At 68.6% G+C, this 46,270-nt stretch carries 43 protein-coding genes and 1 tRNA gene; 15 read left to right on the top strand and 29 right to left on the bottom strand.

What is annotated here, in order from left to right; translation table 11 throughout:
* The 19 genes from rfbA to AC1D1T_RS07845 form a co-directional block, all read right to left on the bottom strand.
* The coding region (gene rfbA / locus AC1D1T_RS07935; RefSeq protein WP_477991727.1) for a glucose-1-phosphate thymidylyltransferase RfbA at positions 1–620 on the bottom strand (620 nt) is incomplete at its 3' end.
* Between the two features lie 22 nt (positions 621–642).
* The gene (gene rfbD, locus AC1D1T_RS07930) at positions 643–1,539 is read right to left on the bottom strand and encodes a dTDP-4-dehydrorhamnose reductase (protein WP_477826135.1); all 897 of its coding nucleotides are present in this window, start codon (positions 1,537–1,539) and stop codon (positions 643–645) included.
* Positions 1,536–2,606, bottom strand: a complete 1,071-nt coding sequence (gene rfbB, locus AC1D1T_RS07925) for a dTDP-glucose 4,6-dehydratase (protein ID WP_477826136.1) — start codon at positions 2,604–2,606, stop codon at positions 1,536–1,538. Before rfbB ends, rfbD begins: the two co-directional genes overlap by 4 nt.
* Positions 2,607–2,622: 16 nt before the next feature.
* Entirely contained in the window at positions 2,623–4,077 is a 1,455-nt protein-coding gene (locus AC1D1T_RS07920) for a mannose-1-phosphate guanylyltransferase/mannose-6-phosphate isomerase (protein ID WP_477991726.1), read from the bottom strand.
* A gap of 53 nt (positions 4,078–4,130) precedes the next feature.
* A complete protein-coding gene (locus tag AC1D1T_RS07915; protein WP_477826138.1) occupies positions 4,131–5,009 on the bottom strand; it encodes a 2OG-Fe(II) oxygenase in 879 nt (292 codons plus the stop codon).
* A gap of 436 nt (positions 5,010–5,445) precedes the next feature.
* A complete protein-coding gene (locus AC1D1T_RS07910) occupies positions 5,446–6,582 on the bottom strand; it encodes a DUF1972 domain-containing protein (RefSeq protein ID WP_477826139.1) in 1,137 nt (378 codons plus the stop codon).
* Complete coding sequence (locus AC1D1T_RS07905) at positions 6,582–7,763, bottom strand: glycosyltransferase family 4 protein (RefSeq protein ID WP_052211243.1); 1,182 nt, start codon at positions 7,761–7,763, stop codon at positions 6,582–6,584. The genes AC1D1T_RS07910 and AC1D1T_RS07905 overlap by 1 nt, the downstream gene beginning before the upstream one ends.
* Positions 7,763–8,935 carry a glycosyltransferase gene (locus AC1D1T_RS07900; protein WP_477991725.1) on the bottom strand — a complete coding sequence of 391 codons (1,173 nt, stop codon included), beginning with the start codon at positions 8,933–8,935 and terminating at the stop codon, positions 7,763–7,765. Before AC1D1T_RS07900 ends, AC1D1T_RS07905 begins: the two co-directional genes overlap by 1 nt.
* On the bottom strand, positions 8,919–10,013 hold the full coding sequence (locus tag AC1D1T_RS07895) for a glycoside hydrolase family 99-like domain-containing protein (protein ID WP_477825262.1): 1,095 nt from the start codon (positions 10,011–10,013) through the stop codon (positions 8,919–8,921). Before AC1D1T_RS07895 ends, AC1D1T_RS07900 begins: the two co-directional genes overlap by 17 nt.
* A gap of 3 nt (positions 10,014–10,016) precedes the next feature.
* Positions 10,017–12,746, bottom strand: coding sequence for an oligosaccharide flippase family protein (locus AC1D1T_RS07890; protein ID WP_477825261.1), 2,730 nt, complete (start codon positions 12,744–12,746; stop codon positions 10,017–10,019).
* On the bottom strand, positions 12,743–14,008 hold the full coding sequence (locus tag AC1D1T_RS07885) for a glycosyltransferase family 4 protein (RefSeq protein ID WP_477825260.1): 1,266 nt from the start codon (positions 14,006–14,008) through the stop codon (positions 12,743–12,745). Before AC1D1T_RS07885 ends, AC1D1T_RS07890 begins: the two co-directional genes overlap by 4 nt.
* Positions 13,995–15,329 (bottom strand): hypothetical protein, encoded by a 1,335-nt coding sequence (locus tag AC1D1T_RS07880; protein ID WP_477825259.1) that lies wholly within the window; start codon positions 15,327–15,329, stop codon positions 13,995–13,997. Before AC1D1T_RS07880 ends, AC1D1T_RS07885 begins: the two co-directional genes overlap by 14 nt.
* Positions 15,329–16,273, bottom strand: coding sequence for a glycosyltransferase family 2 protein (locus AC1D1T_RS07875; RefSeq protein WP_477991724.1), 945 nt, complete (start codon positions 16,271–16,273; stop codon positions 15,329–15,331). Before AC1D1T_RS07875 ends, AC1D1T_RS07880 begins: the two co-directional genes overlap by 1 nt.
* A gap of 10 nt (positions 16,274–16,283) precedes the next feature.
* Positions 16,284–17,024, bottom strand: coding sequence for an exosortase-associated protein EpsI, B-type (epsI, locus tag AC1D1T_RS07870; RefSeq protein WP_052211248.1), 741 nt, complete (start codon positions 17,022–17,024; stop codon positions 16,284–16,286).
* A complete protein-coding gene (gene xrtB / locus AC1D1T_RS07865; protein WP_465111084.1) occupies positions 17,021–17,863 on the bottom strand; it encodes an exosortase B in 843 nt (280 codons plus the stop codon). The genes epsI and xrtB overlap by 4 nt, the downstream gene beginning before the upstream one ends.
* An 85-nt stretch (positions 17,864–17,948) precedes the next feature.
* On the bottom strand, positions 17,949–18,833 hold the full coding sequence (locus AC1D1T_RS07860) for a polysaccharide biosynthesis tyrosine autokinase (protein WP_465111085.1): 885 nt from the start codon (positions 18,831–18,833) through the stop codon (positions 17,949–17,951).
* A gap of 24 nt (positions 18,834–18,857) precedes the next feature.
* Positions 18,858–20,315, bottom strand: coding sequence for a chain length determinant protein EpsF (gene epsF, locus AC1D1T_RS07855; protein ID WP_052211250.1), 1,458 nt, complete (start codon positions 20,313–20,315; stop codon positions 18,858–18,860).
* 22 nt (positions 20,316–20,337) lie between these two features.
* A complete protein-coding gene (epsE, locus tag AC1D1T_RS07850; RefSeq protein WP_082004124.1) occupies positions 20,338–21,231 on the bottom strand; it encodes a polysaccharide export protein EpsE in 894 nt (297 codons plus the stop codon).
* A gap of 26 nt (positions 21,232–21,257) precedes the next feature.
* Entirely contained in the window at positions 21,258–22,253 is a 996-nt protein-coding gene (locus AC1D1T_RS07845) for an EpsD family peptidyl-prolyl cis-trans isomerase (RefSeq protein WP_465111086.1), read from the bottom strand.
* Between the two features lie 262 nt (positions 22,254–22,515).
* Between AC1D1T_RS07845 and AC1D1T_RS07840 the strand changes: the two genes are divergently transcribed.
* From AC1D1T_RS07840 to AC1D1T_RS07825, 4 genes are all read left to right on the top strand, one after another.
* A complete protein-coding gene (locus AC1D1T_RS07840; RefSeq protein ID WP_052211252.1) occupies positions 22,516–22,965 on the top strand; it encodes a DUF2726 domain-containing protein in 450 nt (149 codons plus the stop codon).
* A 91-nt stretch (positions 22,966–23,056) separates the two neighbouring features.
* Positions 23,057–23,329: a hypothetical protein gene (locus AC1D1T_RS07835; protein ID WP_477828801.1), complete on the top strand. Its 273-nt coding sequence runs from the start codon at positions 23,057–23,059 to the stop codon at positions 23,327–23,329.
* The gene (locus AC1D1T_RS07830) at positions 23,326–23,895 is read left to right on the top strand and encodes a chlorite dismutase family protein (protein WP_477991723.1); all 570 of its coding nucleotides are present in this window, start codon (positions 23,326–23,328) and stop codon (positions 23,893–23,895) included. The genes AC1D1T_RS07835 and AC1D1T_RS07830 overlap by 4 nt, the downstream gene beginning before the upstream one ends.
* Positions 23,896–23,947: 52 nt before the next feature.
* Positions 23,948–24,529, top strand: coding sequence for a hypothetical protein (locus AC1D1T_RS07825; protein ID WP_477828799.1), 582 nt, complete (start codon positions 23,948–23,950; stop codon positions 24,527–24,529).
* On the opposite strand, the gene AC1D1T_RS07820 is transcribed toward AC1D1T_RS07825, so the two are convergent.
* Positions 24,520–24,876: a DUF4288 domain-containing protein gene (locus AC1D1T_RS07820; RefSeq protein ID WP_477991722.1), complete on the bottom strand. Its 357-nt coding sequence runs from the start codon at positions 24,874–24,876 to the stop codon at positions 24,520–24,522. The genes AC1D1T_RS07825 and AC1D1T_RS07820 overlap by 10 nt on opposite strands.
* Positions 24,854–25,897 carry an RHS repeat domain-containing protein gene (locus tag AC1D1T_RS07815; RefSeq protein ID WP_477825730.1) on the bottom strand — a complete coding sequence of 348 codons (1,044 nt, stop codon included), beginning with the start codon at positions 25,895–25,897 and terminating at the stop codon, positions 24,854–24,856. The genes AC1D1T_RS07820 and AC1D1T_RS07815 overlap by 23 nt, the downstream gene beginning before the upstream one ends.
* Before the next feature lie 249 nt (positions 25,898–26,146).
* Between AC1D1T_RS07815 and AC1D1T_RS07810 the strand changes: the two genes are divergently transcribed.
* Together AC1D1T_RS07810 and AC1D1T_RS07805 are read left to right on the top strand one after the other, a co-directional pair.
* Positions 26,147–27,220 (top strand): substrate-binding domain-containing protein, encoded by a 1,074-nt coding sequence (locus AC1D1T_RS07810; protein WP_477825729.1) that lies wholly within the window; start codon positions 26,147–26,149, stop codon positions 27,218–27,220.
* 84 nt (positions 27,221–27,304) lie between these two features.
* The gene (locus AC1D1T_RS07805) at positions 27,305–28,885 is read left to right on the top strand and encodes an ABC transporter substrate-binding protein (protein ID WP_477825728.1); all 1,581 of its coding nucleotides are present in this window, start codon (positions 27,305–27,307) and stop codon (positions 28,883–28,885) included.
* On the opposite strand, the gene AC1D1T_RS07800 is transcribed toward AC1D1T_RS07805, so the two are convergent.
* Positions 28,882–32,082, bottom strand: coding sequence for a response regulator (locus tag AC1D1T_RS07800; RefSeq protein WP_477991721.1), 3,201 nt, complete (start codon positions 32,080–32,082; stop codon positions 28,882–28,884). The genes AC1D1T_RS07805 and AC1D1T_RS07800 overlap by 4 nt on opposite strands.
* Positions 32,079–33,677, bottom strand: a complete 1,599-nt coding sequence (locus AC1D1T_RS07795; RefSeq protein ID WP_477825726.1) for an ABC transporter substrate-binding protein — start codon at positions 33,675–33,677, stop codon at positions 32,079–32,081. Before AC1D1T_RS07795 ends, AC1D1T_RS07800 begins: the two co-directional genes overlap by 4 nt.
* Before the next feature lie 210 nt (positions 33,678–33,887).
* Between AC1D1T_RS07795 and AC1D1T_RS07790 the strand changes: the two genes are divergently transcribed.
* The 3 genes from AC1D1T_RS07790 to AC1D1T_RS07780 are packed head-to-tail and all read left to right on the top strand — an operon-like array spanning position 33,888 to position 37,098.
* Positions 33,888–36,257, top strand: coding sequence for a hybrid sensor histidine kinase/response regulator (locus tag AC1D1T_RS07790; protein ID WP_477991720.1), 2,370 nt, complete (start codon positions 33,888–33,890; stop codon positions 36,255–36,257).
* A 10-nt stretch (positions 36,258–36,267) separates the two neighbouring features.
* Entirely contained in the window at positions 36,268–36,663 is a 396-nt protein-coding gene (locus AC1D1T_RS07785; RefSeq protein WP_477991719.1) for a nuclear transport factor 2 family protein, read from the top strand.
* 6 nt (positions 36,664–36,669) lie between these two features.
* Positions 36,670–37,098, top strand: coding sequence for a hypothetical protein (locus AC1D1T_RS07780; RefSeq protein WP_477991718.1), 429 nt, complete (start codon positions 36,670–36,672; stop codon positions 37,096–37,098).
* Positions 37,099–37,110: 12 nt separating this feature from the next.
* Here AC1D1T_RS07780 and AC1D1T_RS07775 read toward each other — a convergent pair whose 3' ends face one another.
* A complete protein-coding gene (locus AC1D1T_RS07775) occupies positions 37,111–37,530 on the bottom strand; it encodes a hypothetical protein (protein ID WP_477825774.1) in 420 nt (139 codons plus the stop codon).
* Between the two features lie 253 nt (positions 37,531–37,783).
* Between AC1D1T_RS07775 and AC1D1T_RS07770 the strand changes: the two genes are divergently transcribed.
* Positions 37,784–38,554 carry an NYN domain-containing protein gene (locus AC1D1T_RS07770; protein ID WP_477825773.1) on the top strand — a complete coding sequence of 257 codons (771 nt, stop codon included), beginning with the start codon at positions 37,784–37,786 and terminating at the stop codon, positions 38,552–38,554.
* Positions 38,555–38,705: 151 nt separating this feature from the next.
* On the opposite strand, the gene AC1D1T_RS07765 is transcribed toward AC1D1T_RS07770, so the two are convergent.
* A complete protein-coding gene (locus AC1D1T_RS07765; protein ID WP_477825772.1) occupies positions 38,706–39,875 on the bottom strand; it encodes a hypothetical protein in 1,170 nt (389 codons plus the stop codon).
* A gap of 25 nt (positions 39,876–39,900) precedes the next feature.
* Positions 39,901–40,485 (bottom strand): MltR family transcriptional regulator, encoded by a 585-nt coding sequence (locus AC1D1T_RS07760; RefSeq protein WP_477991717.1) that lies wholly within the window; start codon positions 40,483–40,485, stop codon positions 39,901–39,903.
* A 68-nt stretch (positions 40,486–40,553) separates the two neighbouring features.
* Between AC1D1T_RS07760 and AC1D1T_RS07755 the strand changes: the two genes are divergently transcribed.
* Together AC1D1T_RS07755 and AC1D1T_RS07750 are read left to right on the top strand one after the other, a co-directional pair.
* Positions 40,554–40,817 (top strand): hypothetical protein, encoded by a 264-nt coding sequence (locus AC1D1T_RS07755; RefSeq protein WP_477825770.1) that lies wholly within the window; start codon positions 40,554–40,556, stop codon positions 40,815–40,817.
* Between the two features lie 80 nt (positions 40,818–40,897).
* A complete protein-coding gene (locus AC1D1T_RS07750) occupies positions 40,898–41,257 on the top strand; it encodes a site-specific integrase (protein ID WP_477825769.1) in 360 nt (119 codons plus the stop codon).
* 88 nt (positions 41,258–41,345) lie between these two features.
* Here the strand turns inward: AC1D1T_RS07750 and AC1D1T_RS07745 are convergent, their stop codons facing one another.
* The 3 genes from AC1D1T_RS07745 to AC1D1T_RS07735 all read right to left on the bottom strand — a co-directional run bounded on the left by AC1D1T_RS07745 (position 41,346) and on the right by AC1D1T_RS07735 (position 43,411).
* The gene (locus AC1D1T_RS07745) at positions 41,346–42,350 is read right to left on the bottom strand and encodes a hypothetical protein (protein ID WP_477825768.1); all 1,005 of its coding nucleotides are present in this window, start codon (positions 42,348–42,350) and stop codon (positions 41,346–41,348) included.
* Between the two features lie 119 nt (positions 42,351–42,469).
* Positions 42,470–42,557, bottom strand: a tRNA-Ser gene (locus AC1D1T_RS07740).
* Between the two features lie 35 nt (positions 42,558–42,592).
* Complete coding sequence (locus AC1D1T_RS07735) at positions 42,593–43,411, bottom strand: symmetrical bis(5'-nucleosyl)-tetraphosphatase (protein ID WP_477825767.1); 819 nt, start codon at positions 43,409–43,411, stop codon at positions 42,593–42,595.
* Between the two features lie 110 nt (positions 43,412–43,521).
* Between AC1D1T_RS07735 and AC1D1T_RS07730 the strand changes: the two genes are divergently transcribed.
* From AC1D1T_RS07730 to AC1D1T_RS07720, 3 genes are all read left to right on the top strand, one after another.
* Positions 43,522–44,823 carry a hemolysin family protein gene (locus tag AC1D1T_RS07730; protein ID WP_465111102.1) on the top strand — a complete coding sequence of 434 codons (1,302 nt, stop codon included), beginning with the start codon at positions 43,522–43,524 and terminating at the stop codon, positions 44,821–44,823.
* A complete protein-coding gene (locus AC1D1T_RS07725; RefSeq protein ID WP_477828666.1) occupies positions 44,820–45,590 on the top strand; it encodes a SapC family protein in 771 nt (256 codons plus the stop codon). Before AC1D1T_RS07730 ends, AC1D1T_RS07725 begins: the two co-directional genes overlap by 4 nt.
* A gap of 13 nt (positions 45,591–45,603) precedes the next feature.
* Positions 45,604–46,270: lyase family protein (locus AC1D1T_RS07720; protein WP_477991716.1), on the top strand; the 667-nt coding region annotated here is incomplete at its 3' end.

Raw genomic sequence — 46,270 nt, 5'->3', positions numbered from 1 at the left:
AGGTACAGCCGGTTCAGGTCGGTGATCTCCAGCTCGCCGCGCGGGCTCGGCTTCAGGCTCTTCGCATACGACACGACCTTCTCGTCGTAGAAGTACAGGCCCGTCACCGCATAACGGCTCTTCGGCTGCTTCGGCTTCTCCTCGAGGCTGATCRCCTGCGCCYGGTCGTTGAACTCGACCACGCCATAGCGCTCCGGATCCGTCACCGGGTAGGCGAACACCGTCGCGCCGCTGGTGCGCGTGGCCGCGTCCGTCAGCCGGGTGCCCAGGTCATGGCCGTAGAAGATGTTGTCGCCCAGCACCAGCGCGCTCGGCGCGCCGGCCAGGAACTGCTCACCGATCAGGAAGGCCTGCGCGAGGCCGTCCGGGCTCGGCTGCACCGCGTAGGTCAGGTCGAGACCCCACTGCCGGCCGTCGCCCAGCAGCTGCTGGAAGCGCGGCGTGTCCTGCGGCGTGCTGATGATCAGGATCTCGCGGATGCCGGCCAGCAGCAGCGCGCTGAGCGGGTAATAGATCATCGGCTTGTCGTACACCGGGATCAGCTGCTTGCTCAGCGCGAGCGTCGCCGGGTGCAGCCGGGTACCGGAGCCCCCGGCGAGGATGATGCCTTTGCGGTTCATATGTTCTCCCAAACGAGTGTTGTCAGCCCAGCACTTCAGTGAGCATGCGTTCGACGCCGGCCTGCCACGCCGGCATGCGCAGCCCGAAGGCCTGGTTCAGCTTGTCGCACGACAGCCGCGAATTCAGCGGGCGCTTCGCCGGCGTCGGGAACGCGGTGGTCGGCACCGGCTCGATCGCCTCGGGCGCCACCTTGATCGCGTGGCCGCGCGCACGCGCCCATTCGATGACGAAGCGCGCATAGCCGTGCCAGCTGGTTTCGCCGGCGGCCACCGCGTGGTACGTGCCGGCGAGCTTCGCGTCGGCCATCGCGGCGCGCAGCGCGTGCACGCTGACGTCGGCCAGCAGGTCGGCACCGGTCGGCGCGCCGATCTGGTCGTCGATCACCGTCAGCTTGTCGCGCTCGCCGGCCAGCCGCAGCATCGTGCGCGCGAAGTTGCCGCCGCGCGCGGCGTAGACCCAGCTGGTGCGCAGGATCAGGTGCTTGCAGCCGCTGCCGCGGATCAGCTCCTCGGCCTCGAGCTTGGTCTGGCCGTAGACGCTGAGCGGGCCGGTCGGTGCGTCTTCGCGGCGCGGCGCGTGGCCGCTGCCGTCGAACACGTAGTCGGTGCTGTAGTGCACCAGCCAGGCGCCGAGCGCCGCCGCCTCGCGCGCCAGCACGCCGGGGCCGGTCGCGTTGATCGCGCGTGCCAGCGCCGGCTCGCCCTCGGCCTTGTCGACCGCGGTGTGCGCCGCGGCATTGACGATCACGTCCGGGTTCACCGCACGCACCGTCGCGGCCAGCGTGTCGGGCCTCGAGAAGTCGGCCTTCAGCGCACCCGGCGTGTCGAAATCGAGCGCGGTCAGCTCGCCGAGCGGCGCCAGGGCGCGCTGCAACTCCCAGCCGACCTGGCCGCCTTTGCCGAGCAACAGGATCTTCATGCGGCCGCCGCCTCGCCGTAGTTCTTCGCGACCCAGTCGCGGTAGCCGCCGCTCTGCACGTTGGCGACCCAGCCGGCGTTGTCGAGGTACCACTGCACCGTCTTGCGGATGCCGGTGTCGAAGGTCTCGGCCGGGCGCCAGCCGAGCTCGCGCTCGACCTTGCGCGCATCGATCGCGTAGCGGCGGTCGTGGCCCGGGCGGTCCTTCACGTAGGTGATCAGGCGCTTGTACGAGCCGGCCGCATCGGGCTTCAACTCGTCGAGCAGCGCGCAGATCGTGTGGACGATCTCCAGGTTGGTCTTCTCGTTCCAGCCGCCGATGTTGTAGGTCTCGCCGACGCGCCCGCCCGCCAGCACCGCGCGGATCGCGCTCGCGTGGTCGCGCACGTACAGCCAGTCGCGCACGTTCTGGCCGTCGCCGTAGATCGGCAGTGCCTTGCCCGCCAGCGCGTTGACGATCATCAGCGGGATCAGCTTCTCGGGGAAGTGGTACGGCCCGTAGTTGTTGCTGCAGTTCGTGGTGACGACCGGTAGGCCGTACGTGTGGTGCCACGCGCGCACCAAGTGGTCGCTGGCCGCCTTGCTGGCCGAGTAGGGGCTGTTCGGCTCGAAGCCCTTGGTCTCGGCGAAGGCCGGGTCGGTCGGCGACAGCGAGCCGTAGACCTCGTCGGTGCTGACGTGGTGGAAGCGGAACGCCGCCTTCGCCTCGTCCTCGAGCGTGCTCCACAGGCCGCGCGCGGCTTCGAGCAGCGTGAAGGTGCCGTCGATGTTGGTGCGCATGAACGCGCCGGGGCCGTGGATGCTGCGGTCGACGTGGCTCTCGGCGGCGAAGTGCACGATCGCCCGCGGCCGGTGCTGCGCGAGCGTCGCGTCGACCAGCGCGCGGTCGCAGATGTCGCCCTTCACGAACACATGGCGAGGGTTGCCGTTCAGCGACGCGAGGTTCTCGAGGTTGCCGGCATAGGTCAGCGCGTCGAGGTTGACGACGGTCTCGTCGCTCTGCGCCAGCCAGTCCAGCACGAAGTTGCTGCCGATGAAGCCGGCACCGCCGGTCACGAGGATGGTCATGAAAGGATCCCTGTCTTTACTTGGTTCGCCCGTAGGTGTCCTCGAAGCGGACGATGTCGTCCTCGCCGAGGTACGAGCCCGATTGGACTTCGATGATTTCCAGCGGCACCTTGCCGGGGTTCGCGAGCCGGTGCGTCTGGCCGAGGGGAATGTAGGTGCTCTGGTTCTCGGTGAGGATCATCACCTTGTCGCCGTTGGTGATCTCGGCGGTGCCGCAGACGACGATCCAGTGTTCGGCGCGGTGGTGGTGCATCTGCAGGCTCAGCGAGGCGCCCGGGTTGACCAGGATGCGCTTGACCTGGAAGCGCGCGCCGGAGTCGATGCTGTCGTACCAGCCCCAGGGGCGATGCACCTTGCGGTGCAGGTTGTGCTCGCCGCGGCCGCGCGCGCCGAGCTCGCCGACGATCTTCTTGACCTCCTGGCTGCGGGCGCGGTCGCTGACCATCACCGCAWCGGGCGTCTCGACGACGACCACGTCGCTCAGGCCGATCACGCTGACCAGCCGGCTGGTGGCATGCACCAGCGTGTTGTCGCTGTCCTGCAGCAACACGTCGCCGACGCTCGCGTTGCCGCGGCCGTCCTTGTCGGCCACCTGCCAGACCGCGTCCCAGGCGCCCAGGTCGTTCCAGCCGGCGTCCAGCGCGACCATGCGGATGTCGAAGKGGCTGCCGGGGCAGCGTTCCATCACCGCGTAGTCGACCGATTCGGACGGCACCGCGGCGAACTCGGCCTTGCCGGGGCGCACGAACTTCGCATCGCTGCTGCGCGCGGCCCACGAGGCGCGGGTGGCGGCGGCGATGTCGGGGCGGAAGTGCTCCAGCGCGGCCAGCCACACCGAGGCCTTCAGCACGAACATGCCGCTGTTCCACAGGTACTGGCCTTCGCGCAGGTAGTGCTCGGCGGTGGCCAGGTCGGGCTTCTCGACGAACTGCGCGACCTTGCCGTCGGGCGTGCTGCGGATGTAGCCGTAGCCGGTCTCGGGGCGGTCGGGCGTGATGCCGAGGACGACGATGGCGCCGTCGGCGGCGGCGCGCACGGCCCGCTGCAGCGCCGCGGTGAAGGCCGCGGGCTTGGTGACGACGTGGTCGGCGGCGGTCACGACGAGGATCGGGTCCTGCCCGTTCTCGATGCCGGCAAGTGCGGCGAGCGTCATCGCGGGCGCGGTGTTGCGGCCTTGCGGCTCGAGCACGACGGCGGCGGGATCGGTGCGCAACTCGCGCAGCTGGTCGAGCACGAGGAAGCGGTGCTCCTCGTTGCCGACGATGAGCGGCGCCTGCACCGCGATGTCGKCGGCGCCGAGGCTTTCGACGCGTTGCACCGCCTGCTGGAACAGGCTCTGGTTGCCCGACAGCACGAGGAACTGCTTCGGGAAGCCGGCGCGCGACAGCGGCCACAGCCGCGTGCCGCTGCCACCGGCCATGATGACGGGGAGGACGGACAGCGGGGTCGGCGGGGTGGAGGGCGTGGACATGGCGGCTTCTTTCTTCCTGGGCTCGTTGTTGTTCGTTGACGTGGGGGTAGGGATTATCGGCGCGTCAGCCGCTTGATCGCCGAGATGACGATCGGCGGCAGGATCTGCTTCAGAAACTGTTTGCTGCGGTCGCTGCGGCTCGCGAACAGGTAGGTGGACAGCATGGCTTCGCGGCGGTCTTCACGGGCGAAGCGGTTGGCGTAGTAGTAGGCCGCGATGGAGCGCCGCGTGACGCCTTCCGGCACCGCGAGCGGCTGCGAATGGCCGTGGTAGTGGGTGCGGCCGTGGCTCATCAGGATCGAGCGGCCGAACTCGGGTTCGACGGTGCCGACGCATTGCTTGCGGTCGGCGTCCCACAGCTCGAGCGCGCCGTGCCACGGCGGCTGCCAGTTCTTGTTGAGGTAGGTGATGAACACCATCTCGTTGTGGAGGGCGGTGCGCGGGTGGCGGTCGAAATCGGCATGGATGCCGAACGAGCCGCCGGACAGCGTCTCGTGCAGGCCGCCGCCGAACAGGTGGGCATCGTTGACGAGGTCGGGCACGCCGCTGATGTGCGAGAGCGCATGCAGGAAGAAGCTGGAGCCGAGCGTCCAGAAATACAGCTGGCTGGCCGGCCCCATGCGGGCGCCGACGCGCGAGCGCTCGACGCGGGCATAGGCGTTGGTCTGGGTGCTCCAGTGGTCGCGGGGGAGCACGTCGAATTCTTCATGAACCAGCTCGAGCAGGCGAGGGTTGAACCAGTCCTGCACGACGAGGTGGGGGTAGGGCGAGGCCGACTGCATGCGCGATCGCAATTCATCGAGGTAGGCGATGTCGGCCAAGCGCGGCTCGATCAGTTCATCGAGCGACAGCCGCACGCCGCGGATGGTGACGAACGCGGAATCGTCGATGAGTGCCTTCGCAACTTCGACCTCGACAGGCAGGGACATCATGGCTTCGCTCTCTTGCGCCGGGGGCAACAAGAGATCGTAAGCAAGGGCAGGGCCGGTGGGAGGGGTCTCCCCCCTGAATGGGCGATGCGTTCGTGTGAGGGGGTTGTCGCTTCTGTTTCTGCGTGTCGCGGCGGGTGGGGCCCTGCGCTGGGGGCTCATGCCGAGGCGGTCGGCGCCCCGGGGGCGCCGACTCCACGAAGAAGCTCGGCTTCGGGGGTGCATCGGCAAACTCCCTCCGCTCACTTCGTTCGCTGTGGTCAAACACAGCCGATGAGTATGTCTACGAAGCGCGCTGACGCGCGCCACCCCCGAAACCAAGCTTCTTCGTCGCCTCAGAAATCGCCCCCAGCGCAGGGCCCCACCCGCCGCGAAGCACCAGCCGCTCTGGTGGAGGGGAAAAGACTGAAGTGACCGACAAGCGGGCGGGCACTGCATCTCAGGAGGCACGCTCTCGAATGCCGGCATCGGACGTTGCGGGCAACCATTGCAGAAGCAATTGCTCGTACTGGGCCAGGATGTGGTTCCAGGTGAAGCATTCTTCGAAGCGGCTGCGGCTGGCTTGCTGCATCGTGGCCAGTCGTGCCGGATCCTTCAGCACCGCTTCCAGCGCCGTCGCGAATCCGTCCGCGCCGCTGAAATAACCCGCCTGCGGGCCGGCCACCCAGCGGTTGAATCGGTTGTCGTGCGCGATCACGGCATTGCCCGCCCCCAGCGCCTCCACCAGCGACGGGTTGGTGCCGCCCACCTGGTGGCCGTGCACGTAGGCCATGCTGTGGAAACGCAACGATTGCACCGTCGGCTTGTCGTAGATCGCACCGACGAACTTCACCTCGGCGCTCGCCGCTTCCTTCACCGCACGGTGGTACGCGTTGTCCGGCGAGTAGTTGCCCAGCACCGTCAGCGTCACGCCGCGCGGCGCGCGCGAGAAGCCCTGCACCACTTCCAGGATCGAGTTCTCGGGCTCGGGTCGGGCTACCAGCGTCAGGTAGCGGCCCGGTTCCAGCCCCAGGCCGTGCACCGGGCCGGTCGGCATGTCGCGCAGCGGGTCGGCCCCGTAGGCGATCGTCGTCACCTTGTTCGCGTTCACGCGCGTGCCCAGGTGATGCTTGATCTCCGGGTGGTCGGCGACCAGGTGGTTGCCCAGCCAGCAACCGGCCCAGTCGTTCATCCAGAACCAGGTCTTCGCGACACCGCCCCACTTCGCGCGCGACCACTCGATGCCGTCCATGTTGATCAGGTTCGGCACCCCCTTCAGCCGCAGCAGCGCACAGAACACCGCCGTGTTGTAGCCGAGCGTCAGGCACAGGTCGCGGTGCTTCGCGGCATGGCGCGTGGCCTGCCAGTCGAACGCGATCGTGCCCTTCGGCCCCGGTGCATCCACCGGCATGCGCACCCGCTCGACGCCGCGCCAGCTGTCCTCGAACACCGGGCCGGTGCCGTCCTCCTGGCAGTACACGATCACGCGCCAGCCGCGCTCCACCAGGTACAGCGCCAGGTGCTCGGCAAAGGTCTCGAAACCGCCGTGGGCGGCCGGCACGCCGCGCGTGCCGAGGATGCGGAGGGTCTTGGTCATCATCGGTCGGGTGTGGAGGTGGGATTGAGCGCGCCGAGGTTCTCGAACCGCGGTGCGAAGAAGCTGCGCACGCCATGCACCAGCACCTGCGCGGATTGCTGCCAGTCGAACTTGCGCACCTGCGCCAGGCCCTGCTCGCGCATGCGCTCGCGCAGCCCGGCATCGCCGATCACCTGCCGCAGCGCGGCGGCCAGCTCGGCGCTGGAATTCGGGTCGGCATACAGCGCCGCCGCGCCGCCCACCTCGGGCAGCGAGGTGGTGTTGGACGTGATCACCGGCACGCCGCTCGCCATCGCCTCGGCCACCGGCATCCCGAAGCCCTCGGCGAAGGCCGGGTACGCGAATGCCATCGCATGCCGCATCACCGCCGGAAGCGCCTGGTCGCCCACCTTCGACAGGAAGCGCACGCGCTGCTGCAACCCGTGCGCCACGACGGCCCGGTCGATCTGCTCGTAGCTGAAATCGCGCTGCCCGACGACCACCAGCGGCGGCGCATCGGCCCCCAGCTCGGCATACGCGTGGATCAGCGTCTCGTGGTTCTTGCGCGGCTCCAGGCGCCCCACCGTCAGCAGGTAGCCGCCCGGCTCCAGCCCGAGCTCGCGCACCGCGTCGGCACCCTCCGGCCCGGGCTTGAAACGCTGCGGATCCACGCCGTTGTAGGTGATCGCGATGTCGTCGGCCGGCACGCCGTACAGCCGCGCGATCTCGCCCTTCGAGAACTGGCTCACCGCGAACAGCAGCTTCGCGCGCCGCGCCGCATGCCGGAACGTCAGCTTCGACTGCAGCACGAAGCCGCGCGGAAAGAACTGCGGATGCGTCTCGAACAGCAGGTCGTGGATCGTGCACGCGCACGCACCGGTGCGCACGAACGGCAGCCGGTACTGCATGTGCAGCAGGTCGATGCGGTGCTTCCACTGCAGCCACGGCAGTTGCACCCCGAGACGGATCGGCGCGCGCTGGTGCGGCATGCGCACCAGTTCGACGTTCGGCGCACCGAATTCGGCATGCGCGTCGCGCAGGCTGTCGGTGCCGTCGAGCAGGAACACGAAGTCGATGTCCGGCGCGAGCCGGATCGCCTCGCGGTACAGCCCGAGGATGTGGCTGCGCGAGCCCTGGAAGATGCCGTCCCAGGTGTGGAAGTCCACGCCGAGGCGGGGGCGGCGGGGCGGTGTCGTCGTCATCAGGGTGTGCGCAAGGACGTGGTGGAAACCGGCGCCGGCTCGTGGCCCGCACCGACGAGTCGTCGGCTCAGTTCGACATGGCGCGTCGCGAAGCCTTCGGAGCTGAAGCGGCGCGACAGCAGCCGCTGCTGCGCGCTCGCGACCTGCGCGGCGCGCCGGCCCGGCGTCGTCACCAGCGCATCGAGCGCGCGCCACAGGCCGGCCGCGTCGTGCGGCGCGCAGAACGCGATGCCGTCGTCGTCGAAATAGTGGTCCAGCCCGCCGGCGCGCGTCGCCACCACCGGCACGCCGCGCGCTGTCGCCTCGAGCACCGCGGTGAGTCCGGAGGCATGCAGGTTCTCGTGCAGCGGCACGACGACCAGATCGGCCCAGCCGTAGTTCGCGACCACCTCGGCCTGCGTCATCGGATGCGCACTGATGTTGGGCTGCGCGAGTCGCGCCGGGAAATGGCTCGAGCCGATGCGCAACTCGACGCCGTCGCGCCCGCCCAGCGCCTGCGCGAGCGTCTCCCAGTCGCGGTGCCGGTCGTTGCCGAGCGCCAGCACGTGCAACGGCCGCGTGCCGTCGAGCACCGCCTGCGGCCGCTCGGTCGCGATCGGGTAGCTGTCGAGCGAGATGCCGAAGTCGACGATCACCTGCCGCTCGCCGAGGTCGAGCTCGCGGGCGCGCACCATGTTCAGCGGCGAATGGAAGGTGGCGGCCTCGGCATCGCGCATCAGCCAGCGCACCAGGCGCCGCCGCACGCCCGACCAGCGGCTCCATTCGTCGACCAGCCAGATCGACTGCGCGACGATCGGCGCGCTCGGCACGCCCAGCCGGCGCAGCAGCCCGACGCCCAGGTGCTCGTACTCGGTGTGGGTCCAGATCACGTCGGCACGGTCGGGCCGCAGCAGCGCGCGGTTCGCCCACACATGCCGCAGCTCGAAGCCGAGCAGCTTGCGCAGCGCCCGGTCGACCAGCCCGAGCGCGCCCGGCCAGGTCGGCGTCGCGCGCGAGAAGCTCAGGCTGCAGCCCTGCTGCAGCGCATGGTGGTAGCCGTAGGGCGTCGCGTCGGGCACCTCGCCGCGCGCATGGCGCTGCGACCAGGCGACGACGTCCAGGTGCCGCGGCAGCAGCACCGTCACGCGCAGGGGGCCGGCGGCGGAGGCAGTGGCTTCAGGGGACGAAGACATCCTGAATCCTCTCCAGGTACTGCATGCCGAACTTCTTGGTCGGCTCGATGATCGAGCCCTCGCCATATTCGTTCCAGCAGCACAGCACGCCGATGCGCTTGGTGCGGTCGGGGTTGGCGTCCATCACCGCCTTGCCGGCGCGCAGGTGGGCCTCGAAGCTGGCCGGCGTCGACACCGAGTCGTCGTGCCCCGGCTGCTTGCTGCCGCCCCAGGGCCGGCGGTCCCAGCCGGCCGTCATCGGCAGGAAGTACGGCAGCTTGCTGTTCTTGACGATCCAGTTCCACTGCATCCGGTAGTACTGGTCGAGCTCGGCGTAGCTCTTCGAGTACGGCGTGATCGTCGAATCCTCGCCGGCGATGCCGAAGTGGTAGTTGTAGGCCGAGATCGCATCGAAGCCGCCGTTGAACGCATAGTCCTTCACCCAGAACTGCGAGGCCACCACGCCGAGCACGAAGTAGATGCCGGGCAGCCCGGCCGCGCTGGCGCGGGCCCGGGCGCGCGTCAGCATCGCCGCAGTCGTCGTCTGCATCGCGGTCGCCTGCGCGCGGAACACGTCGGGCGAGAACACGAACATCACCGGCTTGTTGTCGATGCGCAGGTACTCCGGCCGCTTCATGTGGTTGGCGATCCAGAAGTCGACCAGCGCATCCCACTCGGCCAGCGTCTTCGGCTCGGCCGTGTGGTTGGCCCACATCAGCGTGTACTTCACCTTCGAGCGCTGCGCCGAGGCCTGGTAGGCGAGCACCGCGGTCTGCGCCGCCGGCTTCGCGTTCTCCCAGTACCAGTCGAAGATGATGAACGAGATGCCGGCGTCGGCCATCCAGCCGATCTGCCGGTCCAGCGTGACGGCCTTGTCGTCGCGGTACCAGCCGAGCATCGGCTCGCGGTCCTGCGCGAACGGCTTGATCGACGACCAGGTGTCAGGCTCGGACGGACCCTTCACGCCCGGCGACCAGCCCGGGTAGTAGTACATGCCCAGCTGGTACGGCGAGCCGGCCGGCCAGGCCGACCAGGGCGCGGCCCCGCAGGCCAGCGCGAGCAACATTCGAAGAAGGAAACCGCGGATGCCTGCGTTCATGGCTCATGCTCCCAGTTGAACGGCGAGGGCCGCCGAGGCCAGTTGCTCGACCGCCGGGCGGCGCGCGCGGATCTGCGCGCGCGTCACGTCCAGCGCGTCCAGGCGCGCGCAGACGCAGCGGTACAGGCTGTCCGCCTCGCAGACCTCCAGCGGGCTCAGCAGCGATTCCGCGCCGAGCCCGAAATGGCGCAGCGCGCCGGCGAACTTGCCCTGGTACTCGACGGCCACCACCGGGATGTCGCGGCCCAGCGTCGCGATCATCAGGTGCATGCGCCCGGTCAGAACCAGGTCGAAATGCTGGCAGCACTGCTTCACGTCGGCCGCGGTGTACGGGCCCTGCGCGAGCAGCACGCGCGGCTGCACCGCTGCCGGCAGCCGCGAGAACACGTCGGCCAGCATCTCGGGGTCGCTCGCGTGCGGGCGGAAGTCATGCGGCACCAGCACCACGCGGGCGTCGCGCTCGGTGACCAGCCGCGCGATCGCGGCCGCCGAGGCCGACACCGCCTGGTCGCGCTGCGCGGCCGTCAGCAGCTTCAGCGAATGCGGCGACAGGTTCCACGCGATCACCGGGCCCGGGCGGGGATCCTGTTTCAGCCAGGTGGCGACGCTGCGCTCCAGTTCGCTCGCCGGCGACGGCTCCAGCAGGAAGCCGAGGTCGGCCGTCAGCTTCACGCGCTCGCCCACCAGTTGCGCGACCCGCTCGCGCGACACCGCATCGCGGCACAGCAGCGTGACGCCCTGCGGCAGCTTGCGGAACGCGCCGGCCATCGCCGGGTCGGGCCGGTCGTTGAAGCTGAAGCTGCAGACCATCGCCGGCACGCCGCGGCGCGCCGCGAAGCCCGCCACCTCGAGGCGCAGCATCGATTCGAAGCGCGAGTAGAAGCCGTCGAGCACGTCGGCGCCGATCACGATCAAGGCGCGCGCCTTCGCGAGCTCGTTCGCGACCGCACCGGCCTGGCCGAGCCGGCCCCACAACGGCATCGCGGTGAAGGCGACGTCGCCGCCGACCGGCATGTCCACGCCGGGCCGGCACAGCACGCGGGCCGATTGGATGCCGGCCTGCTTCAGCAGCGAGGTCAGCCCGCCGACCAGCGCCTGGTCGCCGACCGAGCCGATCATCGAGTACGCGTCGGCGATCACGATCACCACCTCGCCCGGTTTCGCCGGCTGTGCCGCGAACGGGCGCGCCAGCCACATCAGCAGCCGGTAGGCGCGCACCATCATCCCGTCGTTCAGGCGCACCACGCCTTCGAGGAATCGCACGCCGGCTGCGCCCACGGCGCCGGGCAGCCGCGACACATGCTTCAGCAGCACGCGCGGCATCAGCGCGACGATCAGCAGCGCATACAGCGCGGCGCTGATGCCCAGGCTCATCACCGATCCGACAACGGGGTTGACGCGGCTCTGCGCGAAGTTCGCGATGGCGAAGCCGACGGCGGCAGCGAGAACAGCGGCCAGCACCGGCTTGGCGATCTGACGGATGATGGGCATGGCAGGGATCTCCAGGGAGAGTCGGATGACGCGGAAAATGATGGGCACTGCCGCCATCTGGCCGAACAACAGGCTGGCGGCAACGCCCGCGGGCCCGAAGGGCAACAGCAAGGGCAATACCAGGAAGCTGCAGGTGCAACGCACGATCCCGACCTGCACCATCGCGCCGGCTGCACCGGTGGCTTGCACGGCCGACGAATACAGCAAGGCGATGGTGCGCAATGCACCCAACAGGCACAGGATCTGGAACGGCGCGACCGCGTCGTGCCACTGGCCACCGAACACGGCCGGCACCAGCACCGCACCGGAACCGGCAGCCAGCAGGAAGGCCGGCACGATGAAGGTCGCGGCCATCAGCGAGCGCGTGGCGATCGCATCGAGCAAGGCCTCGCGGTCGACCTGCGCGCGCGCGAACACCGAGATCGATGCATCCCACAGCGGTGCGGCCAGCAACTGCGTCGCGGCGAGTTGCGCGCGGGCGGCGAGCGCGTAGTTGCCGAGCAGGGCGAGGCCCATCTGGCGGCCGACGACGAGTTCGACGACGCGCGTCTCGGCCAGGTCGAGCAGCTTGACGAAGGTGATGCGCGCCGAGAAGCCCGACAGGTCGCGCAGCGCGCCGCGGTCGAAGGCCCAGTGCGGGCGCCAGGTTTCATGGCGCCACAGGATCACGGTGCCGGTGACGTGGAAGCACAGCTGCTGCAGCACGAAGGACCAGACGCCCAGCCCCATCAGCGCCGCGACGATCGCGACCGCGCCGCTCAGCAGGTTGGCGGTGGCGGTGCGGCGCGCGAGCGTGCGGTAGTCGAGCGAGCGGCGCAGCAGGCCGGCCGGCACCGCCGACAGCGCCATCAGCAGGAACACCGGCGACAGCGCCATGATCACCGGCTGGATGCCCTGGCTGTCGAAGGCGCGCGCGAACAGCGGGGCACAGGTCAGCGCCAGCAGCGCGAGCACCAGGCCGCAGGCCATCGTGGTCCAGAACGCGGCGTTGATGTGCTCCGGGCTCAGCGCCGCGCGCTGCACGAGCGCATGGCCGAACAGCTGCTCGACGAAGATCTCGCCGAGCGTGAGGAACACCATCGCGACCGCGAACGCACCGAACTCGGCCGGGCCGAGCAGGCGGGCGAGCGCGAAGAACACGACGAAGGTGATGCCGCGCGCCGCCCAGTTCTGCACGTAGGCCCACATCGTGCCGCGCGTCGCCGACATCTTGTGCTGGCTGTCCAAGGGAACATTGCTCATGCGGCGACCTCGCTCAGCGAAGCCTTCACCGTCGCCAGCACGCGCTCGCGCCACGAGCGGGCCGAGAACGCGACGCCCGCGTGCTGGCGCGCCGCTTCCGACAGCCGCGCGCGCAGCGCGTCGTCCGACAGCACGCGCACGATGTGGTCGGCGAAGGCCTGCGCCTCGTCGGCCACCATCGCATGGCAGCCGTCGAGCGCACCGGTGCCCTCGACGCCGATGCGCGTGGACACCACCGCCGAGCCGGCGAGCATCGCCTCGACCGTCTTGATCTTCACGCCGCCGCCGCTGACCAGCGGCACCACGGTGACGCTGTTGCTCGCGTAGAACGCATGGATGTCGGGCACGAAGCCGCTGAACTCGATGCCGCTGCCGTCACCGGCCTGCGCCGTGAGTGCCGCCGGCGGGTTGCGGCCGGCGACCACGAAGCGCGCCTGCGGCATGCGCTCGCGCACGCGCGGCCAGATGTCGCGCAGGAACCAGGCCATGCCTTCCAGGTTCGGCTGGTGGCCGAAGCTGCCGGCGAAGCCCACCTGGTTCGCCACCGCCGCGCCGTGCGCACGCTGCAGCACCTGCTCGTCGGCCAGCGGCAGGCCCATCGACAGCGCGCGCGTGGCCGGGTTCAGCGCCTGCAGCACCTGCGCATCCTGTTCGGACAGCGTCAGCGCCGCGGCGAAGCGCGGGTAGTGGCGCGCCTCGTAGCGCGCCCAGGCGACCCAGTTCAACCAGTTGCGCGGGCCGGGCGCGCGCTGCGCCTGGCGGAAGCCCGACAGGCTGTAGGCGTCCTGCACGTCCATCACGCATGGGATGCCCTCGCACAGTGCGACGTACTGCGCCATCTGCGGGAACTGGATCCACACCACGTCGGGGCGGAAGCGCAGCAGCATCGCGCGCAACGCGGATTCCATCGCCGGCGTGCGGCACAGCCGCGCCAGCTCCGGCTCGCCGAAGGCGAGCGAACCGAGGCGCGCGCGCAGCACCGCGCTGCGCTCGATCCGCAGCGGCACGCTGTCGACCTCGGCGCAATGCGTCTTCAGGCTCGCGAGGTCGCGGGCCTCGCGTGGATCGGCATCGGCGCCGCCGGCACCGCGGAAGCCGAGGAACGCGACCGTCGCGACGCCGGCCAGCTCCTTCAGCTGGGCCCAGCAGAGGGCGGCACCGCCGTTGGCGGACGATTCACCGTAGAGGAAGGGCGCGAGCAGCAGCACGCGCGGGGCCGGGGCGGCCGTCGCCGCGGGAGCCGGCGATTCAGGCAAGTTCATGCGTGGCGAGGGTGGACTGGTACAGCGAAGGCGCGCGAGGCGGCGCGAAGACGGCGGCATGGCCCTGCATGAAACGGCCGAGCAGCGTGAAGACGAACAGGAAGAACACGACGATGTCGGGCTCGAAGTTGTACGGCAGGAAGAACGCGCAGACCGTGAAGCCGATCAGCACCGACCACTGGCTGCGGTGCACCCACAGGCCCGACAACATGCCGGCGATCGACAGCATGAAGAGGCTGCCCAGCGGCAGCCCCATGTCGAAGAACACCGCGAGGAAGCTGTTCTCGACGTTGTAGAGCGTGCCGCCGAACAGCGCGGCGCGCGCCCCCACCGTGCCCTTCGGGTAGCCGAGCCAGGCGTAGTCGTCCAGCGACTCGATCGCCATCACGAAGGACTTGTGGTGGCCGACCATCGACGGGTCGGTGCCGCTGAAGTTGAGCAGCGCCCAGCGGCTGACCGCGCCGTCGCTGTAGCTGTCGAGCAGCAGCAGCGCCACGCCCATCAGCGCGACCGACAGCGCGCCGGCCAGCACCATGCGCGTCAGGTTGGCCGGGCTGAACAGCACGCCGCCGGGCACGCAGGCCAGCACCAGCGCCGCGGTGCCCAGCATGATCGCGAGCCAGCTGCTGCGCGAGAAGGTGAGGGCGACCGCGAGCAGCGCGAACACCAGGGCCGCCACCACGACGGGGCTCGGCACCGGGCGCGGCTTGCGCGAGAACAGCACGCCGCCGACCAGCAGCGCATACAGCCCGAGCGCGAGGCCCAGCGAGTTCGGCCCGGTGGCCGGCAGGCCCATGCGCAGCCAGGTGCCGCCGGCGATGTACCAGGCGCTCGCGAGCGGGCCGGTGCCGGTGTCGTCGCCCATCAGCGTGCGCAGCAGCCGCGGGCTCAGCTCGACCGCGGCGAAGATGCCGAAGGCGGTGAACACGACGAGCAGGCCGCACCAGAAGCTCATGCGCAGCAGCGCGCGCACGTCGTCGTCGCTCGCGCGCAGCACGATGCCTTCGAGCGCCACCGCGAACAGCAGCGGCAGCAGGTAGATGCGGGCGTAGTACAGGCCGGGGATGTGGCGGTCGTCGAAGGCGGCGACGAACACCGTGGCCGAGATGGCTGCGATGCACAGCAGCGCCCACAGGTAGAAGCCGCGCGCCTTGAAGACATCGGTGCGGCTGATCGCGAACAGCACCAGCAGCAGCAGCAGCCCGTCGCGCAGCGGCGGGATGATGTTGGGCACGTGGGCCATGCCGAGCAGCGTCTTGCCGAACTGCGACAGCAGCGACACGAAGGCGATCAGGCAAAGCAGGCGGCCGGCCGTTCTCATCATTTCCACCACGCAGCGAACGACTGCTGCGCCGCGTTGAAGTAGCCGTTGCGCTTGTCGCGCTGCAGCGCGCGGCGTTCCGCGTTCTGCGACAGCACGGCGCGGCCGGCATGCGCCAGCGCCTTCGCCGAGAACACCACGCCCAGCGACAGCGCGAGCCGCGACGCCGCGCCGCGCCCGAAGTGCTTGGTGACGAACAGCAGGTACGAGCGCAGCGTGCGCAGCACGGTGGCGCGGCCGGCCCAGGCCTTGCCCGCGCCTTCGTAGTGCGTGACGGTCACGTCGGCGCGGTAGCTGGCGCGCAAGCCCAGCTGGCGCACGCGGCGGCCGTAGTCGACGTCCTCGCAGTACATGAAGAAGGCGTCGTCGAGGCCGCCGAGCCGCTCCCACACCTCGCGCCGCGTCGCGAGGCAGGCGCCGGACACCCAGTCGACCGACGGGTTCGATTGCGCATAGAACGCCGGGCGCGTCTGCACGCGGCGGAACACGTCGGGCGTGCGCCACTGTTTCTCGAGCCCGAGCCACGACAGCGCGATGCGCGCCGGCGTGTGCTCGAAGCCGACCGAGAACTGCAGCCGCCCGTCGCCGTACACCAGGTGGCAGCCGGCCACGCCGACATCGGGCTGCAGCGCCTCGTCGACCAGCGCGTCGAGGCTGCCGTCGCAGCGCGTGTCGTTGTTCAGCAGCAGCAGCACGCGGCCGCGCGCCTCGGCGGCGGCGCGGTTGTTGCCGCCGGTGAAGCCGAGGTTCTCGCTCGATTCGATGTAGCGGATGTCCGGCCGCGTGCGCAGGAATTCCTGGCTGCCGTCGACCGACGCGTTGTCGATCACGATGATCTCGGCGCTGTGGCGCGTGAACGCCGCGCGCGCGGTGTCCAGGCAGTCGGGCAGGAAGCGCAGGCCGTTGTAGTTGACGATGACGACCGAGACGTCGGGCGGGTTCATGGGCAGGCGCTCACGGGGCGGTGGCGGCGACGCTGGCGTCGGCAGGACTGTGGGACGGGCTCACCGGGCCGATCAGGAAGCGCCGCGTGCGCGGGTCGACCGACTGCAGCAGGTCGGCCATGAAGCGCTCCTGCATCGCGTAGGCCGGTGCGGTGTCGCTCGCGATCGTCGAGACGCGGAACAGCAGGCCGTCCGGGATCCAGCCGCGCATGCCCTGCTTCAAGCGCGACACCTGCTGCTGCATGCCGGACGGGATCACGTCGTCGCCGACGCGCATCCAGTAGCTGATCGGTTCGCTGCGCGGCCCGAGACTGGCGAGCAGGCGCTGCACCGGCACGCGCGTCGCGTCGGCCTGCACGGCGGCATGGCCGCCGCCGCGGATCTGGAAGCCCTGCGCCACGTAGCAGACCTCGGGGCGGTGCAGCTCCAGCTCGCCGGCCTGCGCCGCGCCGTACGCGATCGACAGCATCACCCGCTCGCCGGCCGGGCCCACGTAGGTGCGCGTCAGCGTCTGCGCATACAGCGTGTTCAGCAGCGCGACCTGCTGCGGGTTGATGACCTGCGCGACGGTGCCGTTGTCGACGCGCCAGCCGGCGAAGGCGCGCGGGATCGCGGTCTCGAGCTTCAGGTCGCTGCTCAGTGCCGCGAGGCGCGCGCGCGGCGTGAAGGCCTGGGCCAGCACGACGGCGCCGAGCATCAGCGCCAGCGCGGCCGCGGCCCGCTTCCAGCTCGGGACGAAGGCCGCGCTCATGCCACCGCCTTGTTGCGCACGCCGAGCCGCAGCAGCGAATCGGCGCCGGTGATCAGCAGCAGCGCCGCCATGAACAGCACCAGCCCGGCGAAGCCGTGCAGGAAGCCCTGGCCGGCCTCGTCGCCGAAGTGGTAGGTGATCAGCGTCAGCACCATCACGCGGATCACGTTGGCGCAGAAGCTGATCGGCACGATCAGGATCGCCAGCGCGACGTTGCGGAACACCGATGCGTGCCGCACCAGGTTCAGGTACAGCAGCCCGAGCGCCTCGAGCGTGAACAAGGTGTGCAGGCCGGCGCAGGCATCGGCCACCAGCAGCTGGTACTGGCCGATCTGCAGGATCACGCCGGTGCGGCTGATCGGGTAGCCGGCGCGGTACAGGATGTTCTCGGCCACGTACGACACCGCGAGCTTCATCGGCTGCGTCAGCGCATCCACCACCGTGCCCGGCAGCGGGATCATGAACAGCATGAAGAACAGCGGGAACCACAGCCGCTTCAGCGCCCCCGGGCCGCGCAGCAGCAGCCCCAGGCCGACCAGCATCCACAGCAGCGAGCCGATCTCGAGGATCAGGATGCCCTGCGAGCGCCCGAGCGCATAAGACACCGCCGCCACCAGCAGCAGCGGCCACGCGAGCCACGGCCGCGGCCGATCGCCCGGCACCGACATGGCGGCCGGCCACGCGCGCACCAGCAGCCAGATTGAGATGCCGAGCACGATCGGGCCGTGGCCTTGCTCGTCGGTGCGCCAGATGCCGTTCAGCAGGTCGAAGAAGCTCGGGCCGTACATCGCCAGCAACCCTGCCGCCGGCAACAGCCATGGCGTCAGCCAGGCTGCCATCGAGCGGCCACCGTGGAACCGGCTTTGCCGGGCCACTGGTGGCGCCCCCTCGGGGGGAGGCGCGGAGCGCTTCGGGGGGGACATATCAATAGTCGTTCAAGACCACGCCGGCCAGCTTGGCGGGGCTCTCGGCCAGGCTGGTGACCAGGTCCTGCAGGCCGTTCATGTGGCACTGGTTCTTGCGCGCGATCGCCAGCGCCGAGCCGCAGCGCGCCGCGATCACGCCGGCGTCGGCGCCGTACGACGCGGCCGGCGTGTCGACCAGCACGTGGTCGAACTTCGACAGCAGCTCGCGCAGCAGCAGCTTGAAGGCCGGCCGCTCCACCAGCTCCAGCGGGTTCGGCGGCGTCACGCCCACCGGCAGCAGGAACAGGCTCGGCAGGTCGGGCACCTGGTGGATCACGTTGGTTTCCTTGCGGCCGCTCAGCACGTTCGACAGCCCGGCTCCGTTCGCCACCGCGAACACCTCGTGCTGGCGCGGGCCGCGCATGTCGGCATCGACCAGCAGCGTGCGCCCGCCCAGCTGCGCCAGCGTCACCGCCAGGTTGGCCGCGAAGAAGGTCTTGCCGTCGCCCGGCTCGGGACTGACCACCGCCAGCGCCCGCTTCGGCTCGTTGGCCGAGAACAGCCGCATCATCAACTGGCTGCGGATCGCACGGAACGCCTCGGCCTGCTGGCTGAACGGCTGCACCGCCGCCACCAGTTCGCGGCTCAGGTCGCGCCGCTCCTCGGGCGCATACGGGTAGTGGAACTGCTGCGACAGCGCGTACAGCACGTCGTCGTCGCTCGCGAAGCCGAGTGCCACCGCCGCCTCGCCGAAGCGCAGCCGGTGCTGGCGCTGGTAGGCCAGCACCGTCTCGACCTGCTGCGACGACAGGTTCTTCAGGTCGGCAATGATGTCGCCGATGCTGCGGTCGTGCAGCGGCTGCGCGTCCTGCGCGCCGCCACCGCCGCCGCCGACACTGGCCATCCCGTCTCTCATGTTCGCCATGGCTCAGCGCCCCCTCGTGCCGTTGGCGACGGCCAGTTTCGTGGAAGCACCCGGCAGCCGCGCCAGCACCCGTTGCGGCAGCACGAAGCGCTGCTTGCCGCCCAGCAGCCGCTTGCGCATCGGCTGCGGAATGCTGCCGATCACCGGCAGGCCGATGGTGCGCACCAGGTCTTCCGGGCTGCGCACGCGGCGGTCGATCAGCTCGCGCAGCAGCGCGATGCCCACGGCCAGCATGCCGCCGAGGAACACCGCGACCAGCATGTTCAGCAGCAGCCGCGGCGACGAATGCCGGGCCGGCACCGACGCGCGCGTCAGCACCGAGATGTTGGTCTGGTTGTTCTGGCTCTCCAGGCTGGTCTGTGTCAGGCGCGCGCCGACCGCATCGTAGGCGCGCTGCGCGGCCTCGAGATCGCGCTGCAGCACCTGGGATTCGTCGCGCTGGTCCTTCAGCTTCAGCACCTTGCTGCGCTGGGCCTCGAGCGCGGCACGCACGTCGGCCTCGCGCGCCTTGTTGATGTTGTTGTTCACGCCCATGCTGCTGCTGACGCGGCGCACCTCGGCGTCGTAGCGCGAGCGCAACTCGTTGATGTTGGCCTTCAGCTCCAGCACCTGCGGGTTGGCGTCGCCCAGGCGGGTGCTCAGCTGCTGCAGCTGGGCCTCCTGGCGCGACAGGTCGGCGCGCAGGCCGCCCACCACCGGGTTGTTGATCACGTCGGGCAGCTGGTTCGGCGACAGCGCGGCCTGCTGCTGGCGGCTGGTCGATTCGGCGCTCAGCGCCTGCAGCGTGATCAGCTGCGTCGACAGCTCGTTCAGCTTGGCGTTCTCGACGTCGAAGCGCTCGTCGGTCGACACCAGGCCCTTCTCCTTCTGGTAGGTCGACAGCTTGGCCTGTGCCTTCTCGAGCGAATCGCGCAGCTCCTTCGCGCGGCTGTCGAAGAAGCTGCTGTACTGCTTGGCCGGATCGACGCGCAGGTCGAGGTTGGTGTCGATGTAGGCCTGCACGAAGGCGTTGGCCAGCGCCGCGCTGAACTTCGGGTCGGGCGAGGTGTAGCTGACGTTCAGCACGTTGCTCTCGCGCGAGGGCTTCACGTCCAGGTGCTTCTGCAGCGCCTCGGCCAGCCAGGCTTCGAACTCGCCGTTGCCGTCGGTGGCGTCGAGCCACTTCGCGCGGCTCTCGGCGTTCTGGTTCAGCTTCATGTCGCGCACCACGCGCTGGGCCACGCGGTCGCTGGTGATGATGTCGACCTGGGTCGACATGTAGCCCGGCGTCATCATGCCGGCGAGCACCATGCCGGCAATCGGGTCGGGCGACTTGACGTCGATCACGAGGGCCGCGCTGGCGGTGTATTTCTTCGGCAGCAGCAGGCTCAGGGCGAGCGCGGTGCCGAGGGTGAACAACAGCATCGCGAGCGCCGCTTTCCAGCGGGCCCGCAGGATGGACATGAATTGCGAGAAGGACATGGCGAGGCTCGCAGTGATGGGGTTAGAACAGGCTTTCGCGGATGTAGATCACGTCGCCGTTCTGCAGCGTGTCGTTCATCCCGGGCTGCAGTTCCTCGACGCGGCCTTCGCCGTTGCGCCGGTGCACGCGCAGCCCGCGCGTCGTGCCGCGCTGGGTCAGGCCGCCGCCACTGGCGAGCGCCTGCATCAGCGTCATGTTGATCTCGAGGCGGATCGCGCCGGGGCGTTGCACTTCGCCATAGATGTAAACGGTGGGCATGCGCTCGACGTAGAGCGTGTCGCCGTTCAGCACCACCGGATCCTGGCTTTGGGCGCCGCTTGCAAATAGTGCGGCAATATCGACCTGAAGGCGGTACGGCTGCCCGTTGCGGATACCGGTCAAGATGACAACATCGCTGCCGCCCGGGGCGATGCCGCCGGCCTGCGCGAGCAGCTCGCTCAGGCGCATGCCGCTCACGTCGATCGGGAAACGGCCCGGGCGATTGACCATGCCGAGCGCCGAGGCCTGGTTGCCGCGCACCTGCGTCACCAGCACCGTCACCTGCGGCTGCTTGACGAAATTGCCGGTGCGCAGGCCGTCGGCCAGTGCCTTCTCGATCTGCGGCACCGTGAGGCCGCCCACCGTCACCTGGCCGAGCAGCGGGAAGCTGATCTGGCCGGTGTCGGAGACGCGCGTCTCGATCGCGAGGTCGGGGTTCTGGTAGACCGCGACGCGCAGCACGTCACCGGCGCCGATCACGTATTCGCGCGGCCGGGTGTCGGGCGCCACGCCCGGTGCGATCGCCGGGGCGTTGCCGCTCACCACCGCCGCGGTCGTTGCGGGCGCGGGGGCCGTCTGCGCTTGCGCGAGGGCGGTTCCCCACGAGAGTGCGACCAGCGCGGCGGCACCGATCGTGCGCTGGGCAAGGCGTTTCATCGTCATGGCCATCGGGGGTGTTTGCATCACTTCAGGTTGGAGAGTCCCTTGTTGACGGACGACGCGTCGAGCGTGCTGCCCGAGGCGGCGGGGGCCGCGCCCGGGGTGGCGCTGGTCGCGGACACGTCCGCGGTCGGCGTCGTGACGACCACCGGCGGCGTGCCGTCGGCCGGCGCGGCGCCTGCGGCCTGCGCGAACTTGCCCTGGTACTCGATGCGGGCCACGGCGCGCAGCTGCTTCAGCTGCTGCTCCACCACCTGGCGCTTGCGGTCGACCAGCAGGTATTGCTGGATCGCGTTCTTCGCCTCGGGGGCGGCCAGCGGGGCGGACTTCACCGACACGATGGTCAGGATGCGCGCGCCGAGCGGTCCGGCGATCACGTGCGACTGGCCTTCCTTCAGCGCGGCCATGGGTGCGGCGGCCTGCATCGGCAGCGCGTCGGCGCCCTGCGTCAGCTGGCGCGTGCCGAAGCGCAGGCCGGCAACGCGCAGCGCGGCGGCCACGTCATCGGCATTCTTCGCGGCATCGAGCTGCGGCTTCAGTGCCTGCTGCTGCGCCGGCGTCGCCTCGACGGCCGTCTCCACCAGCGAGTAGACGCGGCGCTGCGCGAACAGCTCCGGATGGGCGTTGTAGTAGTCGGCGACGTCCTTTTCGGTGGGCACCGCGGCGCTCTCGGCGAGCCGCTCGGCATAGGCGCGCGCGAGGATGTCGCGCCGCGAGGCCTCGATGGCCTGCACGACGCGCGGATCGCGGTCGAGGCGCTGCTCGTTGGCGGCCTGCAGCGCGAGTTCCTGGTCGATCAGCGCGTCGAGCGTCTTGCGGCTCGCGGTCTCGACCTGCTCCGGCTTCAGGGTGCCCTGGCGCTGCATCAGGAAGTTGATCTGGTGCACCGAGATCTCTTCCTTGTTCACCTTCGCCGCCACCTGGGTCGCCCCTTCGCGTTTGCTGCCGCAGGCGGCCATCACGAGTGCGCAGCCCAGCACGAGGCCGGCGCGCAGAACGGGTCGAACGGTCGTGGGCATGCGTGGATGTGGCAAATGACTTCTCCTCACGTGCCGCCCGCGGCCGTGATCGATTGAACGCGACTCAGGGAAGGCACCAATATGACAAAAACAGAATCCGGTATGAGCAAGACTGATGCCCATGTGACGCAGTGCACGCTTCCCGGTTGCAATTGCGGAGCTTGGTTACACCCGGCGCGAGTTCGTGACGCCCGGCTACCCCCCTTGAATGGGTGGGGCACCCGCACAATCGCTGCACCGCAATCGATGCAAGGGCTCGCGAATGACGATCGTGCTGGTGGTGACCGTGCTGTTGCTGGCCGGGCTGGCCGTGCTGGGCGTGATGAAGAACCGCGCGGCGCGCGAGCCGGGCGTGGCGCCGGTGGCGCGGCGGCCGCTGGGCAAGCAGGAACAGCCGATGTTCCAGCGGCTGTGCGAGGCCTTTCCCGAGCAGGTGGTGCTGGCGCAGGTGTCGTTGTCGGCGTTGCTGACGGCGAGCCACCGCTCGACGCGCGGCCGCTTCGAGCGGCAGTTCGCGAACTTCGTGGTGTGCAGCCGCGAGTTCGACGTGCTGGCGCTGATCGAGCTCGACGATGCGAGCCACGCCCGCGATGCCGCCGAGGTGGCGGCGCGTGACGGCATGCTGAGCGCCGCCGGCTACCGCGTGCTGCGTTTCAAGCGCCTGCCGAGCGAGATCGACCTGCGGACGGCGGTGCTGCGGGCGGCCGGCTGATCGCCGGGAGGACTTTTCCGGAAGGCGGGCCGGTCGCGGCGACAATCACCGGTCGTTTTTGCCGATTCCGGCCCGAACTTTTTTCCGTGCCATGTCATCACGCTCTCTTTTCACCACCCTCGGCCTGGTGGCCGCCACGCTGGCGCTCGCCGTCGTGCTGAACCCGTCGGCCGAGCGCCATCGCGACAGCGTGCGCGCCGCGATCGGCGAACGCAATGCGCTCGCGAAGGTGCTGGGCATCGGCTCGCTGGCCGCGCTGGTGTCGAGCTACCACTCGCTCGGCGTCGCGTCGTACACGTCGGTGAACGGGCACACGCTGTCGGTCGGCGTGATGGGGATGGTGTTCGTGCGGGACACGCCGTGACGGCGGCTCCGGCGCGCCTGTTCGATTTCATCGGTGGTGCGGAGGGCGCGTGGCGCGTCGATCGCATCGGTGCGGTGACGGGCGACAGCCTGCCCGCGGTGGCGCGGCTGCAGATGGTCGCGGCCGATGGCCCGGTCGACCCGGCCGACGCCGCATGGCGGCTGCGCGGCATCACCAGCAACGAGCGCTATGTGGAGCGCACGGAGAAGCAGCAGCTGCTCGCGCGGCAGCCGGCGCTCGGCCGCCCCGAGGCCACGCGTGCCGCGTTGATCCCGATCCGCAAGAACGCGGCCTGGTGGGCGATGACGCAGGACGAGCGGCGCGCGGTCTTCGAGGCGCAGTCGCGCCACATCGCGATCGGGCTGGACTACCTGCCGGCCGTGGCACGGCGCCTGCATCATTGCCGCGACCTGGCGTCGCCGCAGCCGTTCGATTTCCTGACCTGGTTCGAGTACGCGCCGGCCGATGCCGAAGCCTTCGAGGCGCTGGTGGCGGCGTTGCGCGCGTCGCCCGAGTGGGCGTTCGTCGACCGCGAGGTGGACCTGCGGCTGAGCCGTGACGCCTGACGTGGACCGATGCCCTTTTCGACATTGCACGACATTGCACATGAGCTTCTCGATGACTGAATACCGATCGGTGGCGGCTGCTGCGCTGACCGTGGCACTGACGCTGGCTGCAGCCTCCGTGGCCCATGCGGCCGATGGCGGCGGGCCGCTGAAACTCTCGCTGGGTGGCGGCCTCACGGCGGGTGGCGACAACCTGGTGGAGGGCTCGGGCGCCGAGATGGACGCCGGCCGCGGCCTGCAGGTGTTCGCCGGTGCCGAGTACTGGGTGGCCGAGCCGTTCGCGCTGCAGATGAACCTGGGCTTCCAGATCGACCGGCGCAAGGCTGCGGGCGGCACCTTGCGCTTCCAGCGCTTTCCGCTCGAACTGATGGGGCTGTATGCGGTGACGAACAACCTGCGCTTCGGGGCCGGCGCGCAGTTCGTGTTCGGCGCGCGGCTGCGCGGCAGCGGCGACGCGGGCGCGTTGAACCAGAACTACAAGCACGCCACCGGCCGCGTGCTCGAAGGCGAGTTTCTGATCACGCCGCACTCGGCGGTGAAGCTGCGCTTCGTGAAGGAGAACTTCACCGCCGGCGATGGTGCGCCGAAGATCAAGGGCGACCATGTGGGGCTGATGTACACGCACTACTTCTGAGTCGACGGATCCTCGAAGGGCGTGAGCAAGCTCTGGACTTCAGCATGCCTCAAGTACCGGGAGAACAACTCCGACCCATGGCGCAGAGGCTGATCGACGATCTGGGACACGCGCTCGACCTTGAAGAAGGTCCATGCGACGTGTGTGCCGTCCATCGCGACATAGGACGACTCCGCCGAGACGGCGAGCAGTGCGGCCTTCGCTTCAGCGTCATCGGCACTGAGAGCCTCGATCAGGACGAGCGACTCTTCCCACAAGTTCGCATCATCGAACACACCATCTCGGGACGAACGAAACAGCAGGCTGGCGGCGAACAAGAGACCGCTACTTTCGGAATCGGTTGTCATTGATGAGCTTCCATGCCTTCTTCGCCGCGCTGTCTCCGGACTTGGACAGATCGAGTATCTCTTTCAGCGTTCGATTCCTGAACTGGTCCGGGAATTCTCGATTGATGGATCCGCGACAGTTTCGTCCAATCCAATCCACAGCTCGAGATGAAAATTTCTCGATGGCGTTTCTCGCAAGCACCTGCTCTTCCGGAGCAAGGGCCTCCATCAAGGCCTCCAACTGACGCACATCGCCTCTGGCAATGGCCGACTGCAACATCGCATTCGGGCTGTCGACGCTTTGGAGGCCGAGTGGATCGACACGCGTCAGAGGGTTGCCATCCGCATAGGGATAGGGCGACAGACTGCCTGACGCCAGGCCGAGGGGATCAGGTTGTGTGTAGCCGCCGTGCTGACGGTCGTAGTACCGGAAGTAGTTGTAGAACAGCCCTGACTCCTGGTCCGCGTACTGCCCGGGGAACCGCAGGTTGAACGTGAAGTCGCCGAGACCGCTCGGATTGGTCTCCGGAGCGGTCGTCCCGAAGGGCTCTGAAATCCATCGCCAGCGGACCACGTTGTTCCTGTCGACCACCACGCGTGGCGTGTTCAGGTGGTCGGTGTGGATGAAGTACACGAGCGGATCGCCGCGCGGATCGGCAGGGTTCGGCGTGAAGACCACCATGGGCGTGTCGCGCAGCCAGACGTATTCGCGCAATGCCTCGCCTGTGTGGTCGTATTCGCCGAGCAAGTGCCCCTGCTTGTCGTACACGAAAACGACCGTGTAGGCCGGACCCCTGCTGCTCGCCTTGCGCACCCGTTGTCCGGCGGCGTTGTACGTGTAGGTGGTGGTGACGCCATCCTTCGTGATGGTCGCGAGCTGGCCTCTCAGGTTGTAGGTCGCCGAGTAGTTGCGGCCGTCGGAGAGCGCATTCCCGGCGCTGTCGTAGGTGAACGTCCGATTGGGTTCAGCGGCTGTTGGCTGAACGCTGAGGGTCTGTACCACCGCCAGCATCGCCATCGCGATGAATTTCTTGATGTTCATGGGCCTTCCTGTTCCATGTGGTTCTTGGATGGCAGGAAGTCTCTGCAGGCACTTTGAGGAAATCGTGCAGAAGGCCCTGTTGGCCTCATGTCTGTAGCCACGCGTAGTACAGCGCGCAGCAACACCGCACGCGTGCGATTCGTTGCACAACGGCGCGCCCCCTCAGGGTTTGCATCGAGCGGTTACACGATGGTACGGCCTTAACTTGCGCGCCATCCAGCACTTCGACTGGAGCAACCGAGACAAGCCATGAACCGTAGAAGACTCCTGCTTTCCCTCACCGCGCCGGCGTTGCTGGCCTCCTCGCTGGGCACGCCGCGTGTGGCCCGTGCGGCCGCGGCCGACAAGGGCCTGATCGGCGTGTCGATGCCGACCTTCTCGTCGCGGCGCTGGGTCGACGACGGGCTCAGCATGATGCGAACGCTGAACCGGCTCAACTACAAGGTGGACCTGCAGTACGCGATCAACAACGCCGCCGACCAGCCGGGCCAGGTCCTGAAGATGATGGACGGCGGCGCGAAGGTGGTGGTGATCGGCGCGAGCGACGGCAGCGCGTTCACCGCGGTGCTGGACACCGCCGCGAAGAAGGGCGTGAAGGTCATCGCCTACGACCGGCTGATCCGCGACAGCGGCAACGTCGACGCCTATGCCACCTTCGACAACTTCGAGGTCGGCGTGCTGCAGGGCCGCGACATCGAGGCGCGCCTGAAGCTGCGCGACGGCGGCAAGGGCCTGATCGAGCTGTTCGCCGGCGCGGCCGACGACAACAACTCGCACTTCTTCTACAACGGCGCGATGTCGGTGCTGAAGCCGTACATCGATTCGGGCGTGCTGGCGGTGGGCTCCGGCAAGGTGGCGATGGCCGAGGTGGCGACGCCGCAATGGAGCGGCGCGATCGCGAAGGCGCGGCTGCAGGCGATGCTGAAGACGCTGTACGCGAAGCGGCGCCTCGATGCGATCCTCTCGCCGAACGACAACACCAGCGTCGAGCTGCTGACGGCGCTGCAGGGCGTGGGCTACGGCACCGCGCAGCCGTGGCCGGTGGTGACGGGGCAGGATGCCGAGCTGAACTCGGTGCGCTCGATCCAGCGCGGCGAGCAGTCGTCGACCGTCTTCAAGGACACGCGGCAGCTGGCGGTGCGCGTGGCCTCGATGGTCGACGAGTACATGAACGGCAAGCCGGCCACCATCAACGACACCAAGACCTACAACAACGGCGTCAAGGTGGTGCCGTCGTACCTGCTGAAGCCGGTGTTCGTCAACAAGGCGAACTGGCAGCAGGTGCTGGTGGAGAGTGGGTTCTACCAGCAGGGGCAGATCTGACGGTCGACGAAGGGTAGATATCGACGCACAACCGTTGCGCACCGGCGCAGAATGGACCGTGCCGGCAACCCCCAGGAGACGGCCATGTGCGCAACAGCGAGGTGGACAGCATTGCTGATCGCGGCGTTCGCGGCAATGGCCGTGGCGACGGCACAGGAAGCCAAGCCGAAGACCGAGGTCTACAAGGCCGCGACGGTGAACGTCGGCAACATCGTCCCGCCGCGGGTCGTCGCCCCCTGTCAACCCGGCCGCTGTCCGTTCGCCGGACAGACCGTCACGATGCTGATCATCAAGGAGGCCAACGAAGGCGCCCTGGGCGAACTCCGGGCCGAGTTCGAGGCCGCCACCGGCGCCAGGCTCAACCTGGTCCAGCTCACGCACCAGGATCTCTTCCCCACCTTCATGTCCGACCTCACCACCCGTGCCGGCAAGTACGACGCCGCGTACGCCGGGGCCTGGTGGCTCGGTGAACTGGTGGCCGGCGACTACATCCTGTCGTACGACAAGTACTTCAAGGACCCGCGCTTCCCGGCCTGGAGCCTCGACGACGTGCTGCCCGCACCGCGCAGCCTGCTGTCGTATGCCGGCAAGAAGTACATGGTGGCCAACGACCACGACGGCCAGGTCATGTACTACCGGCGCGACCTGCTCGAAGACCCGCAGCACCGCGCGGCCTTCCGGCAGAAGTACGGCTACGCGCTCGACGTGCCGAAGACCTGGAAGCAGTTCCGCGACGTGGCCGAGTACTTCGACGGCAAGGACCTCAACGGCGATGGCGAGCCCGATCACGGCCTGTCGATGCACCTGAAGGTCGGTGCTCAGGGCATGTTCCATTTCATGTCGTTCTCGGCGCCGTTCGTGATCGGCCCCGGCAGCCCGAAGCTGTACTGGTTCGACCCCGCGGACATGCGGCCGCTGATCGCGAGTCCCGGGCACGTGCGTGCGCTCGAGGCCCTCGTCGACCTGGTCCGCTTCGGACCGCGGGACATGCGCTCCTGGGACCTCGGCCAGAGCTGGGACTACCTGCTGGCCGGACGCGCGGCGCTGACCTTCACCTGGGGCGACCTGGGCGCGCTGGCGCAGCAACCCGGCAGCAAGGTCAAGGGCAAGATCGGCGCGGCACCGGTGCCGGGCACGCGCGAGTACTACAGCCTCGCGCGCCGCGAATGGGTCACCACCGCGCAGCCGAACGTGGTCGGCAACACCACCGGCGGGTCCTGGGCGGGCGTGATCTCGAAGTACTCGAAGGCGCCCGAGGCGACCTACTACCTGCTCGCCTTGATGGCGACCCGGGAGAAATCCAAGGTGTACGCGGTGCGCGGCTGGGACGGCATCGACCCCGGGCGCCGGTTCCACTTCCTGCCGCCCGACGGCACCGGGCAGGTCGACACCTACCTGCAGGCCGGCTGGAACGAGGTCGACGTGCGCGACTACCTGCATGCGTACTTCGAGAACTTCAGCAACCGACTGCAGTTCCCCTACCTGCGCATTCCCGGCGCCTTCAGCTACTGGCAGGCGCTCGACGTGCACCTGGGCGAGGCCGTGGCCGGCCAGCTGAGCGCCGAGGCGGCGCTGAAGGCCGCCGCGGTCGACTTCGAGGAGATCACGCTGCGCCTCGGGCGCGAGCGGCAGCGCAGTGCGTACCGGCAGTCCCTGGGACTCTAGAGTTCGGCCAGTTCTCCCAGCACCTGGTCCAGTTGCCTGGACACCTCGTGCAACAGCGCGCCCATCCCGGCGTCACCGGCGTCACCGGCGTGCGCCAGGCAGGCCTGCTCCAGGGCGGCCGCGGCCTCCTGCAGCGCCGGCATGCCCAGCGTGCCGGCCTCGCACTTCAGGTCGTGGGCCGATCGCATCGCGGCCTCGGCGTCACCCGCTGCCAGCGCGGCCTGGAAATGCGACACGAATTCCGTCTCGCGGTCGCGGAACATGTCCAGCATGCGGCGGTACAGCGCGTCGTTGCCCCGCACGTTGGCCAGGCCGCTGGCGCTGTCGATGCTGGTGCCGGTGCGCCGCGGCTTCACCCAGCGCGCCAGCGTGGCGAACATCTCGTCGACGACGATCGGCTTGGCGATGTGGTCGTCCATGCCGGCCGCGAGCACGGCCTCGCGGTCGCCGACCATCGCGTTGGCCGTCATCGCGATCACCGGCAGGGTCCGCAGCGCCGGTTGCTGGCGCAGTGCACGCGTCGCGGCATAGCCGTCCATCCGCGGCATCTGGCAGTCCATCAGCACGGCGTCGAAGCGCTCGCGCTCCAGCATGTCCAGCGCCTCCTGGCCGTCGCAGGCGACGCTGACATCCACGCCGGCACGGCCCAGCAGGTCCACGGCCAGCTCGCGGTTGATCGCGTTGTCCTCGACCAGCAGGATGTGCGCGCCTGCCAGTGCCGCCCGGCGGTCGAGCAGTGCGTCGGCGCGCCGCGTGCTGCGCGTGGGCGCCAGCGGCACGCGGCCGAGCGCGGTGATGCAGGCATCGAGCAGCGACGAGGGCGTCACCGGCTTGGTCAGCAGCGCACCGACCGTCAACCGCTGTTCGGCCAGGTGCTGGCGCACCTCGTCGCGCCCGAAGGCGGTGGCCATCAGCACCACCGGCGCCGGGTGGCGCAGCCCGGCCCGGTCGACCAGCGCCTGCGCGCAGGCCACGCCGTCCATGCCGGGCATCTTCCAGTCCAGCAGCAGCAGCTGGTACGGCCGGTCGCCGGCATCCGCCTGCATCACCCGCCGCAAGGCCTCTTCGCCGCCGGCGGCGGCGTCGGCGTCCAGGCCCAACGCCCGGCTCATCTCGGTGAGCACCTCGCGCGCGGCGGCGTTGTCGTCGACGACGAGGACGCGCGTGCCCGGCAGGCTGTCGTGGTGCGTGGCCGGGGGCTGCGCCGCGGCGCCGGGCTGCAGGCTGAAGCCGAGCTCGAAGTGGAAGCAGCTGCCGCGCCCCGGCTCGCTGTCGACCGCCAGCTCGCCGCCCATCAGGTGCACCAGGTGCCGGCTGATGGCCAGCCCGAGGCCGGTGCCGCCGTAGCGCCGGCTGGTCGAGGCATCGGCCTGCGTGAAGGGCTCGAACAGGCGATCCTGTTCCTCCCGGCTCATGCCGATGCCGGTGTCGCGCACCTCGAAGCGCAGCCGCGCCGGGGTGCCGCCGGCGCCGCCCGCATCGCCCGCGTCGCCGGCGTCAAGCACCCGCACCGCCACCACGACCTCGCCCGTGGCCGTGAACTTGACGGCGTTGTTGCCCAGGTTCAGCAGCACCTGGCCCAGGCGCGACGGGTCGCCCACCAGCGCGGTCGGCAGCTGCAGCGGCAGTTCGAGCAGCAGCTCGAGGTCCTTCTCGTCGGCCTTCATGCCGACCACGTTGCTCAGGTTGTCCATCACCTCGCCGAGGCCGAACGGGATCGACTCGATGTCGAGCTTGCCGGCCTCGATCTTCGAGAAGTCGAGGATGTCGTTGATGATGCCCAGCAGCGATTCGGCCGAGGCGTTCACCTTCTGGATGTAGTTGTGCTGCCGGGCATCCAGGCCGCTCTGCAGGGCCAGGTGCGACATGCCGAGGATCGCGTTCATCGGCGTGCGGATCTCGTGGCTCATGTTCGCCAGGAAGCTGCTCTTCGCGCGGTTGGCGAGCTCGGCGGCGTCCTTGGCGCGCTGCGCCTCGGCGAACACCGATTCGAGGTGGGCGATGGTGTCGGCCAGCCGCTGCGTCATGGTGTTGATGCTGCGCGCCAGCAGCCCGATCTCGTCGCCTGATTCGACCGCGGCGCGTGCCGACAGGTCGCCCGCCGCGACGCGTTCGGCCACGTCGGTCAGGCGGCGCACCGGCCCCACGATGCTGCGCTGGAAGCGCCAGGCCAGCAGCACGGCCGTCAGCACCGCCAGCAGCGCGAGCGCCGCGGCGGCGAGGCGGGCGTCGGCGATGCGGTGCACGGCGCCGGTCAGCGCCTGGCCGAGGCCCGCCTGCTGGCCTGCCGTGAGCCTGGCCAGGCGCTCCAGCATCACCTCGGCCTGCGGTGCCACCTGGGTGCGGTACAGGTAGAGGTCTTCGTAGGCACGCTCGCCGTTCTGGATGCCGATGATCTGCAGCGCGAGCTCGGTCACCTCGGCACGCTGGCGCGCGAGGTGGTCGAGCAGCGCGTTCTGCTGCGCATCGAGCACGGCACGCCGGGCCGCCACCGCGTTCCAGGCCGCGGCATTGGTGGACAGCTGCGGGCCGTAGGCCAGCTTGAAGCTCAGCTCGCCCGACGCGCCATAGGCGATCAGGTTGGTCACCATCGCGTCGAACGAGGTCTGGAAGCGCAGCAGGTCGGACACCAGCTCGCGGCTGTGCGGGCTCGATTCACGCGAGCGCTGCAGCTCGAGGATGCGGCTGACGCCGTCGAGCACCTGCACGCGCCTGGCCTGCACATCGACGCGCGAGAGCCGCAGCGCGGGCTGGTTCTTCAGCGGGTTGTCGTGCAGGTCGAACAGTTGCTTCGGCAGGCCCTCCCAGCGGCGGTAGTCGGACGTCAGGTCGTTGACGAGGCGGGCCGCGCCCGTCTCGGCCCAGCTGTTCGACATGGCCTGCAGCGCGGCCAGGCGATCCTCGAACTCGCGCCGGGCCACCTGGTACTGCTGCACGTCCTGCGGGTCGCTGAGCACCAGGTAGCCGCGCACGTGCAGTTGCATGCTCAGCAGGCTGGCCTGCGCCTGCGTCGAGGCGAGCGACGCGGGGCGGCGCAGGTTCTCGGCCAGCGCGATGTCGTGCGTCAGGTGCTGCGCCCCCAGCAAGGCCAGCAGCACGACGAGCACCGTGACGCCGGCCAGCACGCCGAAGGCGGCCGTCAGCTTGCTGCCGATGCCGAGCGCATGCCAGCGCTCCCAGCGCGCCGGCCCGTTCATCGCGGCAGGCCGAGCGAGGCCCGGAAGGCGCTGCGCTGCGCGTCGCGCCCGAGCCGCACCGTGATCTCCTCGAAGTCGACGGAGGCGGCCTTGAGTGCGGCCTGCGGGCTCAGCTGCCCGCTCGTCGCGGCGGCCAGCCGCAGGTCCAGCGACTGCCAGTAGCTGAAGGCTCCGGGGATGCGCAGGTAGGGCAGCTGCAGCGGGTTGCTGAAGGTGTCGTCATAGGCCTGCAGGTACTGCCGCACGTCGGTGGCGTCCCAGCCGGCCTGCAGGTAGTCGTTCAAGCGGCCGCTGCCCTTGGGCGGCAGCAGGTGGTAGCGGCGGCCCGGGTCGATGCCGTCCCAGCCGCGCGCGGCGTAGACGCGCGATTTCGGCTCGGTGGCCATCAGCGCCAGCAGGTAGTAGGTGGCAGCCGGCACCTTGGAGTCGCGCGAGATCACGCCCGCCCAGGAGCCGCCGGTGGTGTTGCCGACGCGGTTGGGCCGCTCGGTCTTCACCCACCTGTGGCGGCCGACGTCGTAGTACTCGAAGGTGCCGGGCAGCTGCGACGAGCCCACCTTGCCGCGCACCCGGCTGCCCGGCTGCTGCGCGAGCGCGCCGAGGTCGCCCCAGGTGAGCGTGAGCGCGGCGCGCCCGGACAGGAAGTAGTCCCAGCCGCGACCGAGGTCCCAGTTGAGCATCTCCTTCGGGCCGAACTGCACCAGGTCGACCAGCATCGAGAGCGCGCGCACGTGGCCCGGGCTGTCCAGCAGCGGCTTCATGGTCTGCGGGTCGAACCAGTACAGGTGCGGGTTGTCCGGGCCGATCACGAAGGGCGCGGACAGCGACATGAAATGGAACATGCCCTGCACCCCGGCGCGCAGCGGCAGCAGCAGGCCGTGGTCCGGCTCGCCGTCGCCGTTGAGGTCCTTGCCGTTGAAGTAGTCGGCGATGTCGCGGAACTGCTCCCAGGTGGCCGGCGGCGCCAGCGGGTAGCCGTGGGCCTTCTGGAAGGCGGCCCGGTGCTGCGGGTCCGCCAGCAGGTCGCGCCGGTAGTACATCACCTGGCCGTCGTGGTCGTTGGCCACCATGTACTTGTGCCCGCCGAACTCGAGCAGGCTGCGCGGCGCCGGCAGCACCTCGGCGATGTCCCAGGCCGGGAAGCGCGGATCCTTGTAGTAGCGGTCGTACGGGACGATGTGCTTGCCGGCAACCAGTTCGCCGAGCCACCAGGCGCCGGCGATGCAGGCGTCGTAGCGGCCGGTGCGGTTGGTCAGGTCGGAGATCAGCGTGGCGAACAGCTCCTCGTGGGAGCGCTGCACGATCTCGAGCGTGGCGCCGGTGGCGGCCTCGAATTCCGGCTTGATCTCCAGCACCGGCCCGCCGATCCCCTGGCCTTCGGCGACCAGCACCGTCACGTGCTGTCCGGCAAACGGGCAGCGGCCCGGTTTGCAGGGCTCGGCCACGCGCGGCGGCAGCACGTCGCCGGGGCGCACCACGGTCGTGTCGGAACCCTTGAGCCGGGGCTGCGGCTCGGCGCCGTGTGCCAGGCTCGCGCCGAGCAGCCCTGCTGCGAGCGCGTAGACGGCCCGCGCCGGCCAAAGCTTGCGACCCATGCTCGTCTCCTCAACGCACACCGCTGGGCGACTGGGATCTTGCGCCTTCGGCCGCGGGTCTTGAACCTCCGGCAGGCCGTTTCCAGGGTAAACGAGAAGGTCGAGTCCGGCATTGACAAGCCGATGCATCGGCACATCATTCTCGCCAGCAGGGGACGTCTCTCCGCTCGAACGGAGAACCAGGAGAAGGCGAATGCGCGAGGCTGAGCGATGAAGATCGCCACGCGACTCAACCTGATCTCGCTGGCGGCCATCCTCGTGATGACCGCTGCGGTGCTGGGTGCTGCCGTGTTCTTTCTCGGCGCGGCGGGCGGGGCCGGGTTCATGGGCGCGATCGGGGTCATCGCCTTCGCCGCCTTGTGCCTGAACGCGATCGCGGCCGGCCTGTTCGGGCGCTGGCTGTTGCGCCGCATCGGTGCGACGCTGGACTGCGTGCGGCGGATCGAGCAGGKCGATGTCTCGGCGCGCATCGATCACGGCGGGGCGGCCGACGAGATCGGCGCCTTGCAGCGCAGCATCAACGCGATGGGCGAGTGCATCGAGCAGCGCGCCCGGGAGCAGATCGAGACGCAGGAGGCGCTGCGCGCCAGCGAGGCGCGCGTGCGCCGGGTGGTCGAGTCCAGCATGATCGGCGTGTTCTTCTGGGACACCACGGGTGCGATCACGGAGGCGAACGATGCCTTCCTGGAGATCATCGGCTACGCCCGCGACGACCTGCACGCCGGCCTGGTGAACTGGGCCCGGCTCACGCCGCCGCAGCAGGCCGATGCCGACCAGAAGGCCATCCAGCAGCTGCGCGACACCGGCCGCTGCCAGCCCTACGAGAAGCACTACATCCGCAAGGACGGGAGCCTGGTGCCGGTGCTGATCGGCGGGGCGCTGCTGAGCGACTCGGTGCACCAGGGCGTGGCCTTCATCGTCGACCTCACCGAGCGCCGGCAGGCCGAGACCGACCGCCAGGCGCGCCGCGAGGCGGAGGCGGCCAGCTCGGCCAAGAGCGAGTTCCTGGCCAACATGAGCCACGAGATCCGCACGCCGATGAACGCGATCCTCGGCATGTCGTACCTGGCGCTGCAGAGCGGGCTGAACCCGCAGCAGCACAACTACATCCAGAAGGTGCACGGCTCGGCGGAGTCGCTGCTGGGCATCATCAACGACATCCTCGACTTCTCGAAGATCGAGGCCGGCAAGCTCGAGATGGAGACGATCGCGTTCAGCCTCGGCGACGTGATGGACAACGTGAGCAACCTGCTGGGGATGAAGGCGGACGAGAAGGGCCTGGAACTGGTGTTCGCGGTGCCGCCGCAACTGCCGGCGGTGATGGGCGATCCGTCGCGCCTGGGGCAGGTGCTGCTGAACCTGGGCAACAACGCCATCAAGTTCACCGAGCGTGGCGAGGTGGTCCTGGCCATCGGCGTGATCGAGCGGGACGAGGTCTCGGTGCAGCTGCGTTTCGAGGTGCGCGACACCGGCGTCGGCATCGACCGCGAGCATCAGCAGCGCCTGTTCGAGGCGTTCACGCAGGCGGACGCCTCGACCAGCCGGCGCCATGGCGGCACGGGCCTGGGGCTCGCGATCAGCCGCAACCTGGTGCGGCTGATGGGCGGCGAGCTGGCCGTCGACAGCGAACCGGGCCGTGGCAGCCGCTTCCACTTCAGCGTGCACTACGACCTGCAGAAGGGCGCGCCCGCCCAGCCGCCGGCGTTGCGCCGGGACGGCCTGCGTGGCAGCCGTGCCCTGGTGGTGGACGACAACGCCAGTGCGCGCGACGTGGTCGCCGCGATGGTCAGCGCGCTCGGATTGACGGCCGATACCGCCAGCGACGGCCGGGACGCGCTGCGCCGGCTGGAGCTGGCCGACGCGGGCGACGCGCCCTACGACCTGTTGCTGCTCGACTGGAAGATGCCCGGCATGGACGGCATGGAGTGCGCCCGCCTGCTGTCACGGTCTGCCGGGCGGCGCCACCCGCTGCCGATGGTGCTGATGCTGACGGCCTTCAGCCGTGCCGACGCGCAGCAGCGGCTGGTCGAGCAGGCGCTCGCGGTCAGTGCGCTGCTCACCAAGCCGGTCACGCCGTCGACGCTGCTGGATGCCTGCAGCAAGGCGCTCGGCCTGGCGGTACACCATCCAACGCGCCTGGTGCAGCGCGAGGAAGACCTGGCCCGGCACCGGGCCGGCCTGAGCGGCGCGCGCATCCTGCTGGTGGAGGACAACCCGATCAACCAGGAGCTGGCGCTGGACGTGCTGCGGCGCGCCGGCCTGGTCGTGAGCGTCGCCAACGACGGCCAGGAGGCGCTCGACATGCTGGAGGGCGAGCCGTTCGATGGCGTGCTGATGGATTGCCAGATGCCGGTGCTGGACGGGTTCGCGGCGACCCGGGCGCTGCGCCGGCAGCCGCGGCTGCAGGACCTGCCGGTCATCGCGATGACGGCGAATGCGATGGTCGGGGATCGCGAGAAGGTGCTGGCTGCGGGGATGAACGACCACATTGCCAAGCCGATCAAGGTCGAGGAGATGTTCGCGACGCTGGCGCGCTGGGTGCGGCCGGCCGAGCCGGCGGCGAAGCGCGGTTCGGCGTGACAATGCCGGCATGCCGAATCCCGCTGCCGTCGACACCGTCCAGGCGTTCTGGCGCCTGATGGCGACGAACGATTTCTTTGCCGTGGCGCAGGTGCTGGCGCCTGGCTTCGTGCTGGAGTGGCCGCAGTCGAACGAGCGCATCCGCGGCGCGCAGAACTTCGCGCAGATGAACACCGAGTACGCCGCCCACGGGCCGTGGCGCTTCGCGATCAACCGGCTGGTGGGCGGGCAGGGCGAGGCGGTGTCGGACGTGTCGGTCACCGATGGCGTGCAGTCGGCGCGCGCGCTCAGTTTCTTCACGGTGGAAGACGGGCTCATCACGCGGCTGGTGGAGTTCTGGCCCGAGCCGTATGCCGCGCCCGCGAACCGGGCGCACCTGGTCGAGCCGATCGACCCTTCGAAGTGAGGCCTTGTGTTCAAGCTGCTGCTGCGTTGCCTGTTCTTCATCGGTGGTGTCGTGCTGCTGAGCGACACCGCACTGCCGCTGCGCGATGAAACCCTGCGGGTCGACCAGCACACGAGCCACGTCAACGATGGTGAGTCGGCGCGCCGCGACAACCGCTCCGGCGACACCAGCTACACGCTGCACCTGGTGGGCGGGCAGGTGGCGAGTTGCTCGGTCGGGTATGCGGCGTACCAGCGGCTGAAGGATGGCGATGCGATCCAGGTGCAGGCGACGCGCTTGCTGCGCCAGTGCGTGCACATTGCGCGCGACGGTGAGCTGGTGGAGTCGAACCGGCACTGGCGCTGGATCGCGATGGTGATCGGCGGCGTGCTGATCGCGCTGGCGATCGGGTGGCTGCGGGCGGATGACGAGGATGGGAGCATCAGCCTGGCGTGAGGCGTATCGGCGTCACGGGCCGACGGAATCGGGTGCACTCGATGACGGTGTGGTGCTACGGCTGACCTGCGACAGCCCTGCGACGAGCATGCCCAGCGCCAGCGCGCCGAGGCCCCATGCCACCCCGGCGAGCGACATCGTGACCTTGAGCCAGAAGGCGCCGCCGACGCACAGCGATCCGCCGAGGACGACGAGGACCTTGCGCCACATCGGCAGCGGCGACAGGGCCGCGATGAGGGAATCGATGGCGCTGCGGTCCGCTGGAACGATCCCCGGTCTGGCCGCTGTTGCTTTGGAGGCGCGTGCTGCACCGATCTGCTTTCCCGTGGCGCGAGCGGGGAAGCCGCAGGCTGCGCAGAGATCGGCGCGCGGTGGATTGGATGCGTCGCAGGCGAAGCATTGCCATGCATAGGAGCGTTCTGAGTTCGACAAGGGGAGCCTTTCCCGCAAAGTCCCTGGCGAGGCCATCTGGTTTCATCCGACGTTTGAATACTGCTCACACGGTACGCCGTCATGGTTGCCGCCCAGGCGATTCATTGCATTGTTCCGCCATATTTTCAGTGGCATCGCATATCTGCTTCTTTCCCTTGGCTAACATGAGCGCCAACGCCGTGGCCTTTGAGCCGCACGACCGCTGGCAGGTCGTCTTGCGAAGGCTGGACAACAATTCGGCGGGGGAGGCAGCATGCAATCGACTTCAGTGGAAATTGACGCCAAAGTCGCAGTACTGGTCGACTGCGAGAACGCAGACCCGGACATCCTCGACTACGCGCTGCGGGTGGCGGCCCAGTTCGGGCGCGTAGTGCTGAGGCGGGGTTTTGGCAGCCACGCCGCCTTGGCCAACAAGTGGCAGACCGTTCTCGTTCAGCAAGCCTTCACCCCCTGCCTGCAGTACGCCTATGCCCCCGGCAAGAACACCTCCGACATTGCGTTGGCGATGGACGCCATCGAGGCACTCTTTGACCAGCGGGCCAGCACCTTCTGCCTGGTCACCAGCGATTCTGACTTTGCCGGTCTCTGCCGCAAGCTGCGCGAGCGTGGCGCCACAGTGCACGTGATCGGCGAGACGAAAACGCCGGAAGCGCTGCGCAACGCCAGCGACCAGTTCTTCCAGTGGATGCCGCCTGAGCCGGCAGATGCCTCGCAGGCGGCACCTCAAGCGACCAAATCGGCCGTGGCGCCAAAGCCCAAGCAGCGGCCGAAGTCGATTGTCACCGCCGTCAAACTCCTGGCGGCAGATTCGCCCGACGGACGCGTCCACGTGGCGACCCTCGGCTCGTACTTGCGGCGCGCTGACCCATCCTTCTCACCCCAAACCTATGGGCATGCGGGGCTGGTCAACATGCTGAAAACCTACGATCTGCTCGATTTGCGTCAGGAGCCCGGCGGGCACTGGACCGTGGCTCTGGCCGTGCCGCCCACCGAGATGGCAACGGCAACCGACAGGTCGGCCTGAGTCCTGTTTCATCAGCACTTGCCAACGATCAAATTCACCTGACTCTGCGATGCCACTCACTCTCTCCCAACTCGAACTGATTGGCTGTACTTTCATTGGAAGCTAGCGGAGGCGGTTTTTGCCCGGCCACGGCTCATCCTGGCGCTTGGCATCACACTGTCCCGTTGCTGGGGTCGTCGACTTTCGCCTTCGCACGCGCAGCCTTCTTGGCATATGCTGGGTCGAATGACGTGATGGGTTTCAGCTTCAAGTCGAATGGCTTGTACTTCCCTTTGAACTGTGGCTCACCGGGCAGTCGTGCGATGTCCCTCCAATAGCTCGGTTCGAGCCTTTCGTCCTTGCGGGGCGTCCTAATGCATCGGGCAATGATCTGTCCGCACGTTTCGTCCAGTAGGTGGGTGTTCTTGTAGTCGCTAGAGCACGACGACAGGAGTTGGAACAGCGCRCTCAGGGCCGCGGTTGCCTCCGTCAGGTCGGGCTGGGCGCCGCTGTGGATGAATTCATTGCGCGCCTTGCGCGCCTGGTTGAGCAGCCGGTAGGTCTCGGCCTCGATGAGGCCCTTCTGAAAGAGAAGTTCGATTCGTGCGGACGTGGTCCAGACGCGATAGTCCTTAAGGAATCCACTGCGATTTGGGATCGCATCCGCCTGGACCTTGGCCTCCACCTCAAGCCGCCATATCCTGCTCACTACCTGTTCAATAGACGTCCAAAGGCAGGTCAGCGATTCGGCGAGCGCGCCTGCGACATAGTGGGTGGTGCCGGCCAGCGCAATCTCAGGGCTAAGGGGCTCGCACGTCGAGAGAATGGAGCGGCCGCGCTGAATGGCCTTCTCTAGGGCGGCGATGGTGATTGGCACGCGATCAAGCAGCACAATGTTGTCGGTTACGCTGGCGCTCCGGTCGCGTAGCGCGGAATGCAATGCCGTGTTCCGGCTGCCGCGACTCAGCAGGCGTATGTAGCCAGTCTTGAACAGCCACCCGGAGCAAATGTCAGAGGGTGCCGCGCCTTCCGTGTAGACACCGCCCAGCAGCATCTCCAGGAAGACCCGGTTGAAAATTCTGAGCGCGACATCCGCCTGTGAGAACTCTGGAAGGGCTGGCATGGCCAAGGTCCCATCGAAGCCCACGAGCATCATGTACGGAGCCACGTTCCCGTCGATGAAGCCGCTCGCGCGATTGAGCTTCAGATAGTCGTACGTCGAACGGTTGATGTCTTGCAGCGTGGGTTTCCAGCTGTCCCGGCCGTCCTTCGCTATGAGCTTGAGGGGCGCGCTAACCGCCATCACAAGCGGGGTTCCCTCGGGCCTGTTTGACTCGGTCATTGTCATGCTCTCCTGTGCGCAGACGTCATCGAACGTACCGAGGACCGTAGGTCGGCTTAGGCGGCGTGGTCGCTAGCCGAAAGCTGACATCGGGAGCTTTGACGGCCTTCCCCTCTTCAATACGAGTGAAGAATAGGTGCAGCTCGACACAGCAACTCGTCATGGTCTCGCGGAGACGGTCCTTCGGGCCTCCAGGGATTGACTGCCGGTCGAATGTGTAGCCCGACAACTGGCCGATCATTGCCGCGATGTCATTCCTCTCCAGGGAGACCCCTTCCCAGTTGTGCGCGAACTGGTTGCGCACCTTCCGCAGAATCTCCATGTCTCTGAACTGCTCCTCTGTTGCGAGGCCGAAGGCATAGACGGCCTTGATGCGGGCACCCAAGGTGCCAAGTGGTGCATTGAAGCCTTCTACGAGTTCCCGGGTGGCCTTGCAATCTCGGAAGTAGGCAAGCAATAGGCGGCCCAGCGTGTCCTCCAGGAACGTGGCGAGCGATAGCACCAGGGCGCGCTCGTCGTGGTCTCTGAGTAGTCGCATGAAGCGATTCAGGTTTTTGAGCGATCCCTCTTGCTCCTCTAGCGGGAGCTGTTCCGATGCCGGTTCTGTCACGCGGACCTCCTTGGGGTTGTATGCGATCAGTCTATTTCGACTAGTCGGACCGGCTAGGTGGTTCCTCGGTGGAAGCTCAAGAGGAATCCTGCCTGTCTGACCTGTCGATGCTCGTTGACTCCGCCTCGTTGAAAGAACACCCCGTGAGCTGGCGGTTTTTCTCGATTGCTGCGCGTAGCGGCATGGGGGTCCTGGCGCGCTATACGAGAGTGGAGGTCATTGAATTGCTTTTGGCGACCTTCGCATCTTCGTTAGTGGTAGTTGTTTCCTCTCTCTTGCCCGGGCATTCGCGTCCGGGCTTTTTTGCGCTCGGCTCAACGCTCGATCACTGACGCGCTCTGCGGCGACAAGGGCTGTTCGCAACGGCGCGCTCTCGGTCAAGCAGGGCAAGACCAACAAGAAGCTGCGCATCTTGCTCAATGAGGGGAGCGCCCGCACCGAGTTCGGCCAGCTCATCGACCGCATCAAGAACCGCGAGGGGAAGGTGGCCAGCATGTTCATGATTACCACTTTGTCGGCTCGGCCGCTCAACCAGTGGACCTTGCGCACGCGGTTTGACGATGCTCGGGCGACTGCTGTCAAGGCGGCAACGGAGGCTGATGACAAAGACCTGGCCTCACGCATCCGCGCGTTCCAGTTCCGCGACATCCGTCCGAAGACGGCCAGTGAACTGCCTGTCGAACACGCCAGCAAGCTGCTCGGCCACACTCAGCAGGAGACTACCGAAAGCGTGTACCGGCGTCTGGGCGAAACCGTCGAGCCGACCAAGTAGGCAACATCCCACTCTCGAACGGCCCCACTCTCGGGGTCGTTCTTTTCGCGGTGTCGCACATGATCCCCGTGGGGCCTGATGCTGAGGCCTAGAACGGGATTTCGTCGTCTAGGTCATCGAATGGATTCGACGACGGCGGCAACGCGCCTTTGGGTAGCGGTAGATTCGTGACGATGAACAGGTTCAGGATGTCGTCCCTGTCCATGAACATGACCTGGGAGCGCTTGGTCGCATCGAGCTTGTTGCCGAGCCAATTGCGCGCCTGCTTCGTAATCTCGCCACCGGCGACGATGAAGGCGTGGTCCACGAGGACACGACGATTGAGTTCGGGGTCGAAAATCTCGTGCCCGAGCATCATGCTCACTTGGTTATGAATCTCGGCTACGTTGGCTGAGCCGTCCTTGCCAACGCCCGCCGAGTCGAGCTTCCCCTTCTTGGCCTGTATCCCGAAGTAGAGGACGTGAAGTGTTGGCAGGGTGTACTTCATCCATACGTCTTTGCCGTACTCCAGGGCCTTGTCCTTGTGGCCCGCTGCCGTGATGCGGTGGAAGCCCAACTGGCGGAACAGGGGCAGCAGCAACTCCTCGATGAGCTCGTCCTCGGAGCACTTGTTCAGGTACGCCGTGAGTTGCTCCCGGCGCTCCAGCTCTGCCGGCGTCATGGGGCGATGGGGGTTCGCCAGTTGGACCACGCTCTTGGTAGGCAAGTGCCGAAGTTGACCGACACCACTCTCGTCGTAGAACGCTTCCCAGCCTTCCCGGGCGAGGACCACGTTCAAGGCAGCAAGTGCCTTGCTGCGATCCGGGTCAGCCTTCTGAGCTTCGCCCTTGTCGAGCACCGCGCGAATGATCCGTATGAAAGCATCGGGCGGAACAGCTGGGCCTGAGTGGGGCAGAGCTAGTACCTCCTCCAGGCGGGCAGCCACCCAGGCCCAGCGCGTGGACCCGTCATGGATGAAGTCCAGGTCGCAGTCCTCGAAGAACTCCGTGATGAACATGCTCGACCGGTATCGGAAGTAGCTGACCTCCGACGGGGTAGCGTCACCGCAGATGATGTGTGCGAGTTCCCGGAGGTTCCTGTTCTTCCACTTCATGCCGCTACGTTGCCCCTGGCTGCCGCCGTGAAGCGAAGGGCGGGTGCGTCGGCATGGTCGCATGCCTGTGCGGCCGCGGGACTTGCCTCCGTGCTCGTCAGCCTTCCCGATGGTGTTGTTGGCGGAAGCGGTGGGATTCGAACCCACGGACAGTTGCCCGTCGCTGGTTTTCAAGACCAGTGCCTTAAACCGCTCGGCCACGCTTCCTGAAGAAGGCCGCGATTGTAGTCCCGGCGTTCCGGTCAGCCGGGCTGCTGCGCCTGCTCGCAGTCCACCTGCACCACCTCCGGCGTGGCCGCGAGCCGCACCGCCGTGAGCCGCCCGCCCCACACGCACCCGGTGTCCAGCGCCATCAGGTCCGGCCGGATCGTCAGCCCGAGCGTCGACCAGTGCCCGAACGCGATCGGCACCCCCGCCGTGCGGCGCTGCGGTGCATCGAACCACGCGAACAGCCCCGGCGGCGCGGCGTCCGCCGCCTCGGTGCTTGCCATGTCCAGCGTGCCGTCGGCGGCCACGAAGCGGATCCGCGTCAGCACGTTCACCGCGAAGCGCAGCCGGTCGGCGCCCTGCAGCGCCGCGTCCCAGCGCGCCGGCTCGTTGCCGTACATCACCTGCAGGAAACCCGCCAGGTCGTCGCTGCGCAGCCGCTGCTCCACCTCGCCGGCCAGCGCCAGCGTCGTCGCCAGGTCCCACTGCGGCACCACGCCGGCATGCACCATCAGCCAGCCATGCGCGTGCACCGCCATCCGCTGGCGGCGCAGCCAGTCGATCAGCGCGCCGCGGTCCGGCGCGTCCAGGATCTCGCCCAGCGTGTCGCGCCGCCCCGGCTTGCGCACCCCGTGCGCCACCGCCAGCAGGTGCAGGTCGTGGTTGCCCAGCAGGCAGGTGGCCGACGACCCCAGCTGCTGCAGCCGCCGCAGCGTGCGCAGCGAGGCCGGGCCCCGGTTCACCAGGTCGCCCAGCAGGTACGCGTGGTCGCGCGAGGCAGAGAAGCCGATCTTCTCGAGCAGGCGCTCCAGCGGGTCGCAGCAGCCCTGCAGGTCACCGATCAGGTAGTTCATCGCCGGGATTCTGCCCGCCCACCCCGTCACGGCCCCGCCGGCGCCATCTGCTACCCTTGCGGCCTTCGTCGTTTTGCGCGTTCCGGGCCGGGCCCCGGCAGCGTGCTTCCATGGACATAGCGCTCCTCGCCTTCCTGATCATCCTCAACGGTCTGTTCGCCATGTCTGAAATGGCGCTCACCGCCAGTCGCAAGGCGCGCCTGCAGGTCATGGTGGAAACCGGCGACGAAGGCGCCCGCGCCGCGATGGACCTGCACGAGAACCCCACCAAGTTCCTGTCCACCGTGCAGATCGGCATCACCTCGATCGGCGTGCTCAACGGCATCGTCGGCGAGGCCGCCTTCTCCGAGCCGCTGGCCGCCTGGATCCATCTGACATTCAACATCCACGAGAAGGCCTCCGGCATCACCGCCACCGCCCTCGTGGTGATGTGCATCACCTTCCTCACGATCATCTTCGGCGAGCTGGTGCCCAAGCGGCTCGGGCAGATGTATCCCGAGAACGTGGCCCGCCTGGTCGCGCAGCCGATGGAATGGCTGTCGATGGCGGCGCGCCCGTTCGTCAAGCTGCTGTCGTTCTGCACCGAGGGCACGCTGCGCCTGCTGGGCATCCGCGGCGGGCCGAACCGTTCGGTGACCGAAGAGGAGATCGCCGCCAGCCTCGAGGAAGGCCTGGACGCCGGCGTGATCGAGGCGCAGGAGCACCAGATGGTGCGCAACGTGTTCCGCCTCGACGACCGGCAGGTCGGCTCGATGATGATCCCCCGCACCGAAATCACCTGGCTCGACGCGTCGGCCGGCCTCGACGACGTGCTGAAGGTGATGGGCGACCAGGAGCACTCGCGCTACCCGGTGTGCCGCGGCAGCCTGAGCGACGTGGTCGGCGTGATCTCGGCGCAGACGCTGCTGCAGCAGATGCTGCAGGGCCGCCCGCTCGCGCTGACCGAGGGCCTGCAGGCGCCGGTGTTCGTGCCGGAGACGCTGTCGGGCATGGAGCTGCTCGAGCAGTTCCGCGCGTCGTCGGCCCAGCTTGTCTTCGTGGTCGACGAGTACGGCGAGGTGCAGGGCGTCATCACCGTGCGCGACGTGCTGGAGGCGATCACCGGCGAGTTCACGACGCCGGCCGACGGCGAAGCCTGGGCGGTGCAGCGCAACGACCAGAGCTGGCTGTTCGACGGCCTGATCCCGGTGCCCGAGCTGAAGGACCGGCTGTCGCTGAAGGAGTTGCCCGAGGAAGACCGCGGCCGCTACAACACGCTGGCCGGCATGATCATGTTGTTGTTGGGCCGGCTGCCCAAGACCGCCGACACGGTGGACTGGGAAGGCTGGCGTTTCGAGGTGGTCGACCTGGACGGCAAGCGTGTCGACAAGGTGATGGCCACCGCCTTGCCCCCTGGAGCTGAAGTTCAATGATCACTGCCCTCTACAAGAAGCCCGCGCTGCTCGACCGCACGCGCCATGCCGGCAAGCACGTGCTGCCGCTGGACGTGTCGGGAGCCGCCGGCATGAACGCGCTGTTCTGCACCTTCGGCGAGTTCGTCGAGGCCGGCAAGGACTACCCGATCCTGTTCGTCAACAGCGGCACCACCGCAGACGGCAGCCCGCAGCTCAACCCGGCCGTGCTGCTCGGGTTGACGGTGGGCGAGAACCTGTTCGTCGAGGGCACGCAGTGGGTCGGCCGCTACATCCCGGCCGCGCTGCGCTGCTACCCGCTCGGGCTCACGCGCTTCCCGCGTGCCGACGGCACCGGCGACGAACTCTCGGTGGTCATCGATGAAGGCTACCCGGGCCTCGTCGACGGGCCGCAGGGCACGCCGCTGCTCACCGCCGCCGGCGAGCCGACCGAGACCCTTAACAACGTGATGAAGCTGCTCGAGCTGTACGACCAGGAAGCGCAGCGCACCCCGCTGTTCTGCGAACGCCTGCGCGAGCTCGACCTGCTGAAGAGCATGCGCGCCGAAGGCACGCTGGACGACGGCGAGACCTTCTCGGTCGACGGCTTCCTCGTGGTCGATGAAGACAAGCTGCGCGCGTTGCCCGATGCCCAGGTGCTCGAGCTGTACCGCAACGGCATGCTGCCGCTGATCTACGCCCACCTGGCCTCGCTGACCTGCCTGCAGCGGCTGAGCGATCGCAAGATGCAGCGGAAGGCCCAAAAGGCGCAGGCGGCCGCCGCCTGACCGGAGCGCGGTGATGTCGACGGGGCAATCGGTTTTCGAAGGCTTCCTGTCGACGCCCGAGATGTCGGCGGTGTTCTCGCCGGCCTCGGTGCTGCAGGCGATGCTCGATTTCGAGGCGGCGCTCGCGCGCGCGCAGGCCGCCGAAGGCCTGGTGCCGGCCGCCGCCGCCCAGGCGATCGCCGGTGTCTGCAAGGCCGAGCTGTACGACCTGGGCGCCCTCATCGACGCGAGCGGCCGGGCCGGCAGCCTGGCCATTCCGCTGGTCAAGGCGCTGACGCAGGCGGTCGGCCTGTTCGATGCCGATGCGGCCGGCTACGTGCACTGGGGCAGCACCAGCCAGGACGTGATCGACACCGGCCTCGCGCTCACCACCCGCCGCGCACTCGCGCTGGTCGACCGCGACCTGGGCGCGCTCGCTGCCGCGCTGCTCGCGCTGGCACGGCAGCACCGCGGCGTGCCGGTGCTGGCGCGCACGCTGATGCAGCCGGCGCAGGTGGTCAGCTTCGATTTCAAGCTGGTGGCGTGGATCGCGCCGCTGCTGCGCTGCCGGCAGCGGGTGCGCGCGGCCGGGCTGCAGGCGCTGCAACTGCAGCTGGGCGGCGCGGTGGGCACGCTTTCGGTGATGGGCGAGCGCGGCCCGGCCGTCGCGCACCGGGTGGCCGAAGCGCTCGGCCTGCGGC

The sequence above is a fragment of the Rhizobacter sp. P2_H3 genome (assembly GCF_056403355.1).
The sequence above is the reverse complement of the archived record's forward strand: the minus strand, read 5'-3'. Positions and strand labels throughout refer to the sequence as shown.

What these genes read in the sequence shown, in the direction of transcription:
- rfbD (WP_477826135.1), bottom strand. Translation starts at nt 1,539, where the DNA reads ATGAAGATCCTGTTGCTCGGCAAAGGCGGCCAGGTCGGCTGGGAGTTG.
- rfbB (WP_477826136.1), bottom strand. Translation starts at nt 2,606, where the DNA reads ATGACCATCCTCGTGACCGGCGGTGCCGGCTTCATCGGCAGCAACTTC.
- AC1D1T_RS07915 (WP_477826138.1), bottom strand. Translation starts at nt 5,009, where the DNA reads ATGATGTCCCTGCCTGTCGAGGTCGAAGTTGCGAAGGCACTCATCGAC.
- AC1D1T_RS07910 (WP_477826139.1), bottom strand. Translation starts at nt 6,582, where the DNA reads ATGACCAAGACCCTCCGCATCCTCGGCACGCGCGGCGTGCCGGCCGCC.
- AC1D1T_RS07905 (WP_052211243.1), bottom strand. Translation starts at nt 7,763, where the DNA reads ATGACGACGACACCGCCCCGCCGCCCCCGCCTCGGCGTGGACTTCCAC.
- AC1D1T_RS07900 (WP_477991725.1), bottom strand. Translation starts at nt 8,935, where the DNA reads ATGTCTTCGTCCCCTGAAGCCACTGCCTCCGCCGCCGGCCCCCTGCGC.
- AC1D1T_RS07895 (WP_477825262.1), bottom strand. Translation starts at nt 10,013, where the DNA reads ATGAACGCAGGCATCCGCGGTTTCCTTCTTCGAATGTTGCTCGCGCTG.
- AC1D1T_RS07890 (WP_477825261.1), bottom strand. Translation starts at nt 12,746, where the DNA reads ATGAGCAATGTTCCCTTGGACAGCCAGCACAAGATGTCGGCGACGCGC.
- AC1D1T_RS07885 (WP_477825260.1), bottom strand. Translation starts at nt 14,008, where the DNA reads ATGAACTTGCCTGAATCGCCGGCTCCCGCGGCGACGGCCGCCCCGGCC.
- AC1D1T_RS07880 (WP_477825259.1), bottom strand. Translation starts at nt 15,329, where the DNA reads ATGAGAACGGCCGGCCGCCTGCTTTGCCTGATCGCCTTCGTGTCGCTG.
- AC1D1T_RS07875 (WP_477991724.1), bottom strand. Translation starts at nt 16,273, where the DNA reads ATGAACCCGCCCGACGTCTCGGTCGTCATCGTCAACTACAACGGCCTG.
- epsI (WP_052211248.1), bottom strand. Translation starts at nt 17,024, where the DNA reads ATGAGCGCGGCCTTCGTCCCGAGCTGGAAGCGGGCCGCGGCCGCGCTG.
- xrtB (WP_465111084.1), bottom strand. Translation starts at nt 17,863, where the DNA reads ATGGCAGCCTGGCTGACGCCATGGCTGTTGCCGGCGGCAGGGTTGCTG.
- AC1D1T_RS07860 (WP_465111085.1), bottom strand. Translation starts at nt 18,833, where the DNA reads ATGGCCAGTGTCGGCGGCGGCGGTGGCGGCGCGCAGGACGCGCAGCCG.
- epsF (WP_052211250.1), bottom strand. Translation starts at nt 20,315, where the DNA reads ATGTCCTTCTCGCAATTCATGTCCATCCTGCGGGCCCGCTGGAAAGCG.
- epsE (WP_082004124.1), bottom strand. Translation starts at nt 21,231, where the DNA reads ATGAAACGCCTTGCCCAGCGCACGATCGGTGCCGCCGCGCTGGTCGCA.
- AC1D1T_RS07845 (WP_465111086.1), bottom strand. Translation starts at nt 22,253, where the DNA reads ATGCCCACGACCGTTCGACCCGTTCTGCGCGCCGGCCTCGTGCTGGGC.
- AC1D1T_RS07840 (WP_052211252.1), top strand. Translation starts at nt 22,516, where the DNA reads ATGACGATCGTGCTGGTGGTGACCGTGCTGTTGCTGGCCGGGCTGGCC.
- AC1D1T_RS07835 (WP_477828801.1), top strand. Translation starts at nt 23,057, where the DNA reads ATGTCATCACGCTCTCTTTTCACCACCCTCGGCCTGGTGGCCGCCACG.
- AC1D1T_RS07825 (WP_477828799.1), top strand. Translation starts at nt 23,948, where the DNA reads ATGACTGAATACCGATCGGTGGCGGCTGCTGCGCTGACCGTGGCACTG.
- AC1D1T_RS07820 (WP_477991722.1), bottom strand. Translation starts at nt 24,876, where the DNA reads ATGACAACCGATTCCGAAAGTAGCGGTCTCTTGTTCGCCGCCAGCCTG.
- AC1D1T_RS07815 (WP_477825730.1), bottom strand. Translation starts at nt 25,897, where the DNA reads ATGAACATCAAGAAATTCATCGCGATGGCGATGCTGGCGGTGGTACAG.
- AC1D1T_RS07810 (WP_477825729.1), top strand. Translation starts at nt 26,147, where the DNA reads ATGAACCGTAGAAGACTCCTGCTTTCCCTCACCGCGCCGGCGTTGCTG.
- AC1D1T_RS07805 (WP_477825728.1), top strand. Translation starts at nt 27,305, where the DNA reads ATGTGCGCAACAGCGAGGTGGACAGCATTGCTGATCGCGGCGTTCGCG.
- AC1D1T_RS07800 (WP_477991721.1), bottom strand. Translation starts at nt 32,082, where the DNA reads ATGAACGGGCCGGCGCGCTGGGAGCGCTGGCATGCGCTCGGCATCGGC.
- AC1D1T_RS07795 (WP_477825726.1), bottom strand. Translation starts at nt 33,677, where the DNA reads ATGGGTCGCAAGCTTTGGCCGGCGCGGGCCGTCTACGCGCTCGCAGCA.
- AC1D1T_RS07785 (WP_477991719.1), top strand. Translation starts at nt 36,268, where the DNA reads ATGCCGAATCCCGCTGCCGTCGACACCGTCCAGGCGTTCTGGCGCCTG.
- AC1D1T_RS07770 (WP_477825773.1), top strand. Translation starts at nt 37,784, where the DNA reads ATGCAATCGACTTCAGTGGAAATTGACGCCAAAGTCGCAGTACTGGTC.
- AC1D1T_RS07745 (WP_477825768.1), bottom strand. Translation starts at nt 42,350, where the DNA reads ATGAAGTGGAAGAACAGGAACCTCCGGGAACTCGCACACATCATCTGC.
- AC1D1T_RS07735 (WP_477825767.1), bottom strand. Translation starts at nt 43,411, where the DNA reads ATGAACTACCTGATCGGTGACCTGCAGGGCTGCTGCGACCCGCTGGAG.
- AC1D1T_RS07730 (WP_465111102.1), top strand. Translation starts at nt 43,522, where the DNA reads ATGGACATAGCGCTCCTCGCCTTCCTGATCATCCTCAACGGTCTGTTC.
- AC1D1T_RS07725 (WP_477828666.1), top strand. Translation starts at nt 44,820, where the DNA reads ATGATCACTGCCCTCTACAAGAAGCCCGCGCTGCTCGACCGCACGCGC.